The following is a 57,671-nucleotide window of genomic DNA, read 5'->3' as shown; positions in this document are numbered from 1 at the left end:
GAGGAGGCCCCGTGCATCGCCTTATCCGTCCGTCCGCGTTCGTCGCCACCGGCGCCGTCGCCCTTGCAGCGCTCGCTGCCGTGCAGCCCGCGGCCGCGGCTGCGCCCGTCGTGATCAACGAGTTCTCGGCCAGCACGGTCGGCACCGACGTCGAGTACGTCGAGCTGCTGACCGCGCCCGGCACCGACCTCTCCGCGTACCGGGTGCTGCAGATCGAGGGCGACTCACCCGTCTTCGGAGTCGTCGACGGCGTGTACACGCCGGGCGCCCCGGATGCGTCCGGCCGTGTGCTCATCAACCTGCCCGCGAACGCGATCGAGAACGGCACGGTGAGCCTGCTCCTCGTGACCGGGACGATCCCCGCGAGCGGCTCCGACATCGACACGAACGACGACGGCGTCATCGACGCCGCCGGTCTCACGGTCGTCGACGCCGTCGCGGTGAACGACGGCGGTGCGACCGACCGCACCTACGGCGGAGTGACGCTCGGCGTCGCGTACGACGGCCAGGCCTTCGCGCCGGGCGGTGCCTCGCGCATCCCCGACGGCACCGACACCGACACCACCGCGGACTGGGTGCGCAACGACTTCGACCTGGCCGGCATCCCGGGCTTCGCCGGCACGCCCGTCTACGGCGAGGCGATCAACACGCCGGGCGCGGCGAACGCGATCGTGCCGAAGCCCGTCGACCCCGCGGGCGACGCCGACTGCACGGCATCCGTCCAGGCGATCGGCTCCGTGCAGGGAACGGGGGATGCCTCGCCCGCCGTCGGCTCGGTGGTACGACTCGAGGGGACCGTCGTCGGCGACTTCCAGACCGGCGGGTTCGACGGCTTCTCCCTGCAGGACGCCGGTGACGGCGATCCCGCGACGTCGGACGGCATCTTCGTCTACCGCAACGACCCCGACGACACCCCCGGCAACGGCGAAGGCGCCCTCGACGTGGCGCCCGGCGACGTCGTCAACGTCGCCGGCGTCGTGAGCGAGTTCCAGGGCCTCACCGAGATCACGGCCAACGACATGGAGATCTGCGCGACGGGCGGCGCCCTGCCGGCCCCTGCGACGCTGACCCTCCCCGCGACGGACTCCCAGCGCGAGGCGCTGGAGAGCATGTACGTCACGATGCCGCAGCCGCTCGCGATCCTCGAGTACTTCGAGTTCGGCCGCTACGGCACGATCGACGCGGGACTCACGCGCCAGTACCAGCCGACGGCGACGTTCGACGCCGGGACGCCCGAGGCCGCCGCGCTCGCCGCGTCGAACCTGGTCGAGCGCGTCACGATCGACGACGGCCGGCTCGCACAGAACCCGTCACCCGCGATGCACCCGAACGGGCAGCCGTTCGCGCTCGACAACTCCTTCCGCGGCGGCGACAAGCTCACCTCGGTCACGGGCGTGCTCGACCAGCGCATCCGCAGCGCCGACGGGGCCTCCGGCTACGGCATCCAGCTCACCCAGCCGGCCGGCTACCAGGTCGCCAACCCGCGGCCCGCTGTGCCGACGGTCGGCGGCGACCTGAAGGTGTCGAGCTTCAACGTGCTCAACTTCTTCACGACCATCGACCCCACGCCGAACAACTCCAACGACGACGACTACACGCGCGGCGCCGACACGACGGAGGAGTTCCACCGCCAGGAGGCGAAGATCGTCGCGGCGCTCTCCGCGATCGACGCCGACGTCTTCGGCCTCATGGAAATCGAGAACAACGGCTCGACGACGGGTCCGTCGAGCTCCGCGGTCGCGGAGCTGACGCGGGCGCTCAACGCCAACCTCCCCGGCGGCGACGTGTACGGCTACGTGAACACCGGCAAGGTGGGCACCGACGCCATCACGACGGCGTTCCTCTACAAGAAGGCGACCGTGAAGCCGCTCGGCGACTTCGCGCTGCTCACGTCGGCGGTCGACCCGCGCTTCATCGACACGCTCAACCGGCCGGCGCTCGCGCAGACGTTCGGACGCGTGAGCGACGGCGCCGCCGTCACGGTCGTCGTGAACCACCTCAAGTCGAAGGGCTCTGCCTGCACCTCGGTCGGCGACCCCGACACGGGCGACGGCCAGGGCAACTGCAACGGCGTGCGCACTCAGGCCGCCCACGCGATCACCGACTGGCTCGCCACCGATCCCACCGGTCAGGGCACGGGCGACCGGTCGCTCATCATCGGCGACCTCAACTCGTACGACAAGGAGGACCCGATCCAGGCGTTCGAGGCGGCCGGCTACACCGACCTGCTCCTGAAGTACCAGGGGGAGGATGCCTACAGCTACGACTTCGACGGGCAGCTCGGCTATCTCGACCACGCGCTCGCCGGCCCGGGTCTCGTCGCCGACGTCACGGGCGCCTCGCCGTGGAACATCAACGCCGACGAGCCGAGCCTCATCGACTACGACATGTCGTTCAAGCAGCCGCTCGAGGACGCGCTCTGGGCGCCCGACCCCTACCGGTCGAGCGACCACGACCCCGTGATCGTCGGCATCGACCTGCCGGAGCCCGACACGACCGCCCCGACCCTCGAGGTCACGCCGTCGGTGGCGCGGATCTTCCCGCCGAACAACGCTTTCAGCCCGGTCACGATCGACGTCCACGCGACGGATGACAGCGGCGGGCCGGTCACGGTCGAGCTCGTCGAGGCGAAGGCGTCCGGTGCGAAGAAGGCCGAGATCGTGACGCTGAGCGACACGTCCTTCCAGGTGCGGGCCGTCAACAAGGCCGTCTACACGTTCACCTACAAGGCGACCGATGCCGCGGGCAACACCATCACGGCGACCGCCGAGGTCGTGGTCGGCCCGGCGGGCTGACGCGGTCCAGGAGCGACCGCTCCTCCCCAACCGCAGCGGGCGGCGCGTTCTCCCGAGGATCCGGGAGGACGCGCCGTCCGCGTGCCGGTCGGCGCCATCCTCGACGCATGAACGCGACAGCGACGGGCATCAGCCCGACCGGACTCCTTCCCGAGGCGCGACACAGGCTCGAGGCGACCGCGGCGGCGCTGCAGCGGCTGCAGCGCGACACGGCGTGGGAGTGCGACGCCGCGCGCGCGTACCGGTCGGGCCTCGGGCGGCTCATCGACGAGCTCGACGCCGTGCGTCGCGACGCCCAGTCGCTCGAGTACGAGGTGCGCGCCGCGTGGCAGCAGAGCCTCGCGGGAGCGTGGTGACGTGGGCGACCTCGACATCCGCAGCGGCGGGATCGTCTCCGTCGACACCGAGAGCCTCTACGCCGCCGCCGACCGGCTCGACGCTCTGGGGCGTGAGCTCGACGACCTGACGGGCCTCTTCCGGCGCGCTGCGGGGCAGGTGGAGCTCGTGCCGCGGATCGCGCACACGGGTGCCGTGGGTCGCGCGTACGGGCTCGTCACGCGCACCGACTCCCTCGCCGGCCGCCCCGACGCGCTCGCGTCTCGGCTGCGCGACACCGCCGCGCTCTACGAGACCGTCGAGCTGCGGGCACGACGTGCCGCCGCCGAGGCAGCGGGCGACGCCGAGGCGATCGCGCGGATCGACGCGCGACTCGAGGCGATCGAGGCGGAGCATCCCGCCGCCGGCATGCGGGCGTGGTGGGCGGAGCTGTGGCGCGACGCCTCGTGGGCGCAGGAGTTCACCGGCCCTGCCCCGTCCTTCGGCGCGGCGCTCGCGCCGGGCGCGGCGCTGTTCACGGGCGCGGCGGCCTGGAGCCTCGGAGCGGCCGTCCGCGGCTCCGGCGTGGGAGTGGTCGGCCCCGACGAGCGGCTCGCGGGGGCGGCTCCTCCCGTGCGCCTCGTGCCGCTCACGCCGTCGATCGCCGCGACGGCGGGAGCGCCGACCTCGCTCGCGGCCGCCGCGGCGCGCATCCCGAGCGACGACGCGGGGCGCGTGCGCGTCGAGCGGTACACGATGCCCGACGGGTCACGGCAGTTCGCCGTGTACGTGCGCGGCACGACAGGGCAGAGAGCCGACGAGGCGTGGGGCTGGGACGCCAATGTCGACTTGGCGCGCGGCAGGCCGTCGGCCTCGTACGAGGCGACGCTCGAGGCGCTGCGGGCCGCCGGTGCAGAGCCCGGCGACGTCGTCCACGCCTTCGGGCATTCGCAGGGCGGCACCATCGCGGCGCGGCTGGCGGTCGAGGGAGGCTTCGACACGCAGACGCTCGTGACGCTCGGCTCCCCCGTCGACGCGGGCGTCGGTGCCGACACGCTGAGCGTCGCGATCCGCCACGGCGACGACCCCGTCGGGGCGCTCGCGGGCGGCGGCGACGACATCGGGTTCGGGGCGCCGGGCAGCTTCATCGCCGAGCGCTCGATCGATGCCGGTCCGTTCGCCGAGCCGTTCGCCCCGCACCACATCGGGGCCTACGAGGAGACCGCCGCGATGCTCGACGACTCCACCGACCCGCGGATGGGTGCCGTGCGCGAGCGCCTTGGCGAACTGCAGGAGGCGACCTCCGTCGAGGTGCTCGAGTTCGGTGCGGCCAAGGCGGGTGCGTGCCCCGTCGACCTCGTGCCCGACGCGGCGCCGGGCGTCAGTCCCTGTGTCGCGGACGAAGGAAGATCCCTGCGATCCAGTTGATGATCGTGATGACGATCGCCGCGACGACGCCCCACCAGAAGTCCTCGACGCGCAGGCCCCAATTCCAGAAGCTCGTGATCCACGCCGTGAGCCACAGCAGGAACCCGTTGATGAGCAGGCCGATGAGGCCGAGCGTCAAAATGTACAGGGGGATCGATATGATCTTGATGATCGTCCCGATGATCGTGTTCACGATCGCGAAGATCGCCGCGACGATCAGCAGTGTCAGCACGTACTGCAGCGTCTCGCCAGGCGGGAACGCGATGACCGTCACCTGCAGCGCGGGCATGAGGGTCACGATCCAGATGGCGAAGGCGTTGACGACGACGCGGACGAGGAATCCCATAGTGCGGCCAGTCTCGCACGCACCTCCGGCATAGGGCAGGGGCTTGACGCCGCGACGCGCCGCCGCCGTGTCGCGGCATCCCGAGCGCTCCTAGACTCGGAAGGGTGACCGACGCCCCCGTTCGCATCCGACCCGAGATCGCCGCCCTCCCGCCGTACAAGCAGGGCACACAGGCCGGCCCGGGCTCGTTCAAGCTCTCGAGCAACGAGAACCCGTTCGACCCGCTGCCGGGGGTGATCGAGGCCGTGCAGTCCGCGACGGCCCTGAACCGGTATCCGGATGCCACGGCCGGACGCCTGCGCGAGCGACTCGCCGAGCGTTTCCGGGTGACCCTCGACGAGGTGCACATCGGGGCCGGCAGTGTGTCGATCCTGGCGCAGCTGATCCTCGCAGCCGCGGGACCCGGCGACGAAGTGCTCTACGCCTGGCGGTCCTTCGAGGCGTACCCCGGACTCGTCCTGATCGCCGGGGCCGATCCCGTGCAGGTGCCGCTCGGCGACGGCGCCCGGCACGACCTCGACGCGATGGCCGCCGCCGTCACCGAGCGCACGCGGGTCGTGATCGTCTGCAGCCCCAACAACCCGACCGGCCCCATCGTGGGCCACGACGAGTTCGAGGCGTTCCTCGCGAAGGTGCCCCACGACGTGCTCGTGATCCTCGACGAGGCCTACGCCGAATTCGTCACCGATCCCGACGCGGTCGACGGGATGCGCGTGCTCGGCAGCGCGGGACATCCCAATGTCGTCGTCCTCCGCACCTTCTCGAAGGCGTTCGGGCTCGCCGCCCTCCGCGTCGGCTACGCGATCGGCCACCCGCGCATCCTCGATGCGGCGCGCTCGACGGCGATCCCCCTCTCCGTGACGGCGCACGCCGAGGTCGCGGCGCTGGCGAGCCTCGACGCCGAGTCGGAGCTTCTCGAGCGGGTCGAGGTCATCGCACAGCGCCGCGACGCCCTCGTCGCGGGGCTCCGCGAGCTCGGCTGGGCCGTCCCCGACGCTCAGGGCAACTTCGTCTGGCTGCCCGCCGGCGCCGAGTCGCTCGCCGTCGCGGAGGAGTTCGTCGCCGGCGGCCTCGTCGTGCGCCCCTTCGCGGGCGACGGAATCCGTATATCCGTCGGAGAGCATGAGTCCGTGGACAAGGTCCTAAGGATCGCGGCATCCGTTATCGGAACTCTCCCAGAGGGCCATTCGGGGCGAGCGTTAGCGTAGAAACGTGACCCAGACCGAACACTCGGTTCAAGACCACGCCTCCCCTACCGCGGACTCCGCGGTCGTTCGGGTGCTCGCGGCCGACGGGAGCCTCGCACCGTCCGCAGCCGCCGAGCCGTACCTCGGGATCATCGAGTCGCTCAGCGACGCCGAGCTCGAGGGCTTCTACCGGGACATGGTCGTCATCCGCGCCTTCGATCGGCAGGCGACCAATCTGCAGAGGCAGGGCCAGCTCGCGCTGTGGCCGCCGAGCCTCGGGCAGGAGGCCGCGCAGGTCGGCTCGGCTCGTGCCGCGAGAGCGCAGGACCACATCTTCCCGTCGTATCGCGAGCACGTCGTCACCCGCATCCGCGGCGTCGACCCGCTCGACATCGTCCGCGTCATGCGCGGGCTGACGCACGGCGGCTGGGATCCCACCGACCCTCGCAACGGCAACACGCACATCTACACGCTCGTGCTCGGCTCGCAGACGCTCCACGCGACAGGCTTCGGCATGGGTCTGGTGTTCGACGAGCGCTGCGGCACGGGCGACCCCGAGCGTGACGAGGCCGTCATCGTCTACTACGGCGACGGAGCCTCGAGCCAGGGCGACGTGCACGAGGCGATGGTCTTCGCGGCGAGCTATCGCACGCCCGAGGTGTTCTTCCTGCAGAACAACCAGTGGGCCATCTCGGTGCCCGTGTCGACCCAGTCGCGCTCGCCCCTGCACAAGCGGGGCGAGGGCTACGGGATGCCGAGCATCCCCGTCGACGGCAACGACGTGCTCGCCAGCTACGCGGTCACGCGTGTCGCGCTCGACGAGGCGCGCTCGGGCGAAGGGCCTCGCGCGATCGAGGCGCTCACCTACCGCATGGGCGCCCACACGACGAGCGACGATCCCACGAAGTACCGCACCTCCGACGAGGAGCGGTCGTGGGCCCTGCGCGACCCCATCGCGCGCATGCGCGCGTTCCTCGAGGCCCGCGGGGCGTCCGACGAGTTCTTCGCCGAGGTCGACGCCGAGGGCGACGCGGTCGCCGACGACATCCGCGTGCGCACGACGCAACTCGACGGCATCCCGGTGAACACGATGTTCGACCACGTCTACACCGACCCGCACCCGCTCATCGACGAGCAGCGGGCGTGGTTCGAGGGCTACGAGGCGTCGTTCGAGGAGGGCGCATCATGACGGCGACCGACACCACGGCCGCGACCGGCGTCGAGACGCTGCCGTTCAGCCGCGCCCTGAACGCCGGCCTGCGCCGTGCGCTCGCCGAGAACGACCGCGTGCTGCTCATGGGCGAGGACATCGGCCCGCTCGGCGGTGTCTTCCGCGTGACGGAGGGCCTGCAGGCCGAATTCGGGCCGCGCCGCGTGCTCGACACGCCGCTCGCCGAGTCCGGCATCGTCGGCACGGCGATCGGCCTCGCGATGGCGGGATTCCGGCCCGTGTGCGAGATCCAGTTCGACGGGTTCGTGTTCCCCGCCTTCGACCAGATCACGTCGCAGCTCGCGAAGCTCACCAACCGCCACGAGGGCGCGCTGTCCTTCCCGATCGTCATCCGCATCCCGTACGGCGGGCACATCGGCGCCGTCGAGCACCACCAGGAGAGTCCCGAGGCGTACTTCACGCACACACCGGGCCTGCGGGTCGTGAGCCCCTCGACGCCCAACGACGCGTACTGGATGATCCAGGACTCGATCGCCTCCAACGACCCCGTCATCTTCCTCGAGCCGAAGAGCCGCTACTGGCCCAAGGGCGAGGTCGACACGACCGCTCGCGCGCTGCCGCTGCACAAGAGCCGGCTCGTGCGCCGCGGCACCGATGTGACGCTCGTCGGCCACGGCGCGATGGTCTCGACGCTCCTGCAGGCGGCGGCGCTCGCCGAGTCGGAGGGCACCAGCTGCGAGGTGATCGATCTGCGGTCGCTGTCGCCGGTCGACTACGGGCCGATCCTCGACTCCGTGCGACGCACAGGCCGCATGGTCTACGCGCAGGAGGCCCCGGGCTTCACGAGCCTCGGCTCGGAGATCTCGGCGACCGTCATGGAGAAGGCGTTCTACGCCCTCGAGGCGCCCGTGCTCCGCGTGTCCGCCTTCGACGCGCCCTTCCCCCCGGCCAAGCTCGAGGGCAAGTTCCTGCCCGACGCCGACCGCATCCTCGAGGCCGTCGACCGCGTCCTCGCCTACTGACCAGGAGACCCGGATGAGCATGCAGACCTTCCTCCTCCCCGACGTCGGCGAGGGTCTCACCGAGGCGGAGATCGTCGCCTGGCACGTCGCCCCCGGCGACGACGTGGCCGTCAACGATGTCCTCGTCGAGATCGAGACCGCGAAGTCGCTCGTCGAGCTGCCGTCGCCGTTCGCGGGCACCGTGGGCGAGCTGCTCGCGTCCGAGGGCGACACCGTCGACGTCGGCACGGCGATCATCACGATCGCCACGGGAGGGGTGGATGCCGCGACCGCCGGCCCCTCCGTCATCGGCCAGAGCGAGCACGGCGAACCGGCGCCGGCCGAGCCCGAGCCCGGCGGTGCCGTGCTCGTCGGCTACGGCACGAGCGACCACGTGCAGTCGCGCCGCCGCAAGGTCGCCGTGACGCCGCACGAACGCGTCGAGGCATCCGTCGGCGTCGTCGCCAAACCGCCGATCCGCAAGCTCGCGCGCGACCTCGGCGTCGATCTCACAGCGGTCCCGCCGACGGGTCCCGCGGGCGAGGTGACGCGCGACGACGTCGTGAAGCATGCGTCGCAGGCAAGCGTCTTCCGCAACATCCAGACGCCCGAGTGGCCGGAAGTGCGCGAGGAGACGATCCCCGTGACGGCGCCCACGCCCGTGCCGGTCGTCGCCGCGCCCCGGCCGGTCGAGCCGGCCGGCGAGCGCGAGGAGTCGATCCCCGTGCGGGGCGTGCGCAAGGCCGTCGCGAGCGGCATGGTGCAGTCGGCCTACACGGCGCCGCACGTGTCGGTGTGGACCGACGTCGACGCGACGCGCACGATGGAGCTCGTGCGCCGGCTCAAGGCCTCGCCCGACTTCGCCGACGTGAAGATCTCGCCGCTGCTCATCATGGCGCGCGCCGTCATCTGGGCAGTGCGCCGCACGCCCGGTGTGAACGCCGCGTGGATCGACACCGAGAACGGCGCCGAGATCCGCGTGCGCCACTACGTCAACCTCGGCATCGCCGCCGCGACGCCGCGCGGCCTGCTCGTGCCCAACATCAAGGACGCGCAGGATCTGTCGCTGCGCGACCTCGCGCGCGCCCTCGAGAAGCTCACCTTGACGGCGCGCGAGGGCAAGTCGACGGTCGCCGACCAGCAGGGCGGCACGATCACGATCACCAACATCGGGGTGTTCGGGATGGATGCCGGCACCCCGATCATCAACCCCGGCGAGTCGGGCATCGTCGCCATGGGCACGATCCGGCAGAAGCCGTGGGTCGTCGACGGCGAGGTGCGTCCGCGGTTCGTGACGACCGTCGCAGGATCGTTCGACCACCGCGTCATCGATGGAGACGGGATGTCGCGCTTCATCGCCGACGTCGCGTCGATCCTCGAAGAGCCGGCCCTCCTCCTCGATTAGCCCTTCAGGAGCGATGCCGGCGCGATCGTCCGCGGCCGCTTCGCGAGCAGCACGATCGCGATCGAGACGGCGCCGCCGAGCGTGCCCGCGACGATGTCGTACATCGTGTCGTCGAGGCCGTGCTGCGCCGCCGTGCCGATGAGGACGTCGCTGCCGAATTCGCAGAGCTCCCACGCGGCCGCGAAGGAAATCGCCGTGAACAGCGCCACCGTGAGTGAGAACCAGCGCGGCAGCGGCACGCCGAGGCGCTCCTCCACGCGGCGGGCGATCAGCAGGCCCAGCCAGGCGAGCATGATGCCCGAGTAGAGGTGCACGAAGAAGTCCCATCGCGGGATGTACCAGTACACGTGCAGCGCGCTCCCGGCGAACGGCCCGGCGAGGGTGAAGGTGAGATAGGTCAGCTGCAACGGCCAGGGAAGCGCTGTGCGGAAGACGACCTCCACCGCCGTCGGCACCCAGAACAGGGGCACCAGCAGCAGGGTCAGTGGCATTTCGACGTCGGCACCGAGCCTTTCGAGCACGAGGGCGACGATGACGCATGCCAGTGCGAAAGGCAAGGCGAGCAGTGCCGACGAGCGTGCGCGGGCCGCGCGTGATGTCTTCGTGGCCTCGAACGCACCTGTGCTCATGGGCGTTGCTTCCCGGGCGGTTCCGGCGACCGCGCCACTCGAACAATAGCGCGACCTCCAATTTGAGAACGATTATCAATACCCATACGATGGCATCGTGCCCCCGAGAATCCTCACCGTCGCCGCGCTGAGCGCGGCATCCGTCCTGCTGCTGGCCGGTTGTGCGGGCGGCGCCTCGGGCGGCGCCGGCGCGGGAGGCGACGCGATCGACGTCGTCGCGTCGACGAACGTGTACGGCCAGATCGCCCAGGTCGTGGGTGGGGATGACGTCGAGGTGACGTCGATCATCCACTCCGCCGCGCAGGATCCGCACTCGTACGAGGCGAGCGCGCGCGACCAGCTCACCGTCAGCCACGCCGACCTCGTCATCGAGAACGGCGGCGGCTACGACGCGTTCGTCGACGGGCTCATCCACGCGACGGGCACCGACGCGCCGGTTCTGACCGCCGTCGAGTTCTCCCCGGAGTGGCCAGGCGGCGCCGCGCAGGACAGCGAAGGCGATGCACACGCCGACGACCACGATCATGAGCACATCGAGGGGTTCAACGAGCACGTCTGGTACGACCTGCACGCCATGAGCGACCTCGCACTCGGCATCGCGTCGAAGCTGGGCGTCCTTCAGCCGGAGAACGCCGCGACCTTCGACGCCAACGCCGCGGCCTTCGCCGCCTCGATCGAGGATCTCGAGGCATCGCTCGCCTCGGTCGCCTCCACGAGCACGGGCACCGACATCTTCGTGACAGAGCCTGTGCCGCTCTACCTGACGGCCGAGGCCGGCCTCGTGAACGTCACCCCGCCGGCGTTCAGCGAGGCCGTCGAGGAGGGCCAGGACGTGTCGCCGGCGACACATCCTGGCCCTCCTCGACGGCCTCGCTGCACGCCGGCGGGGTGGCGTTCCCGAGGCCGGCCTCGGGAACGCCACCCCGCCGGCGTGCAGCGAGGCCGTCGAGAAGGGCCAGGACGTGTCGCCGGCGACACTCCTCGAGGCCCTCGACCTGATCCGGTCCGGACGCGCCAAGGCTCTCGTCGCGAACTCGCAGACCGGCGGAGTCGAGACGGACGCCGTCATCGCGGCGGCGAGGGATGCCGGCATCCCGGTTCTGGAGTTCTCCGAGGTGCTGCCCGAGGGCCTCACCTACGTCGAGTGGATGCAGCAGAACATCGCCGAGCTCACGAAGGCCCTGCAGCCGTGAGCGCGCTCGAGATCCGCGGCGCCGCCCTCCGACGGGAGGGCCGCGAGCTGTGGGCCGGACTCGACCTCACGGTCGAGCCGGGCGAACTCGTGGCGGTCCTCGGGCCGAGCGGCTCGGGCAAGACGACGCTCCTGCGGGCGATCCTCGGCCTCGAGGAGCTCAGCGAGGGGAGCATCACGGCCCTGGGATCCGATGTGCGCACGCGGGGAAGCCGCCGCATCGGCTACATCCCGCAGCAGCGCCCACTGCCGCGCGAGACGGCGCTGCGCGGTCGCGACCTCGTCACCCTCGGCGTCGACGGCCACCGCTTCGGGTTCCCGATCCCCCGCCGCGGCGACCGGGCGCGGGTCGATGCGCTCATCGACGCGGTCGGAGCGCGCGGCTTCGCGGATCGGCCCGTCGGTGAGCTGTCCGGCGGCGAGCAGCAGCGACTGCGCGTCGGGCAGGCGCTCGCCGACGACCCGCGGCTGCTGCTGTGCGACGAGCCGCTCACGAGTCTCGACCTGGCGAACCAGCAGGCGGTCATCCAGCTGATCGACCGGCACCGCCGCCGGACCGATTCCGCCGTGCTGCTCGTGACGCACGACATCAACCCCGTGCTGGGGTCGGTCGACCGCATCCTCTACCTCGCGGGTGGGCGCTTCATGCTCGGCACCCCCGACGAAGTGCTCGACTCGGCGACGCTGTCAGCCCTGTACGGCGCACCGGTGTACGTGCTGCGCGCGGGTGACCGCCTCGTCGTGGTCGGCGCGCCCGACGCCGAAGAGGCGCACCACCATCATCATCACGAGCTCCACGACGACCCGGGAACGGGGGCGCACGCATGAACTGGGCGGACGTGTGGGACGCGATGTTCGGCGGGCTCCCCGACTACGTGGAGATCCTCGGACTCGTCTCGAACTCGATCGTCGCGGGTGCCGTCCTGGGCCTCGTCGGCGGCCTGGTCGGGGTGTTCGTGATCCAGCGCGACATGGCGTTCGCCGTCCACGGCATCGCCGAGCTGTCGTTCGCGGGCGCCGCCGCGGCCCTGCTCATCGGCGTCGACGTCGTGACGGGCTCGATCGTGGGATCCCTCATCGCCGCCGCGATCATCGGGGTGCTCGGCGCGCGGGCGCGGGATCGCAACTCGATCATCGGCGTGCTCATGCCGTTCGGGCTGGGCCTGGGCATCCTGTTCCTTTCGCTGTACAACGGCCGCTCCGCGAACCGCTTCAGCCTGCTGACCGGCCAGATCGTGTCGGTGCAGAGCGGGCAGCTCGGCTGGCTCATCGCGATCAGCGCCGCCGTCCTGGTGGGGCTCCTGCTCATCTGGCGCCCCCTCCGGTTCGACTCCCTCGACCCGCAGTCGGCGGCGGCGCGAGGCGTGCCCACCACGGCGGTCTCGCTCGGGTTCATGCTGCTGCTCGGACTCATGGTCGCGGTGAGCGTGCACATCATCGGTGCGCTGCTCGTGATGGCACTCCTCGTCACGCCCGCCGCGGCGGCGATGCGCGTCGCCTCGGGCCCCGTCGCGGTGCCGGCGCTGTCCGCGCTGTTCGGCTTCGTGTCGGCCGTCGCGGGGATCCTCCTCGCCGTGGCGGGCACCCTCCCGGTGAGCCCGTACATCACGACGATCTCGTTCCTGATCTATGTCGTCTGCCGCATCATCGGCGGACGCCGCGGGCGGGTCGAGACAACGCGGGATGCCGGGCGACGCATGCGTCGCGAGACCCCGCCGCACGAGGCACCCGCTCAGGGCGCCCTCAAGGCGCGCGGGTAGACTCCGGCCATGGTCCAGCGGAACACGCGGCAGCGCGAGCGCGTGCGCGAGGCGCTCGCCGACGCGCGCGGCTTCGTGAGCGCGCAGTCGCTGCACGCGACGCTGCGCGACGAGGACAGCCCCATCGGCCTGGCCACCGTGTACCGCGCGCTCGCAGGGCTCGCCGCGTCCGGCGACGCCGACACGCTGCAGAGCCCCGAGGGCGAGAGCCTCTATCGCGCTTGCGTGACGCGGGGCCACCATCACCACCTGATCTGCCGCTCGTGCGGACTCGCCGTCGAGATCGAGGCGACCGACGTCGAGCAGTGGGCTCGCCGCACGGCCGCCGCCCACGGCTTCATCGAGGCCGAGCACATCGTCGACATCTTCGGGCTGTGCGCCTCATGCGCACAGGCCCGGGCGAGCGAGCGTGACGCGGACTGAGCCGCCGGCGGTCGACGCGCGCCCGGGGGCGAGCCGTGCGATCGTCTGGGCGGCCATCGGCGTGCTCTTCGTCGGCGTCCTGTTCGCGATCGACGCCTTCGCGCCGCAGCTCTACCCGGTCGAGCTCCCCACCCGCGTGCAGGACGGCCTGACGCTCGCGCTCAGCGTGCTGATCGAGTCGCTCCCGTTCGTCGTGCTCGGCGTCGCGCTGTCGATCGTCGTGCAGGTGTGGGTGCCGCCGGGCGTACTGGAGCGATGGATGCCGCGCAGGGCATGGACCCGCCGCGCGGTGTTGTCGCTCCTCGGCATGGTCGTGCCGGTGTGCGAGTGCGGCAACGTTCCCTTCGCGCGCGGCCTGCTGATGCGCGGGTTCTCCGTGCCCGAGACTCTCACGTTCCTCATCGCCGCGCCGATCGTCAACCCCATCGTGATCATCACGACGCACCAGGCCTTCGGCTTCGACGACGGCATCCTCGTCGCGCGCCTCCTCGGCGGGTACGCGATCGCCAACCTCATCGGCTGGCTTTACAGCCGGCACCCCGATCCCGACGCGCTGCTCACCGATCGCTTCCGCGCGACCTGCGACGTCGTCGTGCACGAGCAGGGCTCGCGCGGCCGTCGCAGCCTCGCACAGTTCGTCATCGAGCTGCGCGCCGTCATGCCGGCGCTCGTCATCGGCTCGGCGCTCGCAGGAGCCGTGCAGGTGCTCGTGCCCCGCGATGCTCTGCTCGCGATCGGGTCCGATCCGGCCCTCTCCATCATCGCGATGATCGCGCTCGCGATGGTCGTGTCGATCTGCTCGAACGTCGACGCATTCTTCGCGCTGTCCTTCGCCTCGACCTTCACACCGGGCTCGATCGTCGCGTTCCTCCTGGTCGGACCCCTCGTCGACGTCAAGATGCTCGCCCTGCTGCGCACGACTTTCACGACCCGCGTCCTCGTCGGGCTCGTCGTCGTGGTCGTGTTGTCGGCGTTCGCGATCGGGGCGGCGGTGAATCTCCTTGCTTAGGCCGATGGCCACGCGCTGGCTGGGCGTCGGCCTCGCCGCGGTGCTCGCCGTGCTCACCCTCGGGCTCGCCCTGACGGGTCGGCTCGGGCTGTACCTCAACCCCGACTCGACGTGGTTCGCGGTCGGGATGAGCGTCGTCGTGCTGATCGGCGCCGTCCTCACGTTCGCGCTTCCGCTCGGTGCCGAGGACGACCACGGCCATGATCACGTGCATCGACGCCATCCGGTCGCGGCCGCCGCGACGGCGGTCGGCGGGGTCGCGGCATCCCTGCTGGTGGTGACGGCCCTCGTGACCCCGCCCGCGTCGCTCTCGGCCGAGCTCGCGATGTCGCGCGACATCGACGCCCCGCCTCTGTTCGCGGGGACGGATGCCGTCGCCCTGGCGACGACGGGAGACACGAAGACGTTCGGCGTCGGCGAGTGGGCGACCGTGTTCGCGACCGCGACGAATCCCGACGCGTACGACGGCGACCCCGTGAGCCTGACCGGGTTCGTCACGCCGGGCGACGGCGACTTCGACCTCACCCGCCTCGTGATCACGCACTGCGTCATCGACGCGCAGCCCGCGAGCATTCCGATCGACACGGGCGATGCCGCGCCGGCGACGGGGCAGTGGGTCACGATCACGGGCACCGTCCGCTCGGCCGCGGACGGCCGGCTCTCGATCGAGGCGGACACGGTCGAGTTCATCGACGAGCCGGGAGACCCCTATGAGTACTGACGGGCAGACCCGCAGGTCGCGGTCGCGCAAGCGGCGCGGGCGCTCGTTCGTCCTCGCGTTCGCAGGCGTCGTGGCCGCGCTCGCCGTAGGGGGTTTCGCTGGCGCCGCCGCGACGACGGCGCAGGGACCGCGCGTCACCGACGTGCAGGTCGACCCGGCGGCCGCGGTCGCGGCATCCGGCGCCCGCCTCATCGTGACGACGTCGCAGGCGCTGCGGGACGTCGCCGCCGATCAGGTGTCGATCGAGCCCGCGACGCCGTTCGTCGTCGACACCTCGGGCCGCAGCATCGGCGTGCGCTTCGCGCTCCCGCTGTGGGACGACACCGAGTACACCGTCACGATCGCCGATGTCGAAGGCGTCGGCGGCGGGCCCGCCGCGACGATCACGCAGACCTTCCGCACCGACCCGGCGCGGTTCCACCTGCTGCAGCGCGGCGCCGACCAGGACACGATCTTCCGCACCGACCTCATGGGCAGGCAGGCGATCCCCGTGTTCCGGCATGCGCACATCGAGGACTTCCGTGCGACCTCGTCGCACCTCGTCGTCTCGGTGCGCGAGGACTCGGACCGCGATTCGGCGGCCGCCGGCGCTGCTGGAGGCCGTGCAGAGCTCATCGTCACCGACCTGGATGGCGAGGATCGGCGCACGCTTCCGCTGCCCGGAGACGGGACGGTGACGAACCTGCAGAGCGCCGATCGCGGCGACCTCATCGGCTACACCTTCACCGACGCCGACATCAGCGAGGCCGGCGGCCGCGACAGCATGCTCTTCACGATGTCGCTCAAGGATCCGGATGCCGAGCCTCAGCCCGTCGAGGTCTCGGGCACCGACGATCGCGTGCTCCAGTGGAGGTTCGTGCCCGGAACGGACCGCGTGCTGTTCGTCGGGTTCGACAGCACGCTCTGGCTGACCGGGCCGCCGGAGGCGCCCGCGACCCCGCTCGGCAATGCCGTCGCGCTCGCCGACGTCTCCGGCTCGACCGCCCTCGTCGAGCGGCCCGACGCCCTCGTGGCGCTGAACCTGACCGACGGCTCGGAAGAGCCACTCGTCGCCCCCGCGGAGGAGCCGGGTCAGCTGCGCAGCGTCGTGGCCGTGCCCGGCGGCGGCACGATCCGCCTCTATGCGGCGCTCGACGAGAGCGGCCTCCCGAGCAGGTCCGTGGTCGCGTCGGTGGACGCCGACGGCACGACGACGGTGCTGTCACGCTGGCCGTCGACGGACTCGGTCATCCGCATGTGCGTCTCGCCCAGCGGCCGGTACGCCGCGACCGTCGTCGCTCCCGACATCGTCGACAATCCGTACGACGGATACCTCCTGCCGATGCCCGAACGCGTCGAGACGCACATCGTCGAGATCGCGACCGGCGACGAGATCGTCGCGCTCACGGGCTTCGACAGCTCGTGGTGCCGGGTGCCGCCGCAATGACCGTGGAATGGCGGCCCGCTCGCCGCGACGATCTGCTCGGCCTGCCCGTCGAGGTCGCGCCGCGCCTGCTCGGCGGGCTCCTGCGCACGGTCGTCGACGGAGACGAGGTCGTCGTGCGCCTCACCGAGGTCGAGGCCTATCACGGCCGCGGCACGGGCGGCGTGGCCGACCCGGGCTCGCACGCGCGGATGGGGCCGACGGCGCGCAACGCCACGATGTGGGGCGAGCCCGGTCATCTCTACGTCTACCTCAGCCACGGCATCCACTCCTGCGTCAACGTCGTGTGCGGCCCGGAGGGCGTCGCGGGCGGAATCCTGCTGCGCGGCGGCGAGGTCGTGGCGGGAATGGATGCTGCGCACCGCCGCCGTCCGGCTGCCCGAGTCGATCGCGACCTGGCGCGCGGGCCAGGGCGCCTCGGCGACGCGGTGGGGCTGCGGCATCCCGTTCACGACGGCATCGACGCCGTGACCGGTGCTCCCCGCGCGGGTGCCGTCGCGCGCCTCGAGCTGCGCGCCGAGCCGCTCGCCGACATCTCGGCCGGCCCGCGGGTCGGCGTCGCCGGGCACGCGGGGACGGCGGCCTTCCCCTGGCGCTTCTGGGTGCCCGGCGAACCGACGGTCTCGGCGTTCCGCTGGGGCCGCGGCGCCGCCGCCCTCTGACCCCTCCCCGCCAGGACCGTGAGCCTCCAACCGGCTGCCGAGAACGTGGGTGACACCCACGTTCTCGGCAGTCAGGTGGAGGCTCACGGGTCGGAGGCCGAAGCCCGGGTCAGCGCAGCGAAGAGACCGTCACGAAGGCGGCCTTGAGCTGCCGCACGCGGCGCTCGTAGGTGGCGGCGAGGAAGATGAGCAGCGCTCCGCCGATGCCGAGCCACAGCCACCACGGCACGGCGGTGTACGCCGACGTGATCCACGGCCAGAGCTGCGCGACGGCGTGCAGGATGAGCACGACCGACCCGAGGATCAGCGGCGCCTGCAGCCGACGGACGGCCCCGACGACGACGAGCGCGAGCGCCACGACGCCGAGGGCGACGACCCGCCACAGCTCGGAGTCGTCGAGGTCGTGCACGAGTGACGGCAGCATCAGCAGTCCGAGCCACGGGCCCAGCGTCGCCCACGAGCGCGACGTCGGCACGCGGGCCAGGCGGATCGAGCCGTACGCGAGGCCGGCGAGAGCCGGCGGCACCGTCACCAGCTCGACAGGGCTCACCCCGAGCCCGATGACCGCGAAGACGCCGAGGAGCGCGGCCGACAGGCCCGCGGCGATCGTGAGCGTCCAGCCGATGCGCGCATGCCACAGCGCACCGGCGAGCCCTGCCAGCGCGAGGACGCTCATCGCGAGCAGGGTGCGACCGTCGCGGACCTCGTCGTGCAGCATGAGCAGCTGCGCGACGGCGACCGCGTACGCCACGGCCGCAGCGCCGAGCACGGCGCCCCCGATCAATCCGAGCCTCATCGTCGCCACTGCTCGCAGGGCCGCCACGACGATCGCGACCGCCACAGCGCCGCCGGCGAGGGCCCAGAAGTCGGCCTCGAATCCAGAGTCGGTCGCGACCGCGAAGAACCGGATGGCGCAGCCCGCCGCGACGACCGCGAGTCCGCCGATCGCGAGCACGGCGCCGACACCGCGCCAGCGATGCAGAGCGAGCAGCGCGGCTCCGCCGACTCCGACGACCCCGCCGAGGAGGACGGTGACGGCGGTCGTGCCGAGCTCGCCGTCGGAACGGAGGATGACGACGCCGATGATCAGGGCGGCCCCGGCGGCTGCGATGAGCGTCGACGGCCACGCTGGAGCGTCGTCGTCGGAGCGGAGCACGAGGATCACCGCGACGGCGACCGCCCCGGCGCCGGCCGTGATGGCGGCGGCATCCGCGCTGCCGAGGAACGGGTCGAGCAGCGCGCGGGCGCCCATGAGCACCGCGGCGAGGCCGGTCACCAGGACGGTCGGCACGCCGACGCGCCACGAGGCGGGGATCCGAGCCCACGCCCCAGCGACGGCGGCGAGCAGCGCCAGGACGATGAAGGTCCACACGCGCGGCGGATCGGCCGGGGCGAGGATGCTGGGCACCGTCGCGACGCCCAGGCCGGCGATCCACACGATGCTCTCGCCGCCGGGCCAGGCCGTATCCGCGGCGCGACGCCTCAGGATCGCGAGGACCGCACCCGCCAGGCAAGCGGCGGCCACCGGGAGCGTCGCCGCCTCGATCTCGGTCAGCACGCCCGTGAGCATGGCCGATCCGCCGACCAGGGCCGCGCCCGCGAGCGAGGTCCACCGCGTGACGGCCGTGAGCGGCGGTCGATCTGCGGCTGCGGCGCCGACGTGCAGCGCCGCGAGCACGCCGATCGCCGTGGTGACGACCGCGAGGGTCTGAAGCGAGAAGACCACGGCGATCGCGGCTGCCAGAATCGCCGCGCCGGGCGCCACCTCGGCGTACAGACGCGACGCGAGCCGGCCAGGCGTGGCGGAGGCGTGACCGAGGGCCGACATCAGGGCGACGCCGACGAACAGCACGAGCCACGCCGACTGCCAGGGCTCGCCGTCGATGACGCGCTGCACGACGACGAGTCCGAGACCGATGAGCGCCGATGCGGCGCCGATGGGGGCGGTCGGGCGCACACGCGAGATCATCGGCACCGAGAGCACGAGGCACACGAGGGTCGACACGACGCCGACGATCGTCCCGCGCAGCGGCGTGCCGTCCCACCCCTCCACCGCGGGCGCCCAGAGTCCGATCGCCAGGCCCGCGCCGAGCGCGAGCGCCGCCTCACCGCGTCGCCGCAGCCAGACGAGGCTCGCCGCGAACACCACCAGCGCAGCGCCTGCGGGCACGGCGGCCGACTCCGTCGTGTAGTCGATGCCCGGGGTGCCGTCGCCGAGCCACCACCACCACGTCGCGATCGCCGCCACTGCGGCGGGCCACGCGAACGGGCGGCGGGGGGCTGCGTTCACGCCCACGCCCGGGATCCGGGTCGCGAAGACGTCGTCTTCCGGCGCGCCCGCGGGGGCAGCCCAGCCGTGCGTCACGGACAGGCCGGCGAAGCCCGCCGCACCGAGTGCGCACGCCGCCCAGACCAGCGAGGAGGGCAGCGGCCACACGACGACGACGGCGGTCGCCGCAGCGCCGACGTCTCCGGCGAGCCGAACCCACCGGCTGTTCATGTCCGGGCGGATGATCTCGAGACCCGCGCCCAGCGCGACGACGACGACCGCGCCGCCGAGGAGCGGCAGCGGCATCCACTCCGCGGTGCTCGTTCCCGCAGCCTCGAGCACCGAGTAGACCGCGAACGCGAGAGTCGGCGCGACCAGCGCGGCGGCTCCGATCGAGGCGCGACCGTCGATGCGCGTGAGCCCGAGCGCGACGACGGCGAACAGGACGACGAGCAGGCCGGAGCGAGCGACTGCGAGTCCAGGTTCGCCGACCGCCGGCGCGAGCGGACCGCCTCCGTCGAAGGCACCGCCGGCCACGCCGCTCGCAAGCCACACGAGACTCAGCCCGACGAGGATCGAGGCCGTGCCCGCGAGCGCCGAACGCGACGGCCGATCGAGCGGCAGCGCCGCGGCGACCGCCAGGGTCACGACCGCGACCCACTGCAGGAGGGCGATCGACACGCGCCATGCGGCGCCGTCGGCCGACGTGGCGACCGACATCGCCGCCATGAGGGCCCACGGCGCGATGAACGTCGAGAGTGCGGCGACCAGGACGGGAGCGAGGGCAGTGGGAACTGCGAGGTCACCGGTCGGACGAATGAGCACGCGCTGCGCGACGAGCACGGCGATCGCGGTCGCGACGCCGACCAGCCAGAGCCACGGGGCAGCGAGGCCCGCGAGGTACGCCGTGGCCGCGGCGACGAGCGCCACCGCGACCCAGCCCCGGCGCTCGCGGACGACGAGGAGGAAGAGCGTCGCGACGGCTGCGATGACGACGGCCACTGCCACGAGGATGCCGGGTGCGCCGACATATGCGGCGGCGATCAGGACCAGGATGCCTGCGACCAGCACTCGCAGGTCGGCGAGACCGGGCCGCGCGAGCGAGGGAGCGAGGAACAGCACCGCCGCGATCACCGCGGCTGCGGGCAGCGCGAGGAACGGCGACTCGACCCAGGAGGCCGGCGCGAACACGTCGCCCCGCGCGAGCGACCACGGTGCGACGAACGCCGTCACCGCCGTCGCACCCCAGGCGATCGCGCCGCCGGCGAGTCCGAGCGCCCCCGCCACCGACGCGGTGACCCACGGGGCGCGCCCCGTCCGTCCTCGCGCGTGCAGGACGTCGACCCCGACCGCGACCACCGTGGCCAGCACCGGCGCGACGAGGACGGGGTAGACCACCTCCGTGCTGCGCAGCGCGAGCAGCCAGCCGGCGAGGGCGAGAGTCGCGACCGCGATGCTCGCCGCCGCGCCGGCGAGTCCCCTGGCCGCCGGCAGCGACTCGAGTCCGGTTCGCGGGCGGAGCGCCCACGCGTGAGCGATGCCGACGACGAACACGAGGGCTGCCGACCACATGATGGTCGACACCTCCGTCGCGGCGAGCAGGATCGTGAGCACCGCTGCGCCGAGCGAGCCGATGCCGATGACGACGAGCGTGATGCGCTCGGGCACCGCGTCGCGGCCGGAGCGCGACGACGACCACGGAGCGGGGAGGGCGTGGGTGAGGCATCCCGCCGACGCGGCCAGGAGCGCCGCGATGAACGTCTCGCTGCGGTCGAACGACAGCGTGCCGCCGACGAGCAGGCCGATGCCGACGGGGAATGCGAGGGCGGCGGCGAGATCGGGGCCGCGCAGGCCGGAGAAGCGCGCCCAGATGCGGCAGGCGAAGCCGACGATGAGCGCGGACGTGCCCGCATAGATCGCGGCGTCGCTCGCGCCGGTGCCGAAGAAGTCGTTCGCCCGGACGGCCCACGCGTCCAGGCCGAGCAGCACGACACCGAGGGCGCCGATGCCCTCCGCCGTCGCCGTGAGCGATCGCCGCCGCAGCAGCGATGCCGTGATGATCGACGCGAGCGTGATGCCGCCGATGATGAGGGCCCGCACCGCGATCCCCCACACGAACCACGCGAACACGAGGAAGAAGATCGCCGCGACCCCGACGAGCGAGACGCCGACGATGAGCAGCAGCACGGGCACGGTGAGCCGACGGCGCGGCTTCTCAGGGGCGGCATGGCGAACCTGTGGAGGAGAGGATGCCGGCGGGGCCGTCGCCGCCCGTGCCGAGGGCGCCGTCGCAATCCCGGCGTGCGCGGGCGCCTCGACGGGATCGGCTGCGGCGACCGCGGCAGCCCGATCGGCAGCGGCGGCGATCGCCTTCGCTGCTTCCGCCGCCTCCGCGGCGGCGGCCTTCTGCGCCGCGACGGCGCGGGCGACCTCGATGCGGGCTGCGACACGGACCGACTCGCGGATCTCGCCGATCAGTTCGCGGCGATCCAGCTCGAGGCGGACGATCTGCTGTCCCAGAGCCAGCACGCGCACAGCGCGGGGATCGGTGAGCCCGAAGCCGCAGGTCGGGCACACGATCGCGGTGATCGGGGTGAAGCATCCCGGACAGAGCTTCGCATCCGAGAGTTCGAACGGGGAGGCGGGCCAGAGCGGGACCCCGTCTTGGGTTATGGTCATCGTCGTCGCCTTCCGCTGAACTTCGTTGTTCCCCCATGGAAGTGAGCCAATGATGGCACCTTCCCCAGACGAATCCGCGGAAACCTTGTCGGCTGTGGACAAAATTGAATGCCGCTGACGGAATGTGGCGAGGTGGCCCCCTGTCAAGACGGCGCGCCGTCGCGTGCTAGACTGACTCTTTGTCTGCGCGCACTCCAGCACGCAGTTCGCATCCACTCCCTCACTGGACCTGAAACGGTCGGCTGAGTCGTGGGTGCAGACAAGGGATCTTGGGTGGGGCCGTCCGGCCTCACGGTATTAAGGAGACATCACTATGGCAGCAGTGTGCCAGGTGACTGGAGCGGTTCCCGGCTTCGGTCACAACATCTCGCACTCGCACCGCCGGACGAAGCGCCGCTTCGACCCGAACGTGCAGAAGAAGACCTATTACGTGCCGTCGCTCGGCCGTAAGGTCACCCTCAACGTGTCCGCCAAGGGCATCAAGGTGATCGACGCGCGCGGCATCGAGTCGGTCATCAAGGACCTCCTCGCGAAGGGTGTGAAGCTCTGATGGCCAAGAAGGCACAGGACGTCCGTCCGATCATCAAGCTGCGTTCGACCGCCGGCACGGGTTACACCTACGTGACGCGCAAGAACCGCCGCAACAACCCCGACCGCATCGTGCTCAAGAAGTACGACCCGGTCATCCGCAAGCACGTCGAATTCCGAGAGGAGCGCTGATCATATGGCGAAGAAGAGCAAGATCGCGCGCAACGAGCAGCGCAAGGTGGTCGTCGACCGCTACGCCGCGAAGCGCGCCGAACTGAAGAAGGCGCTCGTCTCCCCGGAGTCGACCGACGAGCAGCGCGAGGCCGCTCGCGTGGGCCTGCAGAAGCTGCCCCGCAACGCGTCGCCCGTGCGCCTGCGCAACCGCGATGTCATCGACGGTCGCCCCCGCGGCAACCTCTCGAAGTTCGGCATCTCGCGTGTCCGCTTCCGCGACATGGCGCACCGTGGCGAGCTGCCCGGCGTGACCAAGTCGTCCTGGTAGGCAACCGCTGACGCCGCAAGGGCGGGAGTTCCTCGGAGCTCCCGCCCTTTCGCGTATCCGGACTACGCGAGCGGCCGATGTGCAAGCCCCCGTGTCGACGATCTTCCGGCGCCGTACACTCGCGCACGGAGGGAGGGAGAGGGATGCCTCTGGATCCGTTCTTCGCCGACAGGTTGCGGGTGCATCGGCGCTACCTGTTCGACCAGGCGCTCGGGACGATGCGCACGCGCTTGACGGCGCTCCTCCCCTTCGGCCGTCCCGTCGTGCCCGCGACGGCGACCGCGTCGCCCGCCGCACCATCGGTCGTCGCCGGCAAGGCGGCGAAGCCGAGCCCCGGCAAGCCGCAGAGTGCGGGAGCCCGCGCGCGGGCGCGCCACCGCGCCGCCGCGCTGGCGTGGGATCGACGCGAGCTCAAGACGGTCGGCACGCGGGGACCGGGCATCCCGACCACGGAGCACCTCGTCGAGGTGGACGGGTTCCCCTCCGTCCGAGTGCGGATCTACCATCCGCGCGAGCCCGACGGCCACGTGGTGCCGGCATGCCTCGCACTGTTCGGCGGTGCCTTCCGGATCGGCGGCATCGACTATCCGACGACGGATGCCGGCTGCCGCCGTCGCGCCGCGGACGCCGACGTCGCCATCGTGGCGGTCGACTACGCCCTCGCTCCCGAGCATCGCTTCCCGACGCAGATCGAGCAGGCCTACGCGGTGCTCGTGTGGCTCTTCGGGCACGCGGCAGAGCTCGGCATCGCCCGTGATCGGATCGGCATCCTCGGGACCTCGGCCGGAGGCAACCTCGCGGCCGCCGTCACGCTCCTCAACCGCGACCGGGCGAAGCTCCCCCTGCGGCTGCAGGTGCTCGAGGTCCCTGTCACCGATCTCACCGGCAAGCACATCGACCTCGCCGCGACGCGGGCGCTCGGCATCCCGAGCTTCATCGCGAGGCGCGAGCTGCGCTCGGTCGTGCGCACGTATCTGCCCCGTCGGGGCGACGCGAAGGAGCCGTATGCGTCACCCCTGCTCGCCGAGTCGCACGCCGGGCTCCCGCCCGCTGTCGTGCTGACCGCCGAGTACGACCCGCTCCGCGCCGACGGTGCCGCCTATGCGGCAGCGCTCCGGGCCGCCGGCGTCGAGGCGAGCGCCGTGCAGTACCTCGGGGTCACGCACGACACCCCGATCTTCACGGGAGTGCTCCCGGCGGCGCGTCGATGGCATGCCGACGTCGTGACGGCGCTGCGGCGACTGCACGACTGACGTCAGTCGAACTCGACGCGGACGAGGGGGCTCTCGGCGAGCCAGCGCTCCGGCTGAGCCACGTGGCGGCGCGAGCCCCGTCGGACGTAGAGGTCGTCGATCCCCCGGATGATCACACCGAAGAGGCGAGCGCGATCATCGGGAGCGGTGATGGGCACCGCTGTCGCGGCGAGGTCGGCATGTACTGCATGCTTCAGGTGGAATGTGAAGCGCGGGTTCGCGATGAGGTTCGCGTACCAGCTGCGCGGCCCAGGCAGTCCCGTCAGGTAGACGGCGCCGTCGACGTTGTGGAACCAGATCTCGATGCGGCGAGGTTCGCCGGAGCGGGCGCCGATCGTGGTGATGTCGACGGTGTGATCCGCCATCGTGGAGTCGGGCCCGAGTGCCAGGGCCTTCGCGATCGCGGAATCCATCGTGCGCCAGTCTATGAGCGCCGCGCGGGGCTCGGGCCGGTCAGCGGCGCACGACCTCTCCTGACCCCGACACATTCGAGTCGAGCTCGGGGTCGCCCGAATAGGTCACTCGTCCGCTGCCCGAGATGTCCACGGAGAGGCTCCCGCTCGCGGTGACGTCGGCGTCGCCCGACCCGCCGATCGCGACGACGGCGTTCTGAGTGTCGAGGTGCTCGGCATCGACGCTGCCGCTGCCGTCGAGCTGGATCTCGAGCTCCGTGGCGGAACCTCGGAGCTCGAGGTCGCCGGAGCCCGAGAGGCCCACCTCGACGCGTTCCGCGTCCAGACCGGTCCAGGTGACGTCGCCCGACCCCTCGACCGTGAGCCGCACCGTCCCCGACGCCGACACGGTGCTCTCGACGTCGCCGGAGCCGTTCAGCTCGACCGCCTGGAGGGCGGGCAGTGTCAGCTCGTAGCGCACTTTGCCGAGGCCGAGGTCGAATCCCGGCTTCACACCCAGCACGAGGGTGTCGCCCTCGACGTCGGACGTGAGATGTTCGAGGGCGTCCTCGGGTGCGTGCACGACGAGCTTCGGCTCGCCCTCCGAGATCGACAGGTCGCCGGAGGAATCGAGCACGACCGTCGTGACGGCGTCGACCTCGCGATCCTGCGAAGTCATCGGCCCGCTCGCGATGAAGGGGACGCATCCGGACAGCACGAGGACGGATGCCGCCGCGCCGAGCACGGCGAGGGAGTGAATGGTGCGCATGACGGCCTCTCTGCGGTGAGGTGGACCACCACCAGCGTAGGAAGCGCGCATCCGACGGGACAGGGGGTCTGCCCCCGCATCGCCCCTCCGGCTGGCACACCCCCGTTCGGAGCATCCGGATGCCTCGCCGCTGTCCGCGGCGCGTGCCAAGGTGTTCGCATGCGACGCATCGGTGCGATCTTCACGCCCTCCTACCCGCCCGAGGACCTTCGCGGCGCCGCGCAGGCCGCCGACGAGGCCGGTGTCCCCGAGCTGTGGCTCTGGGAGGACTGCTTCCGGGAGTCCGCGTTCGCGACGGCGTCCGCCGTGCTCGCGTGGACGACACACCTCCGCGTGGGGATCGGGGTGGTGCCCATGCCGCTGCGCAACGTCGCGGCGACGGCGATGGAGATCGCGACCCTCGAGCGCCTCTTCCCGGGTCGCCTCATCCCGGGACTCGGGCACGGGGTGCAGTCCTGGATGCAGCAGATCGGCGCTCGCGCCGCCTCCCCGCTCACCCTCATGCGCGAGTACGTGCCCGCGCTGCGCGCGCTCCTGGCCGGAGACGAGGTGAGCACCCAGGGGCGCTACGTCTCGCTCGACCAGGTGCGGCTGGACTGGCCGCCCCGTCAGGCGCCCGCGATCATCGTCGCCGGGGAGGGTCCCAAGACGGTGCGGCTGACCGGCGAGGTCGGCGATGGCACGGTTCTCCCGGCGGGGAGCGACCCCGACCGCGTCTCCCGCACCCTCGGCATGGCAGTCGAGGGGCGGGTCGCCACCGGGCGAGGCGAGGCGCATGAGCTCGTCGTCTTCGTCGCCGCCGCCTTCGGCGGGGAGGCCGCGCGCAAGCGGCTCGCCGGCGAACTGGCGCGTTCGGCGCCGGAGCCCGACCCCGCGCTCATGGTCGCGGGCGATGCGGCGACCGTCGCCGCGGCCGTCGAGCCGTTCTTCGCGGCCGGCGCGACCTCGGTCATCCTGCAGCCGACCGAGGGTGAACCCGATCTCGTGGGATTCATGGCGGGCGTCGGCGAGGTGGCGCGGCTGACGAGTGACGGCTGACCCTGCGCCGTGACAGTCGGAGTGCCCGGAGCTGGACGTTCCGGGCACTCCTGCCGATCCCGCCGCGGACACCGGATCCCGGACGAGACGCTCTCGCCTCTCGTCCGGGATCCCGCGTCCGGATCGGGGTGGATGCTACTTCGCGGCGTCGGCGACCGCGTGCGAGGTCGCCCACTCGAGGGCGTAGTCCGCGATCTCCTCCCAGCCGTCCTGGCTGACCAGACGGTGCGTGCGTCCGGCGTACTCCTTGTACTCGACGACGGCAGGGCTGCCGGTCTGCTGATACTTCTTGACGATGGCCTTGCCGATGGCCGGCGGCACGACGTGGTCGATCTCTCCGGTGATGACCAGGAGCGGGGCGCGGTCGGTGCGGCCGTAGTCGACGTGCGTGACGCCGCCCTTCTCGTTGAGCACCGACGTGACGCCCTCGAAGAAGACCCGGTTGTAGCTGTTCACGGCGTACTCCTCCCACAGCTTGTCGGACTCGCTCCGGGGCAGGTCGTTGCCGAAGGTGAAGTGGAAGTGGCGCTTCGAGAGCGGCTTGGCGCCGTTACGTCCGAACGGGTTGGAGAGGATCGGCGTGCCGGTCCACAGCGTCGACAGCGGAAGTGCCGTGACGCCTGCCGTCTGTCCCGGGGCGACGCCGACGTAGGCGACGCCGAGGCCGCGGTCGGCGAGCATCTGCGTGAGGACGCCGCCGAACGAGTGGCCGATGATGATCGGCTTCTCGGGCAGCGCCCGGATGATGCGCTCGTAATTGTCGGCGATCTGCTTCAGGCCGATCCCCTTCAGCGCCTCGGGGTTGTTCCGGATGTCCTCGACCGTGCGGTCGTCGATGCCGGGCCAGCCCGGGACGATCACCTCGTGGCCCTGGGCGCGGAAGCGCTCCGCCCACGTGTCCCAGCTCTTGGGGGTCATCCAGAGGCCGTGGATGAGGACGATCGGGGTCTTGGTGGTGTTCATCTCAATCTCCTTGAAGTGGTGTTGCGGTGGTTGCGGCGGGTGTTGCTTCGGGGTCCGGATCCTTCGTCGTCCGGCTCATGTATCCTGATAGTAGACCGAACGTTCTATCTACGCAAGACTATTCCCATCATTTCCGAAATGGCACGATGGATGCCGAGGGGGACCCCATGACCACCACGACGGATGCCTCGACCTCCCGGCCCGCGAGTGCGCGGCAGCGCCTGCTCGACGCCGCGACCGATCTCTTCTACGGGGAGGGCATCCACTCCGTCGGGGTCGATCGCATCATCGAAGCCGCCGGCGTCACACGCGCGACGATGTACAAGCAGTTCGCGGGCAAGGAAGGGCTCGTCCTGGAGTACCTGCGCGGTGAGGACGGTCAGCTGCGCGGCCTGTTCGCGCAGGCGTCGACCGCCTCCGACGATCCCGCGGTGCTGCTCGACCTCGTGATCGATGGCATCGCCGTCGACATCCGCGATCGGCACACGCGCGGGTGCCCCTTCATCAACGCCGCCGCCGAGTATCCCGACGAGGGGCCCGTCCGCGAGCTCATCGCCGATCACCGCGAGTGGTTCCGCGCGACGCTCGAGCACCTCGCCGAAGGCGCCGGGCTGACCGAGCCGGCCGAGGTCGCGGCATCCCTCGTGCTGCTGCGCGATGCCGCGCTCGTGGGCGGGTATCTCGACGGTCAGGACCGCGTGGCACCGGCCTTCGCGCGCACGGCGCGCGGCGTGATCGCCGCGCCCCGCGCCTGACTCACGGCGTCATACGCACCGATCTGAGTGTCACATCTGTCACATCCGTCACACCAGCCCCTCGACACGCCGGTCAGAACTCCGAAAATCCGCGGAAATCCGCGGAAGACGGGTGTTCTCGGCTAGGTTCGAGGCGGTCGATCCGACCAGCCGGGCGGCGGAAGCCTCCTGGTCCGAGCAATGTAAGACGGCAGTTCCGCCGTCTTGGAGGACAACCACATGGCCGACAAGTCCATCACCAAGACCGAACTCGTTGCGAGCATCGCGAGCGCGACGGGCCAGAGCCAGTCCGCCGTGTCGGGCGTGCTCGACTCCCTCTTCTCCACCGTCTCGGAGGCGGTCGCCAAGGGCAGCAAGGTCTCGATCCCGGGCTGGATCTCGTTCGAGCAGGTCGAGACGTCGGCGCGCACGGGCCGCAACCCGCAGACGGGCGAGGAGATCCAGATCCCTGCCGGCAAGCGCGTCAAGGTCACGGCGGGCTCGAAGCTGAAGGCCGCCGTCAAGTAATCAGGACTTCACAGGAGGAGGGATGCCGCAGGTTGCGGCATCCCTCCTCTTCTTGCTGTCCGGGCAGCCGCTCAGCCTGCCCAACGTAGGCTTGGGGAGTGAACTCCCGCGCTCTGCGGGCCGCTGGGCCCGTGATCCTCGTCGCGGCCGCGCTCGTCGCGCTCGTCTGGGGACTCGCGTTCGGCGGGGGCGCCGCGCCGCTCGTGCTCGGCGATCCCGGGCCTTTCGTGCGCTGGGGTCTGCCTGCCGCGACCCTCTTCGTGAACCTGTCGGCGGCCGGCATGGTCGGAGCGCTCGTCACGGCGCTGTTCGCGCTCAAGGCGGGGGAGCGCGAATTCGACACGGCGCTGGATGTGGCATCCATCTCCGCCGCGATCTTCACGATGGCCGCCGGCGTGACCGGTTTCCTCACGTTCCTCGACGCGTTCAACCCCGAGGTCAGCGCCGCACCGGAGTTCGGAGCGCAGCTCGGCCGCTTCCTCGTCGACACCGAGTCGGGGCGCACGTGGCTCATCACGACGATCGCCGGCGCCGCGCTCACGGTGCTCGCCTTCGCCGTGCGCGGGTGGACGGCGACCTTCTTCGTGGCCCTCCTCGCGGTCGCGGCCGTCGTGCCGATGGCGACGCAGGGTCACTCCGGCGAGGAGGCCAATCACAACGCCGCCGTCATGGCGCTCGTGCTGCACATCATCGCGGCCGCGGCGTGGCTCGGCGGTCTCGTGCTGCTCGTCGTGATCCGGCCCCTGGTCGGAAGTGCGGGCATCGCGACGGCGATGTCGCGCTACTCGAGCATCGCGCTCGCGGCCTTCGTGGTCGTCGCCGTGTCGGGAACGGCGCGGGCGGCCATCGGCGTCGGCACGTGGTCGAACCTCGCGAGCCCGTACGGCGTCATCCTGCTCGTCAAGGTCGCAGCCCTCATCGCGATCGGGCTGCTGGGCGCGTGGTATCGCCGCCGCGCCATCGTCCGCATGGGAGAGGTTGAAGCGGGGCCTGCACTGAGCGAGGCGCCCCAGCGCCGAGTCGAAGTGTCGAAGCGGTTCTGGTCGCTCATCGCCCTCGAGCTGGCCTTCATGGGGGTCGCGAGCGGCGCGGCGGCGGCACTCGCGCGCACGCCTCCGCCCACCAACTCGGGCCTTCCCGAGGTGCGCACGCCTTCCGAGATCCTCACCGGCGCGCCGCTGCCGCCTGAGCTCACGATCGAACGCTGGTTCACGTCGTGGGACATCGATCTGCTTTGGGCGTTCGCGGCGGGCTTCGGTGTGTTCTTCTACCTCGCCGGCGTGTGGCGCCTGACGCGTCGCGGCGACCGGTGGCCCATCCACCGCACGATCCTGTGGGTGGCCGGTCTCGCACTGCTCTTCTGGGTGACGTGCGGACCCGTCAACGCCTACCAGGATTACCTGTTCAGCGTGCACATGGTCGGGCACATGCTGCTGTCGATGGCGATTCCGCTGCTGCTCGTCGCGGGAGCGCCCGTCACACTCGCGGCTCGCGCGATCCGCAAGCGCGAGGACGGCACGCGCGGCGGACGCGAGTGGATCCTGTGGGCCGTGCATTCGCCCGTCGCCCGCGTCGTTACGCACCCGTTCGTCGCGGCGGGCCTGTTCATCGGGTCGCTGTGGCTCTTCTACTTCACCGATCTGTTCCGCTGGTCGCTCTACGACCACCTCGGCCACGAGTGGATGGTCGCCCACTTCCTCATCACGGGCTACCTGTTCGCCCTGTCGCTCATCGGCGTCGACCCCGTGCCCTACCGCCTGCCGTACCCGGGCCGGCTCGTGCTGCTCATCGGCATCATGGCGATGCATGCCTTCTTCGGCATCGTCCTCATGATGCAGACGGGCCTCATGGTCTCGGAGTGGTTCGGCGCGATGGGCCGCACGTGGGGTGCGACACCCCTGCAGGATCAGTACGTCGGCGGCGGCGTCGCCTGGTCGATCGGGGAGATCCCGACGCTCATCCTCGCGATCACGGTCGCGATCCAGTGGAGCCGGTCCGACGACCGGCAGCAGCGTCGGCGCGACCGGGCCGCCGACCGCTCGGGTGACGCCGAGCTCGAGGCGTACAACGCCCACCTCGCGGAGCTCGCCGAGCGCGACGCCCGTGCCGGCCGCTGACGGCGGCTGACCCGCGACATCCCATCCGCTCGTCCCGCGTCGGAGGATCGCGCCGAAGTCGGATCAATGCGGCGGATTCCTCCGACGTCGGGCGAATCCTCCGACCGGGGCTGAGGTGCGGGTGCGTCAGGCGGGCCGGTCGGGCACGTCCGGCTTCGCGTCGCCGTCGTCGTCCCACTTCGTGCCGTCGAGGTCGCCGCGCAGCTCGCCCGTGAGCTCGTCGACGGCAGCGCCGACCGTCGGCGCGAAGCGGTCGGGGGTGAAGCGGCTCGACATCCCGTACTCCCGCAACGTGTCCCTCACCGGGTCCTTCATCTCGGCGATGACGAGCCGGATGCCGTGCGCCGTGAGGTACTCGTCGAGCTCGACGAGCTCGTCGATCGCTGTCGTGTCGATGTCGGTGATCGGCTCGGCCGCGAGGATGACGGTTTGCACGCCGGGCCCGGCATCCCGCACCTGCGCGCGCACCCAGTCGTCGAACACGGCACCGTTCGCGAAGAAGAGCGGCGCGTCCCAGCGCACGATGACGAGACCGGGGATCCGCTCGCCCTCGGCGGGGTAGCGGGACAGGTCGTGGTAGCCGCGGAGGCCCTTGACCCGCCCGAGCTCCGCCTTGTAGGGGCGCCATGACCGGTTCACGAAGGCGAGGAGCGACAGGATGATCGTCACGACGATGCCTTCGAGCACGCCGAAGACGAGCACCCCGAGGAAGGCCGCGAGCGACAAGGAAGCGTCGACCTTGTCCATGCGCCAGAGCGCCCGGAACCCGCGCACATCGATGAGGCTCGTCGCGGCGCCCATCACGACGGCGGCGAGCGTCGCGGACGGCAGGAATTCGGTCAGCCCCGGCACGAGCAGGATGAACGCGATGATGAGCGCGGCGCCGACGACGCCGGTGAGCTGGGACCGCGCGCCCGCCTGCTCGGCCACGGGCGTCCGCGACGAGGAGGCCGAGACCGGGAACCCGCCGAGCACGCCGCCGGCGATGTTGGCGAGTCCGATTCCCGCCATCTCCTGGCTGCCGCTCACCGACTCGCCGCGGCGCGCCGCGAAGGTGCGCGACAGCACGGCGCTGTCGGTGAACGCGACGAGCGCGATGCCGGCCGCCGGGCCCGCGAGAGCGCCCACATCGCTCCACTGCAGTCCCTCCAGCGCGGGGGCGGGAAGACCCTGCGGCAGTGCGCCGACGACGGGCAGCTGGTCGGCGAGACCGAAGGCCGCCGTCACGATCATCGACAGCACGACGACGACGAGCACACCGGGGACGGGCGACTTGATCCACTTCAGCACGAAGATGATGACGAGCGACAGGATGCCGAACGCCGCCGCGAGCGGGAGCACCTCGCCCGCCCCGATCGCCTGGACGATCGCGACGACTTCGGGCCATATGCCCGAGGCGTCGGTCGAGAAGCCGAGCAGCTTCGGGATCTGCGAGACGATCACCAGCAGCGCGATCGCGTTGAGATAGCCGACGCGGATCGGCTTGGAGAGCAGGTCGGTCACGAAGCCGAGCCGGAGGATGCCGCCCAGGAGCAGCAATCCGCCGACCATGATCGCGAGGAGTCCCGCGAGGGCGACGGCGCGCTGCCCGTCGCCGAGGGCGAGGGGAAGGATCGCGGCGGCGATGATCGGCGCCAGCGACGAGTCGGGGCCGAGGACGAGGATGCGCGAGGGCCCGAAGATCGCGTACGCGACGAGCGGGACGATCGTCGCGTAGAGGCCCGTCTCGGGCGGGAGGCCGGCGACCTCGGCGTAGCCCATGCCGGCCGGGATGAGGAGGGCCGTCACGACGATGCCGGCACGCACGTCGGGCCAGAGCCAGGACGCCTTGTACTCGCGCGCGACCGCGAGTCCCGGAATCCATCGGGTCGATCGCCTCGTCGCCATGGATCGATCATCCTCGCCGCGCCGCACGTGCGGCCTGCGGCTCACCCGCCTCGGATGGCCCCCGATCCGGCGTGTCGGTGGGCGCATAGCGTCGCTTCGTCGCCGGCACGCGGCGATTCGCGCCCACCGAGCGGCGGGTGCGAGCCGGTGGGCGCTTCACTGGGCGAATCGCGTCGCTTCGCGGCTGCCAAGCGGCGATTCGCGCCCACTGGCGCCGGGGCAGGGTCAGAGGGTGTCGGTGCCCACGACCACGATGGAGGCGGAGCCGTCGGGCTGGACGGTGATCTTGCCGGTGAGGAGGAAGGGGACGTCTTCGCTGACGTGGCGCACCGTGCCGTCGAACAGCGAGCGGATGTCGACCTCGATGTGCGCCGTGGCCTCAGCCTGCGGGATCGCCCAGTTCGCGCCGTCGGGGGCGACCGAGACGGCCGGCTGCTGCACGATCGACCACTTGGGCGCCGAGACGATGCGGTCCTCGACCGTATACCCGAAGGGGCATGCGGTCGGGAGGAGCACGTCCTGCGTCGCGCACGCCGAGAGGAAGGCTTCGACCTTCTCCTGGACGACCGCCTTGAACTGCGCGGTCGGCTCGGCCTGCACGTCGACCTTCGTGGAGTGCAGCGGACTGTCGGAGAGCACCGCGATCCCTGGCGTGGAGGACAGGGCCGTGTCCACCGAGACGGAGTAGACCCCGGGGGAGAAGACGAGGAGGGGGACGGAGGCGCCGGGATCGGCGTCCACGCCGTCGACCGAGACCTGCCGCTTGTCGATCGAGAAGCCGTTGACCTCGAACTCCATCGATCCCCGCACCGTGAGGTCGACGACGGCGAGCGGGCTCTTCGCGAACCGCCAGGTCGGCGCCACGCCGATCGTCCCGTCGCGCTCGACCTCGAACGTCGTCTGGCCGGGATACCTTCCGGCCCGATATTCGACCACGACGTCGGTGTGGGTGCCGTGGGGCGTCTCCGAGACGATGTGCACGTCGGCGAGCGTAGCGAGGGCCGCGCTGCGCAGGAGGGCATCGGATGCCGTCGCCGGCAGACCGGCGGCTTCGAGCTCGGCGGAATCGACGGAGACGCCGGCGACGCCGAGCGCGTCGGCCGCATGCCCCTCGGCGAGCAGGTCGAGGTAGCGCTCGACGAAGGCGCTCGGACTGTAGAACTCGCGATAGAGGCTGGCGGCGCCGGCGGCGACCGCTGCGACGAGCACGACGCCCACGACGCCGAGGAGCGCGAGGTCGACGCCGAGACGCGCGCGCCGGCGCGGGGCGGACTTCTTCGGCGGGGCCTCCGCCCCTGTCCCATGGTCCTGGGGAGGAGACGGCGGCGGGGTCGCCGAGTCGTCCGAGGGCGCAGTCGCATCCTCGGGGCTCGTGCCGATGACCTCCCGGTCCACGCGACAATTCTAGGAAGCAGCGCCTGGCTGATACCTGGGCGCGGCGGTTCGTGTCGGCGTCCGATCGCGCTCGCCGGTGCGCACAGCGCCGCAAGCGACGGTGTGCTCGTTACCATGAATCGGTGATCGCCCCGCCTCTGTCCCGCGAGCAGGAGGCGCTGTTCCGGCTCATCGAGGACACGCGGGAGCACGTCTTCGTGACCGGTCGCGCGGGCACCGGGAAGTCGACCCTCCTGCAGCACCTCGCGTGGAACACGTCGAAGCAGATCGCCGTGTGCGCTCCGACGGGAGTGGCGGCGCTCAACGTCGAGGGGCAGACGATCCACTCGCTGTTCAAGCTGCCGCTCGGCATCCTGGGCGCCCACGACGAGGATCAGTCCGACGCGACCCGCAAGCTCCTCAACGCGATCGACACGCTCGTCATCGACGAGATCTCGATGGTCAACGCCGACCTGATGGACGCGATGGACCGGGCGCTGCGCAAGGCCCGCGGGCGTCGAGGCGACCCGTTCGGCGGCGTGCAGATCGTCATGTTCGGCGACCCGTACCAGCTCGCCCCCGTACCGCCGCGCGGAGACGAGCTGCGGTACGTGCGGGACCATTACCGGTCGTTCTGGTTCTTCGACGCGCACGTGTGGACGGGTGCCTCGACAGGCTCGGCAACCGGGAAAGCTCTGCCCGACGGGCCGTCGCTGGACGGCTTCGCGGAGCTCGGGCCCTTCGGCGCCGAGCTCAACATCCGTGAGCTCGTCGACATCCACCGCCAGACCGATCCCGGGTTCAAAGCCATGCTCAACGCCGTGCGCCACGGCGTCGTGACCGCCGACATCGCGCAGGTGCTCAACGACACCGGTGCGCGAAGGCCGCCCGCACCGGCCGAGGGCGAGACGCCCATCATCACGCTCGCGACGCGCAACGACATCGTCAACAACATCAACCGTCGCCACCTCGAGGCGCTCCCCGGCCGCCAGCAGACGGCCAACGCCGAGATCAACGGCGACTTCGGACGAGGGGATGCCGCGTACCCGGCCGACGTCGAGCTGCAGCTGAAGGTGGGCGCACAGGTGATGTTCCTGCGCAACGACGTCGCGTCCTACGGCGATGCGCCACGCTGGGTCAACGGCACGATCGGCACCGTCGTGCGGATCGCCGGCGAGACGGTGCGGGTCGAGGTCGAGGGGGAGGAGTTCGACGTCGAGCCGGCGGTGTGGGAGAGGTTCCGGTACTCCTACGACCCCGCGTCGAAGTCGCTGTCACGCGACGTCGTCGCCGAGTTCACGCAGTTCCCGCTGCGCCTGGCCTGGGCTGTCACGATCCACAAGTCGCAGGGCAAGACCTACGACCGGGCGATCATCGATCTCGGGTCGGGGGCGTTCGCGCCGGGCCAGACCTACGTCGCGCTTTCGCGCCTCACGTCGCTCGACGGCCTCTATCTGTCCCGGCCGCTGCGCCCCCGCGACATCCAGGTCGACCCGGATGTGCGGAGGTTCATGGCAGGCGCCGTGCGCGGGCCCGCGGCATCCTGACCCCTCGTCAGCGCGGGGGCGCTCAGGCGACCTGCGCGGACTTCGCGGCGGCGAGGTCTTCGAAGAGCTCGGTGTTGAAGCGGTAGGCGAGCAGCACCTCGTCGATGACGCGGGCCTGCTCGTCGGCATCCCACGGGGCGGCGTCGAGCTGGTCGCGGTAGACGTCCTTGAAGGCCTTCGGATCGGCGATCTCGTCGAAGAGGTAGAAGCCGATGCCGTTGGTCTCGAACCCGAACCGGCGGGCCATGAGGCGCCCGATGAACTGGCCGCCGGACAGGTCGCCGAGATAGCGCGTGTAGTGGTGCGCGACGAAGCCGCCGGGCCACGTCGCCGCGACGCGGTTGATGCGGTCGACGTAGCGACGCGTCGTGGGCAGGGGAGCGACGCGCTCGCGCCAGTCGGGCCCGATCAGGAACTCCAGGTCGGCCTCGAGCGCGGGCAGGCGCGTCAGCTTGTCGCTGATGAAGACGGCCGCGACGGGATCGTGGCGCATGCGCTCGGTCGCCGACTCGAGGGCGTCGTAGATGAACCAGTGCTGCGCGACGAGTGCGACGTAGTCGTCGCGGGTTCCCTCGCCCTTGATGAGGTCGGCCATGAAGCCGGCGTGCTCGCTCGTCGAATGGGCGGAGCTGGAGCGCTCGCGCAGTGCGGTGGAGAACGTGATCGGCTCGGCCATACCTTCATACTAGCTCAAGGTAAGGACGTCCTAACTTGCAGTTGGCTATGCGTGCGGCCGAGGTTCGACGCCCAATCGCCGGCAGGCCTCGTCGTACACGGCGACGACTTCGCGTCGCACCTGCGGCCGCTCGTCGATCGGGCCGCCGGGCCACGGCACGCGCACGACGATGGTCCCGCCGTCGGCGGTCTCGGCCGCCCAATCGCCGCCGTCGCCGTCGAAGCCCGTCATCGTCGCCGCCACGAGGTCGGCTTCGGGAGCGAACGCGCGCGCGATCAGCAGATTGTCGCCGGTGTGGTCGCCGTTCATGTGGCGGAGCACTCCGGCCAGGGCGTCATCGTCGAATCGGAAAGTCATGATGTCAAGGGTAGGGACGCAAGACCGGGAAACCCGTCCGCGTGTGTTTGAATCGGATGACGATCATCGGGGGGTGAGAGTTTGAGGCACCCACGCCATACCCGCCGCACCGCCGGCGCCCTGGCGGGTGCCGTCGCGCTCGCCGTCGCCCTCGCCGCCTGCACCGTGCCGGCGCCCGCGCCGATCGACCTGCCTGCTCAGACGCAGGGCGATCTTCCCGACGACACGGTCAAGCAGCTTCAGGATGCCGCGACCCACGCCATGGCGGCCGCCGGCGCCTCCGGTGCGGTGGTCGGCGTCTGGGCGCCGTGGAGCGGCTCCTGGGTGACGGGCCTCGGCACCGAGACGCCCGGGGGCAAGGACTCCGTCTCGGCCGACCTGCGGTTCAAGGTCGGTCAGATCACGCGCGCCATGACGTGCGACGTGCTCTACGCGCTCGCCGACAAGGGCACGGTCTCGCTCGACGACCCGATCACCGACTACGTCTCGGGCGTCGCCGACCTCACCAGCATCACGCTCGGCGAGCTGTGCGCCAGCACGTCCGGCATCGGCTCGTACTCCGGCCAGCTGCTCTCGTCGTGGCTCTCGAACCCGATGCGCACCTGGAACCCGCGCGAGCTCGCGAGCTTCGGGCTCGGCGAGGCGCGCACGATCGAGCCGGGAACCTCGTACGTCGACTCGGACGCCGGATACCTCCTGCTCGGCCTCGCACTCGAGCGCGCCAGCGGCAAGACGGCCTCGCAGCTGCTCGACCAGTACATCGACCAGCCGCTCGGGCTCAGGGCGACGCAGCTTCCGTCACCCGGGTCGGAGCCGTCCAAATCCGAGATGCTCCAGGGGTACCTGTCGCAGCGCGACGCTGCGGGCACGATGAACTGCGCCACGCCGCTCGACGTGACGGCGGTGTCGACTACGACGGGATACACCGACTCCGGAGTGGTGTCCGACATCGGCGACCTCGGCCGCTACGCGCAGGCGCTCGCGACGGGCGCGCTGCCCGGCCAGACCGACCGGTTCTCGGCCCCGCTCCCTGTCTACGCCGGTGCGCCGTCGTGGTACACCACGGCCGGCGGAGCCATCCAGGCCGGTTCGCTCATCGGTCAGAGCGGTGGCGTGCCCGGGTACGCGACGGCGGCATTCGCAGACCCGACGACGGGCCTGACCGTCGCCGTCGTGCTGAACAACTCCGGTGCCGGCGCGGGCCTCGCGGTCTATCTCGCGTGGGAGCTCGCGGCACTCGCGTCGAAGGCCGCCGCGGCCTCGGGCGAGACGATGCCCGAAGCGGGCCTGCCGTGGACGGCCCAGCAGTACCACGACGCGATCACGGCCGCCGCGATCTGCCCCCTCCCGTGACCGCGTCGGCTCCCGATCCGTCACCGAGCCGCTCGTGACGCCGCGCCGCGGGCAGACGTCGGCGATCGCGCTCGTCGTCACGGGGCTCGCCTGCCAGGAGGTGGGCGCGTCGCTCGCCGTGCTGCTGTTCCCGCAGGTGGGACCGCTCGGCATGGTCATGCTGCGCCTGGCATTCTCGGCGATCGTGCTGCTGCTCATCGCGCGGCCGTCGGTGCGCGGACATTCGCGCGCCGGGTGGACGGCGGTCGTCGCGTTCGGCCTGGTGCTCGCGGTCATGAACGGGCTGTTCTATCTCGCGCTGCAGCGCCTCCCGCTCGGCGTCACGGTGACGATCGAGGTGCTCGGCCCACTCGTCCTGTCGATCGTCGCGGCGCGTCGCGCGTCGGCCTGGGTGTGGGCGGCCGTCGCCTTCGCGGGCGTGCTCGCGCTCGGCGGGGGAGGCTGGGACCGCCTCGATCCGCTCGGCGTGCTGTTCGCGCTCGGCGCCGCCGCGAGCTGGGCGTTCTACATCCTCGCATCCGCGCGCGTGGGCCGCGAGTTCCCGAGGCTGGACGGGCTCGCGCTCGCCATGACGGTGGGCGCGCTCGTGTCGCTGCCGTTCGGCATCGCGTCGGCGGGGTCCGCGCTGCTGCGCCCCGAGATCCTCGCGCTCGGTGCCGCGGTCGCGGTGCTCTCCTCGACGATCCCGTACGCGTTCGAGCTCATCGCGCTGCGCCGGCTCGCGGCATCCGCCTTCGCGATCCTCATGAGCCTCGCCCCCGCGACCGCGGCGCTCGCCGGATGGCTCCTCCTCGGCCAGACGCTGGCGTGGCTGGAGATCCTCGGCATCGGCCTCGTGATCGTCGCGAGCATCGGCGCGGTGCGCTCGTCGCAGCGTGCGGCGCGGGAAGCCGCCGAGCCGATCGGCTGAGAACGACGACGCGCCCGCAGTCGTGTGGACCGCGGGCGCGTCGCGCTTCACCGGGGAGGGGCCCCGACGGATCGGCTATCCGCAGGAGGCGGCCGCGAACGACGCGCTCCCTGAATGAGTGCGTCTGTCCTCGGAGGCGGTCACCTGCGCGGAGCCGGCGGGCGTGGTGACGACGCGCGTGGTGAACGTGCTCGACACGGCCGCGCCACTCTTGATGGTCACCGACTTCTCGCCGTACGGCGTCTTGATGACGGCATCCACGGGGATCGCCTCCTTGTTCTCCACCTTCACCACCAGCGCCACCTTGCCGGCCACGCAGCGCGTCGCCGCGGACGACGCGAGGTCGAGCTCCTTCGGAGCGGCGGCGGGCAGTTGGACAGTGACGTACTTCTCCACGTTGCCCGCGGCATCCTGGGTCTGCACGTGCACGTATCGGGGCTCCTTCGTGAGCTGGACCGAGAGGGGCTCCTCGTACGTCGCGAACATGTTGTTGGTCTCGCCCGTGGGTGATGGGTCGGGCCCGTCGGACCAGACGGTGCGGGTGACGCCGGAGCCGGGCTCCGGGTCGCTCGGAGTCAGGGTGACGGTCGCGGACGAGCCGTCCACCACGACGTAGTCGATGACGGTGATCGGCACGAGCGTGTCGACCTTGATCGTCTCCGAGCTCTCGCCGACGGCTTGATCCTGGCTCGTCGCACGTGCCTTCAGCGTGACCTCGCCCTGCTTCGACACCGTGAACGGCGCGGTGTACGGCTCCCAGGTCTGGCCGTCGAAGCTGTACTCGATCGATGCGACGGGGCTTGCCGTCCCCTCCGCCGTGATCGTGGCAGTGGGCGCGGTGGTGTACCAGCCAGACCCGAGCGGGGCGGAGTCGAACTCGATCGACACGATCGGCTCGGCCTGGTCGGTCGGCTGGACGACGAACACGGTGGCGAGAGCACCCGGAGCGTATCCGCTCACGGACCCCTCGACGTCGAAGATCGCGTCGGCCTGTGCGTACGACGACGGCTCGATCGCGTCCCACTGCACCGGCACGGCGCTGCTCGACGTGCCGTCGTCGTAATTCGCGCGAACGGTGTCGGGAAGCACGGGCTTCACACCCGGGGTCGTGATCGTCGCCGAGTAGTCCACGCTCGCGATCGTGTCGGACAGGGCGTCGGAGACGAACACGTTCGCAGTCACCGACTGCCCGTCGTAGCCTGCGGGAGCGCCGAGCACCTGGAAAGTGCCCTTGGTCGCATAGGAGGATGCCGCGACTCCGGCCCACTGCACGTCGACGTAGCGCAGGGGACCGTTCTCGCCGACCACCCACACCTTCTTCGGCAGCACCGGCGCCGTGCCCGTCTTGGTGCGCACGGCGACATGCTCGGAATCGATGAACGCGTCCGGATCCTCCGGCTCGGGGTCGACGACCGGCGCGTTGACGCCCCAGACCTGCCACTCGATGACGCTCGTGGCCTTGCGCTGGTTGCTGAAGACCTGGCGGTCGAGGGTGAGGCGCACGGCCGTCGTCGTGACGGCGTCGAACTTGGCCTCGACGGCCGGCAGCGACGCGATCGGCGCGGCGGTGTCGAGCACCGGCACCGGGTAGGTGAGGCCCGCACCCGTCACCGGGGTCCAGTCGCCGGCGGCGTTGCGGTACTCGACCTTCCACGCCGACGGGATCATGACGCCCGAGTCGCCGCCCGGGGTGAGGTGGTTCTGCCACAGGTAGAGCTTCGATGAGCTCACGGTGACGGGCCGCTCCCACGTATAGGTGGCGGTGTCCTGCGTGGGGTTGTTGGGCGCGCCCCACGTCCCCCACATCGCGGAGAGCGTGTTGGTCGGGCCCACGACGCCGTTGTTGAGCGCCGCGGCCGAGTTCCAGCTGGGGACGTAGTTCACCTCGACGGTGGGGGCGTTGTCGCCGGATGCCAGCGCGACGTTGATCGGCTCGTCCGCCGCCGTGGCGGGAGCGACCGCCGCCGCCCCCGCGCCCGCGAGCACGAGCATCATCGCGACGGCCGCCGCGATCCTCTTCACTCCGGCTCTGCCGGATCGAAGGTCAGACATGGATTTCCTTCCGGTCGTCATCGGCGGGTCAGTTGATCGAGTCGATCGGCGCGCGGCCGGCCGCGAGCAGGATCTTCTGCCGGTTGCGAGAAGTGAGCACTCCGTCCGCCAGATACGTCGCCGTCACCTCGCCGACGGCGTCGAGGAAGGCGGACCGGCCGGCGAACGGTGCTCTCGCCCACACGTCGTCGAGCAGCGTCGACCCGGCGCGCTTCGGATTCGCCACCCCCGAGTCCTGACCCGCGAAGCTCACGCTCGGCTCGTTGCGCTGGAAGTACATGTGGTACGCGACGTCCTTCCCATTGTAGGCGGGCTCGTACGTGAGGGTGCCGACAGTGAAGACGTTCGAGGCGGACTTCGAGATTCCGCGGCGGATCGTCCCGTCGAGCCCCAGCCGGTCCGCGAGCGACACCTTGAGGTAGCTCGTCGACGAGCTGGAGGCGAGCAGCACGACGGGCCCATACAGGAGCGCCTGGATGTCGGGGCGGTCGTAGGAGGCCTCGGCGCGCAGCGCCAGCGGGATGCGCACGGTGATCGTGTCGCCCGCGGCCCACGTGCGCGAGACCTTCGCGTAGGTGCCCGGTGTGACGTCGTCCGGGATGGCCTGCCCGTTCACCTCGATGCGGACGCCGCGCGACCAGCCCGGCACCCGCAGGTTCACCGTGAGCGGGCCGGACGGCGCAGTCTTCACCGTCAGAGTCGAGGTCTCGCCTTCGGGGTACGACGACACCTGCTCGAGGACGAGCCCGGTCTCGTCCCACGTGAGCGTCGAGGCGAGGTACAGGTTGACGTAGAGCTCCTTCTGGTCGGCGGACCGGAAGTAGATGCCCTCCTGGTACTTGACGTGACTCTCGAGCCCGGTGCCGCCGCAGCAGGTCCCGATGTTGCCGTTCCCGTACTCCTTGCGGGTGCCCGGGTTGACCGGGTACATGTACAGGTTCTCGGGCCCCGAGGTGGACTCGTTGTTTCGGCGACCGCCCAGGATGTGGTTGAGCACGGTCCGCTCGTAGTAGTCCATGTATTTCGGGTTCTGGTCGTTGAAGAACAGCTGGCTCGCGACCTTCAGCATGTTGTAGGCCGCGCACGACTCGGCGTTGCGGGGACCGATGTCGCCCGCGACGGCACCCGCCGGACCCCACAGCTCGCCTTCGCCCGTCCCGCCGTGCGCGTACGACCGGCCCGGCACGACCATGTCGAAGAATCCCTTCGTGGCCTGCAGGTAGTGGTCGTCGTGCAGCTCGGCGGCCAGCTTGAGGTATCCCGGGAACTGCGGGATGTGCTGGTTGGCGTGCTTTCCGTTGAGGGTGTCGGTGCCGGCGGCGCAGGCATCCACGAGCGTTCGCAGCGTGAAGAGCTTCGACGCCTCGAGGAACTCGCTCTTGGCCGGGTCGGAGGAGCGCCAGTAGAGCTCGACGAGCACCTCGTTCATGCCGCCGTACTCGCCCGCGATATACGAGCCCCACATGCGATCCAGCTGCGCCTGCGTGCACTTCGAGAGCCGGCTGAACACCCAGTGCCCGATGCCCTCCGCGAGGGCGAGCGCCTTGGTGTTGCCCGCGAGCGAGTGGGCGTCCAGGAGGCCCGCGATGATCTTGTGCAGCGTGTAGTACGGGGCCCAGATCTCGCCGTAGGGCGCGAACGCCTCGAGTGCCGAGAACTGCCATTCGCCGTAGGCCGAGAAGAAGCCGGGATGCGAGTAGCGCGGCGCCCCGTTGTACGTCTGGGCCGCCAGGGCTGCTCGGCACTCCTCGAAGCCGTCGACGATGGCGTTCACCTTGTCGAGCAGCGCCTGCTCACCCGTCGAGGCGTACGCCATCGAGATGCCGCTGAGGAAGTGACCGCCGTAGTGCCCGCGCAGGCAGCCGCCGGCGCCCGCCGCGTTCTGCCCGCGGGTGTATTCGGCCGGCCCCCAGCGCTGCGCGTCGGGGTTGGGGCCGTACTCCTCCCAGCCCCCGGGAGGCGTCGCGCCCTTCGTGTCGAGCCCCGCGTTGCGGCGGTACACCGCGAGGATCTTGTCCACGTTGTAGGCCCGGTAGAGCACGAGGTGCTGGTTGAGCGCGCGCGTGAAGACGCTCTGGCCGAGCTTCACGGACGACAGGGAGAACGGCCGGACGCTCCACGACTCGGGGTAGACGAACTTCTGACCGGCACGCACCAGTGCCGCGGGGCGGACCGCTCCGGCGGCGCGGAACGCGCTCAGGTCGCGCGTCGCCGCGACGGCGCCGGGGCCGCGCGCGTCAAGTGCCCCGACGGCTGCCATCATCCCCGCCAGGGCGAGTCCGCCGCCGAGCAGACTGCGTCGACTGAGGCCCGAACGACTCTCTCCGAGCATTGCACCGATTCCCTTCTCCAGCTGATCCACGAGGTGTGGATCTCGCGTTTTCGATACTCTTTTCGATACGCTCCGCGCGCAAGCCCGAGCTCGGACCCCACCATCCACCGCGAGTGTCCGATGATGTGTTGCGACCGTCCGGACAGGCGTCATCGCCCGACAATGCGGGGCGTGATGAGCAGCAGGATGTTCCCTGGACCTCCTTGTGCCGCGGCTGCTCGTCTCTGATCACAGGCGGAACACGGCACACGCTACCGGGTTCAGTGAGCGCTAACAAGCAAATGACTGAAAACCTTTGCGGGGATTGACGACCGATGGGCGAGCGCGACATACTGGCGCTTGGCCCATGGCGCGCCGGCCGAGAGTGCGTCCCGCCGATCGGAGGAGACGCAGATGTTCGCAAACCTCAACGGCTGGCATCTGCTGATCCTCTTGGCGGTCATCCTCCTGCTCTTCGGAGCCGCCAGGCTTCCCAGCCTCGCCAAGAGCGTGGGGCAGTCCGCGCGGATCCTGCGCGGAGAGATCAGGACCGACGATGCGGCGGCACCCGCACGCGACACCGTCGCCCGCGACAGCGGCAGGGCGACCCCGCAGATCGACGCCAATCCCTGAGCGCTGACGACGCTTCGCCACCGCCGGTTGCGCCGGCATCGCACCGAAGTCGCTCCGGCACCGCCGATCGCGCCGGCATCGCCGTGCTACATCGCGGCGAGGCGATGCGACGTCGACCGCTCCGGTGCCCTGCGCGGGTGAGGTGCGGCCACGGAGTCGCGTACCACCAGTCGCGGCAGAAGGCGCCTCCTGGCGCCCTCGAGCGGGCCCTCGCCCGATGACAGCAGAGCGTGCACGGCTTCGCAGCCCAGGGCGTCGAAGTCCTGCCGCACCGTCGTGAGCGGGGGGAGGTAGTGGCTCGCGCCGGCGTGATCGTCGTACCCGATGACGCTCACATCCGCCGGCACTCGGATGCCGCGGGTCCACAGGCCGTGGATGAGGCCCAGCGCCATCCGGTCGTTCGCGGCGAACACGGCCGTGACGCTGTCCATCCCAGGGTGCGTCGCACCGATCTCGTAGCCGAAGTCGGAGCTCCAATCGCCGACGACGAGGGGTGCGGGCAGATGGCTCTGCCGCATGACCGAACGCCATGACCGTGTGAGGCTGACCGCGTCGACGCTGTCCTCCGGGCCCGCGAGGTGGAGCATGCTGTGATGGCCGGCGTCCATGAAGTGCCGGGCGGCGAGAGCGGCTCCCACGGAGTGGTCCACCGCGACCGAGGGAAGCGGGCAACCGTCGCCCGTATCCGCGACGATGACGGTCGGAAGGTCGTGGTGGGACGCTGTGATGGCCTGCAGCGTCGGAATGCGCGGGGCGATGAGGCACAGCGCGTCGACGCGATGCGCCGCGAGATGCGCGACCGCATCGTCGATGCCCGCCTGGCCATTCGTCGTGATCGAGAAGGGGACGACGCTGTGGTGGCGTCCTCGTGCAGCCTGCTGGACGGCCACGAGCGCGGCCCTCGAAGCATCCCTTTCGGCGGAGTCCACCACGACTCCGATGGCCCGCGATCGACGCGAGGACAGGGCCCGCGCCGCTTCGCTGCGGTGGTAGCCGATCGCCTCGATCACGTCGAGGATGCGACGACGCGTCTCGTCCCTGAGCTGCGGGCTGTCATTGAGCACCCGCGAGACGGTCATGTGCGAGACGCCTGCCTCCCTGGCGACGTCGTAGATGCTCGGACGGAGAGCGTCGGGCTCGGCCGCGGTCGATGTCAATGGAGTACCTCCGAGATGAGTCCGGGCGCCGGCGCGAAGTGCGCCGACGCCCGGAAGCCGTCCACGATCAGCGTTCGATCACGCTCAGCGTGAGCCTCACTGGCAGGTGGCGGCGGCGAAGCCCGCCTCCGCCTGGCCGCTGCGTCCGTCCTCCGCGGTGAAGGACACCGCGACCTTGCCCGCGGCCACCGAGGCGGCACGCGTCGCGAAGGCGATCGAGGCCGACTTGCCCGGCTGCACCGCGGTGAACGACTTGGAGCCGTACGGCGACGAAACCTCCACCTGGATCGGCGTGTCACTGGTGTTCTTCACCACGGTGACCACGTGCACCTTGCCGACGGCGCAGCGAGGAGTCGCGGACGCCTCGACCTGCAGCGCAGGCAGCGCGACCATGACCTTCTTCTCGAGCACCACGTCTCCGCGCACAGCGCGCACCGTGTACTCGCCTGCGGCGAGGTCGGCGGGCAGCGCCGCAGTGAGGGACCCGGCGCCGGCGGCGTCGGTGTGCAGCGTTCCGAGCGCGACCGCCCCCGGCTCGAGCGTCACGGCGTAGTCGGCGCTGGGGGCGCCGCCCGTCACGCTCACCGGGAACTGCGTGCCCACCGTGAGGGCGCTGCTCGGCACCTCGATCACCGGGTTCGCGGCCGGAGCCTCCGCGGCGATGACCTGCCACTCGCGGATGCCCGTCGAGCCCCCGGCTTCCGCCGCACCCCACGACTGGGCCACGATCCGCAGGGACTTCGTCGTCACCGGAGCGAAGTCGACGCGGTCGAACCCGGTGCCGGTGCGGCCGTACGACTGGCCGGCGTCCAGGGCCACATCGCGCCACGTCGTGCCGTCGAGGTACTGCAGCACCCAGCTCTTCGGCGGGATCATGCCGGCGTTCGCCGTGTCGGGGCTGTCGCGGTACCACCACACGCCGACCGAGTCGACATCGACCGAGAACGACCATGTCAGGGTGGCGGTCTGCTGGCCGACCTGCGGCCAGGTGCCCCAACTCGCTCCGTACTTGCCGGCGGCGTTCTCGAACGGCGCGTTGGTGCCGTCCTTGAGGCCGTTGACGTTCTCCCAGCCGCTCGTGAACGAGGCGGTGGCCGTCGCGTACGACGAGACATTGCCCGTGAGCTTGGCATTGTCGTCCTTCGGGACGGTCACGGTGCCGTTGGCGGTGTTGCCGGCGGTGTCGCGCACGCGGTACGTCAGCTGGTGGGGCAGCCCGTCGGGTGCGGCGATCGCCGTACCCGCAGTGGCCGGCTTCCACGCGCCGGTGCCGTCGAATCGGTACTCGATGGCGGCGACGCCGGACAGCGCGTCCGCCGCGGTGATCGAGACCGTCCGCGCGGCCGCGTCGAGCGCCGCGGTCGCCGTGGGAGCCGTCTTGTCGATCTTGACGATGCGGCTCACCTCACTGGAGGCGTTGCCCGACGAGTCCTGAGCCTTGGCGGTGACGGTGCTGGTGCCCTCGGCGGCCACCGTGACCTCGGCGAAGCGCACGTCGGGCGTGGCCGTCCATGCGCCCGCCCCCACACGGGTCGACACCGTGGTGAGGTAGTCCACCGCGTCCTCCGCGGATGCGCGCACCGTGACGTTCGAGGCGAACCACCCGTCCGAGCCCGACGTCCCCGAGGCAGACAGAGTGACCGTCGGAGCATCGTTGTCGGCCGGAGCCGCAGGCGGATCGCCCGCGGTCACCGTGACGGCGGCCTGCACGAGTGCCGACGCGACGCCCAGCGCACGGCCCGTCGTGGTGAACGTGCCCGCGTTCGCGTAATCGGCGGCCTTCACCGGCAGCCACGTGACGGGCGCCCACTGCTGCGCGCCGTCCACGGTGATCCGCACGGCGGCGGGGAGCACCGGGGCGACGCCCGGCTTCGTGTAGACGGCGATGGGGGCGGGCACCGCCGCGTCACGGCCGTACACCTCCCATTCCGACACCGACACCGAGTGGAAGTACGCACCGTTGGCCCGCCCGGCGAACGTCGCACGCAGGGCCGTGGTGGTGACCGGCGTGAAGCTGACCGTGAGCCACGTGTTCACCGTGTTCGGGTACGTCGCGTTCTCGACGGGACGCCAGTCGCCTGTCGTGTCGAGGTACTCGAGCTTCCACGACGCGGGCGTGCGGATCCAGTTGGAGTCCTGGTGGAACTGGATGCCCACCGAGCCGGTGCGCACCGGCGTCGTCCATTGATAGGACAGCCAGTCGGTCTCATTCGAGCTCGTGGTGCCCCGGTAGTTGCCCCACTGGTCGGGCGGCAGCAGCGCGGTGGTGGCGCGGAAGCCGTCGTTGACAGCCGTCGTCCGCATCGGCGGCTGCTCGGTGAAGGAAGCCTTCACCTGGGCGTCCAGCGCGAGATTGGCCGAAGGCGTGAGGCGCGGATCCTTGGCGAGCGTCGGCTTGACGGGGAGGATCTTCGTGCCGTCCCACTTCGCCTCATCGATCGCGACCGAACGGCGGAAGTGACCGCCGCCCACGGCATCCTTCGTGTGATACGTCAGATACGACTTGCCCTTGAAGTCGATGAGCGACGGGTGCACCGTCGTCGCCGACGTGCCCGACAGGATGATGCCCTGGTACGTCCACGGACCCGTGGGGCTCGTCGACGTCGCATACCCGATGCACGCCTGGTAGTTCGAGGGCGTGCAGTCGGTGCCGCCCGCCTTCCAGTCGTAGAGCAGGTAGTACAGGCCGTTCTTCTTCAGCACCCAGGGCGCCTCGTAGAACGACGTCAGACCCGACATGGTCGCGATCGGGCCGTTGAGCGCAGTACCCGATGATGTCAGCTTCACGACCCGCGCGACGCTCCACGAGCCCCAGTACAGGTACACCGTGCCGTCCGTGTCCTTGAACACGTGCGGGTCGATCACCTCTTGCCCGTTGGTGCTCGAGCCGAACACATCCGACCACTGCACGAGCGGCTTGCCGATCGCGTCGGTCCACGGACCGACCGGCGAGTCCGACACGGCGACGCCGATCGCCATGCGGTTGGCCTGCGTCGTGTCCTTCGACTCCACCGGGACGTACCAGTAGTACCTGCCGTCGCCGCCGATTACGGTCTGCCCGGCGTACGCGGCATTGCCCGATGCCCACGAGAACACGGCGTCGGGGTCGAGGTTGTGCTCATAGACGTCCCACTTCCCGGACGCGACGTCGTCGGTCGCGAGCACGGCATAGTCGTGCATCTCGAAGCCCGCCTGCTGCGGCGCCGCCTCGTCATGACCGGTGTAGATGTACAGGCGGCCGTCCGCGCCCACGAGGGGGGCGGCATCCGCGGTGTACAGAGAGCCATCGGCGATGATGGGGTTCCCCGCGGACGTGATGGTGCGGGTCGGCGGCGGGACGGTGGCGGCGGAGGCCGGCACTGCCGCGCCCGCCAGCACCAGGGCCGCGGCGGCGGCCGTCGCCACCGCGGCCCGGGAGAGGACATTGCTGTTCATACGTGAATCACCTTGTTTCGTCGATTCGACCGGCGTCGCGCCGGGGTTCAGGGGTGCTGAGCGCGGCGGCCGACGGCCCGGGATGGGCCGCCGGCCGCCTGGCGGTCACTTGCAGGTCGTGACCGGGTAGTCGACCTCCGCCTCAGCGGCTCGTCCGTCGGCCGCCGAGGCGGACACGGTCACGGTGCCGGCGGTGATCGACGCGGCACGCGTGGTGAAGGCGATCGAGACCGACTTGCCCGGCTGCACGGCGGTGAAGGACTTGCTTCCGTAGGCCGAGATCACCTCGATGTCGACCGGGACGTCGGCGCCGTTGTGCACCGCGGTGACCAGGGTCACCTTGCCGGTGGTGCAGCGCGGGGTCACGGTCGCCTCGACGGCCAGCGCCGGGACGACCGGGCCGACGGCCTCGGACTCCGCCGACGCCGACAGCATGCCGTCGCGGAAGCCTGTCACGCGCACCACCACCGGCTTGCCGGCGTCCTGCGGACGCGGCTCGAAGGTCGCCTCGTCGGCGCCGTCGACGATCGATCCGTCGACGAACCACTGGTACGCGAACGCCACGCCCTGGGGCTTCCAGCCCGAGGTCTCAGCGCTCAGGACCGATCCGACAGCCGCCTTGCCGGTGATCTCCACCGTTCCGGCGATCACTTCCTCGGGCTTCGGGGCCGCGGCGACCGTGATGGTCGCCTCGTAGCGCTCGGTGCCGCCGCGGCTCGCCCGCACCGTGTACTGGCCGGCAGCGAGGTTCGCGGGGAGCGGGTCGGTGGAGAGCACGCCGGTGCCGTTCGCACCGGTCGACAGCGTTCCCAGCGCGATCCCGCCGGGCTCGAGCGTCACGGCGTAGTCGGCGTTCGCCTTCGCACCGGTCAGGGTCACGGGGAACGCCGTCCCCGCGGTGACGGGTCCGGTCGGCACCTCGAGCGCCGGCTCCGCGGTCGCCGGCACATCGAGCACCTGCCACTCCACGATTCCGACGTAGGCGGAGGCCGGCTTGGTGAGCGTCGCACGCAGTGCCGTCGTCGTGACCGCGTCGTGCGTCACGACGTCGAACTGGCCGAGCGTCGTGGTGTAGCCCGACGGGTGCGGAACCTCGACCCACTTGTCGCCGTCGCGGTACTCCAGCTTCCACGCGCTCGGCAGGTCCATGCCGCCGCCGTCGTCGAAGAACAGGATGCGGCTGGTGCCGACCGTGACCGGCTTGTCCCACGTGAGCTGCGCCCACTGGGTGTCTCCCGTCAGGCCCCACGTGCCCCACGCGCTGGACTGCACGGTGACCGGGTGGTTCGCGATGCCGTCGTTGACCCCCTCTGCGCGGTTCCACGACGTGGTGGCCGAGACCGTCGCCTTCGCGTTGCCGGCGATGTTGAGCGACTCGCCGGTCTCACGAGCGGGCACCTCGATGGTCTTCTCCTCGGAGGTGTTCCCCGCGACGTCGACCGCACGGTACGTCACGGTTCCGGCATCCGTCATCGTCACGGCGCCCGTGTAGGTGCTCCACGCGCCGCTGTCGACGCGGTACTCGCGCTTCGCGAGACCCGAGCCGCCCTCGACCGCGGTGATCGTGAGGCTGCGCGCGACCGTGTCGAACGCGGCGCTCACCTGCGGCGCCACCGTGTCGATGCTCACGACGAGGGAGACCACGGCGGACACGAGTCCGCTGTCGTCCGTCGCCCGTGCGCGGATGGTGGTGGCGCCCTGCGCGGTCACCTGGATCGGCCCGGTGTAGGCGACCCAGTCCGCGCCGGTCTGCACCTCGATCGACGGCGACGCGTCGTCGTCGTCGACCGCGGCGGCGGTCACCGTCACCGGACCGGCGAACCAGCCGGAGGCGGGGGTGGCCGGCTGCGTCGACAACGTCACGACGGGTGCCTGGTCGGCGGTCGCGCGCACCGTGACGGTGGCGACGGGCCGCTTGTCGGTGCCCTCGACGGTGCCCTCGACGGTGAAGGTGCCGGCCGTCGCATACGAAGCGGCCGGGATGCTGTCCCACGTGACCGGCAGCGATGCCTGGCCGCCGTCGTTGTAGACGGCGATGACGCGAGCCGGCAGCACCGGAGCGGTGCCCCGGAAGGTGGAGACGGCGACCGGGTCGAACGTGTTGACCTGCACGGCGGTGTTGGCGCGCACCCACACGGTGGCGCGGGCGAGCGTCGAGGTGCCCTCGACGAAGCCGAGCACCGGGAAGGAAGACTCGCCGGCGTACTGCGACGGATCGATGGCCTGCCAGCTCACGGGCCGCTGCTCACGCGTGCCGTCGGCGAATGCGACCTCCACCTTTGCGGGCATCGCGGGCGCTGTGCCGGGGACCGTGCGCACGGCGACGGGCTCCACCGAGACGGGTGCCTCGGCCAGCGCCTGCCACTCCACGATGCCCGGGTACGACGCGCCGTTGCGGACGAGCGTGGCCCGCAGCGCCGTGGTCACGACCGGCTTGTGCGTCACCGAGTTGAAGACCCCCGCCGTCGTCTTGAAGGCACTCGGATCGGGGACGTCCTTCCACGTCGAGCCGTCGAGGTACTGCAGCTTCCACGACGAGGGCGGCAGGACGCCGTCCGAGGCGCCGTTGCTGTGGAACAGGATGCGGCTCTCGTCCACCCGCACCGGGCTCGGCCACGTGAGCGTCGCCGTGTACGAGTTGTTCGTCGCTGCGGTGCCCCACGTGCCCCAGGCGTCGGTCTCGGCCGAGACCGGGTAGGGCGCCCTGCCGTCGTTGATCGCCGCGACGCGGTTCCAGCCCGTGACGGCGGACGCCGACGCGGTGGCGTTGACCGCGATGTTGACCTTCTCGGTCTGGCCTCCCGTCACGTCGACGGTGACGTCCCGGCTCGTGCTGAGCTCGCCGTCGCTCGCCGTGAGCCGGACCGTGTACGTGCCCGGCGCGGTGAACTGCACGACCGTGGTCGCGCTCGTGGGGCTCGCGAAGATCGCCTCGCCGCCCTGGGGGCCCGAGACGAGGGTCCACGACGACTTCAGGGAGAGCGACGGGAGGCCGTCGTCCGACACCGCGCCGATGATGCGCGCCTGCGAAGGCTGCGCGAACGTCGGGTCGAGGTAGGCGGTGACGCTCGGCGCCGCGTTCGTCGACGGCGGGGCGTCAGCGCCCGTGGAGCGCACCTGGATCTCCTTCAGGCCCGTGCGTGCGCCCGCGGCGTGCGTCACGGTCAGGCGCACCTTGCCCGTCGTCACCTCCGGGAATCGCACGACGTTTCCGTTGGCGGTGACGCTCGACGGCGTGCGCGACTGCCCGGGCACAGCGACCCACTGCCCGCCCGACTCGTACTCGAGGCCGTACATCTGCGGCACCTGGTAGCCCTGCACGGTCGCCGAGGTCGACGTCTTGTAGAAGTTCAGCCGGACCTCGTCGATCGCCTTGGCGGAGCCGAGGTCGACCACGAGGCTGTCGCTCGTGTTCGGCGAGCCGGCCGTCCCCCAGAAGGGCTCGTTGGCGGTCGAGCCGTCGACGGCGCCGGCGGCTGCGCGCCCGCTCGCGGCGAACGACGCCGTGACGGCGGCGCCCTCGGCGAGGTTCGGGGCGGCGGTCGTGGCGGACGAGATGTCGGCGCCCGCCTTGGCGAAGACGTCCACGACCCGTGCGTCGTCGGCGAAGCGGATGTCGGCGGCGTTCGCGAGCGAGCCGGCCTGCTGGGTGACGACGGTCGCGCCGCCCTCGGGCAGCTCGACGGTGCCGGTCGCCGGGTCGTACACGACGTGGGCGAGGTCGCTCACGGTGAAGGCGAGCGCGCCGTCGAGATACACCGAGTAGCCCGCCGGACCGCCGTAGACCGATCCGTCCTCGTCCCAGACGACGGTGAGGTCGCGGTCGTGGTAGCGGATGTTGTCCGCGGCGAAGCTCGGCCAGCCGATGTCGATCGGGTCGAGCTCGATCTTGGCATCGGCGCGCGAGCGCACGCCCATCGCGTCCTCGATCACGGTGAAGTTGGTGGCGCCGAGGATCGTGTGGTGGATCCAGGAGCGGTATCCGATCGACCCGCCGTTCGCGGCCGAGCCGCCCGACCAGAACTCGTTCTGGTTCGGCAGGCGGTTGTCGCCGTTCTGGTAGTGGGCCCAGGCGTTCCAGTACAGCAGCTGCTTGTACATCTCCGGCGTGACGTAGTCCTGGGGGTAGTCACGGAGCACGGAGGACAGCATCCGGAACCACACGGTCGAGTTGATGACCGAGAAGTTGTTCGATCCCGGTCCGCCGTAGGCGGCCTGGTCGACCTGGTTCGCCGTGTAGAAGGGGAACACGGGGTACTGGTCGGCGTCGGCGAAGAGGCGCAGCGCCTCGACGTACGGCTGGTCGTAGTCCGCGTCGCCCGGCTTGGGCATGAGGCCCACGGAGAACGGGTAGTAGTTGTTGATCTCCTTCCAGGGGTTCAGCGCGCCGTCGGAGGTCATTCGGTGCTTGAGCAGGTTGCCCTTGAGGCCGACCTCGTCGGCCGTGGATCGCGCCGGCTCCCAGAGGTACTTCAGCACGGCGTCCTTCACGCGCTTCGCGAGCGCGTCCATGTGCGCGGCGCCCTCGGTGTCGCCGGCGACGCGGTAGAACTCCGCCGCGGCCTTGGCGTTCGAGTAGAGGTACGCGCTCTCGGTGCGGTCCATGTTGGCGCTGTTCGGCCGCCAGTGGAACGAGACCGCGTCGGCGTCGTTGCCCGTCATGGCGCCCCACGAGTACTCGATGAGGCCGTTGTCGTTGCCGTCGTACGCGTCGAGCAGGCCCTCGACGTCGTCACGCGAGTGGTCGCCGAGCTTCTCGCCGATCGCGCCCGGTCCGCCGTGCAGCTCGTAGGCGCGCCAGGCCGCCTCGGTGATGTACTGCGTGTAGCTGTTCGACCAGTTCGCGGGATCGCCGGGGTTGTCGACGAACTTCCCGCTCTTGGACGTCTCGCCCACCGAGACCGCCGGGCCGTACGAGTATGCGGGGTCGCGGAAGTACTTCAGGTCGTCGATGAACATGCCGACCGTCAGCACGATCGCGTTGTTGTACCCCAGCACGCCCTCCATCGACGTCGGGAACTGGTAGTCGTTGCCCGGGATGTCGGCGTCGAGGAAGTTGTAGCGCATCAGCCACCAGCGGTAGAAGAGCGTCTTGTCGATGTTGTCCTCGGGGGTGTCGAGGTACGGGATGTTGTCGACCCACCACTGGTTGTAGGCGCGGACGTGCTCGGTGTACGCAGCGTCGGGGGCGAGGCCGCGGTAGTGCTCGTACTCGGTCGTCGAGGCCGGCACCTCCTCGGCGATGAGGCCGAGCTGCAGCTTCGTCGCGGCCGCGCCGCCCGCCGGAACCGCCAGGGTCGCCACCAGCGAGCTGCCGCTGGCCGTGAATCCGTCTCCCGACAGGCGCGGGAAGATCGTCGTGAGCTGGTTGTAGGCGCTGACGACGCCGACGAGTTCGTCACCCTCCGCGCGCGTGGCATGCGGGGAGGTCGCCGTGATCTTCACCGTGCGTGCCGTCGTGCTGGCGACCCGGATGCCGGCGACCATGACGTTCTGGTCGGTGATGTACTTCGTCTGCGTCAGGGTGATGCCGCCGCCGGCGAACACCGACGTGAAGTAGCTCGGCGTCTGGCGGCGCTGCGAGCTCTGCTCGGTGAGCGTCACGGCCGTGCCGTCGACCGTCACGGTGTACGCGAACGCGTCGCCCTTGCCGGTCGTGTCGACGTATGCGGTGTCGCCGCGCCATCCGAGCCCTGTGGGGTTGTGCGTCTTCATGAACGCCGTGCGGCCGCGCGTGAAGGCCACGGCGTTCTCGGTGCCGTCGAACATCGTGCCGGTGCGGGCGAGCATCCGGTCCATCCAGAAGTCGTTGCCGGGCGCCGAACCCGCGCCGGCGGCGACGTCGGCGGCGAACACGGACGCCAGGTACCCGCCCGGGGCGAAGTCGACGCCGGTGTCGGGGACGGGGGCGGCCGACCCGACGAACGCGGGGTACCCGAGCGTGCTCTGGGACACCTCGTCGCCGGGGGCGGCGGATGCCGCGGGCGTGGCCGCGGTGGCCAGCAGCGATCCGACGAGGACCGAAACCGTTGATACCGCGATGAAGGTTGACGACCGGCGGCGCCGGACAGGGGACTGGGGGTCGCTCACAATTGATACCTCTCGACGCTGAGAACACGCGTGAGCGGCAGTCTGGCAGGTGAGTTAGCGCGAACGCAATGGCTTTCGGAGATTTCGGAAGCGCACTTATCGCCGACGGATGGTCGAGCCCCTGATGACCAGCTTGACGGGCAGGCGGGTGACGCCCTCGCCGATGCGGACGTCGTCGATGGCGTCGAAGACCCATTTCGCCGCCTGGCGGCCGAGCTGCTGGAGGTTGGCGTCGATGCTCGTCAGCTCAGGGCGGGAGTTCGTCGTCAGCAGCTCCCAGTTGTCGTACCCGATCACCGCGAGGTCCTCGGGAACGGTCCGGCCGAGATCGCGGGCCGTGTCGAGCACGCCTCGTGCGATCTGGTCGGAACCGCAGAAGATCGCGTCGACATCGGGATGCCGCTGCAGCAGCAGTGCCGCGGCATCCCTGCCCCAGTGCTCGGTCCATTCGGAGAACATGGGCTCTCCGACGAGCTCCAGGCCTGCGGCGTCGAGTGCGGCGCGGGCTCCCGCGATGCGGTCCTGCGCCGCGGCGTAGGAGGGGTCTCCGGTGATGTGGGCGATCCGCGTGCGCCCGCACGCGATGAGATGCTCGACCGCCAGGCGACCGCCGGCGAAGTTGTCGGGCGTGAGCGACGGATCGCGGGGGTCGTCGGACGGCGCATAGGCATAGACGACGGGCACCGGGATGTCCTGCCCGAGGGAGGGACGCGGGTCGGTCTGGCGCCCCACGACGATGATGCCGTCGACGCGCCGGCTGAGCAGCGCCTTGAGGTGGTGCTGCTCGCGGATGGCGTCCCCGCGCGCGTCGCAGAGGAACACGCTGACCTGCCCCGCGCCGAAGGCGTCCTCGGCGCCCATGAGGATCGGGATCATGAAGCGGCCCTCGAGATCGCTCGTGAGGAGCCCGACCGTCCGGGTGCGTCCCGCGAGCAGGCCGCGCGCCATGGCGTTGGGCGTGAAGGACAGTTCGTCGGCGGCGCGCAGCACCCGCTGCCGCGTCGCGACGGCGACGTCGTCCCGGTCGTTCAGCGCCTTCGACGCCGTCGCGATGGACACCCCGGCCCGCTTGGCCACATCGCTGAGCGTGACGACCTTGCTCCCCGTCTCGTTACCTCCCACGGGCGACCCCCTTCCGGTTCGAAAAGCGCTATCGAAGAACGTACTTCAGTTATCGGAGAACCTACTTGACGTCACGTCATTCCGCACGATAGTTTGCCCGAAATGGCTTTCGTGCATTTCGATTGCCGCGCACCCCACCCAGCGGTGCCGAACACTCGGCGTCATCCGCTCGAAGAAGAGTCAGAGGAGACAGTTGCATGATCACCACCCGACGTCATGCCGCGCTGCGGACGGCCACCGCCGTCGTCGCCGCAGGCGTGCTCATGGGCGGCCTCGCGGCCTGCGCCGGCAGCGACACGCCCACCCCCGCGGAGTCGATCCCCGCTGAGGGCGTCGACGACGGCTCGACGCTCACCCTGTGGACCCGGGCGCCCATGGAGCGCCAGGCGAAGCTGCTCGTCGAGGCCTACAACGACAGCCACGACAACAACGTCGAGCTCACCGTCGTCCCGAACGACGACTACGTCGCGAAGGTGGGCGCCGCCGCCGGCTCGGGCGGCCTGCCCGACCTCTTCGCCGCCGACATCGTCTATGTCCCCAATTGGGTCCAGCAGGGCCTGTTCACCGACATCACCGAGCAGATCGACGGACTCTCCTACAAGGACTCGATCAACCAGGGCCATCTGTCGGCCGGCACGTACGAGGGCCAGGAGCACGTGCTTCCCTTCGTCCTCGACCTCTCGATGCTCATGTGGAACAAGGAGCTGTTCACCGAAGCGGGGCTCGACCCGGAGAAGGCGCCTGCGACGCTGCAGGAGTTCGCCGACGCCGCGAAGGCGATCCAGGCGCTCGGCAAGGACGGCGTGTCGGGCACCTCGGCAGGACTGAACTGCGGTGGATGCCTCGTCTTCACGTGGTTCCCGACGGTCTGGGCCTCGGGCGAGGAGGTCATGAACGAGGACGGCACGGAGTCCCTGCTCAACGGCGATGCCGCGCAGGAGGTCTACTCCACGTGGAAGGACCTCTACGACGCGGGCGCCGTCGCACCCGGTTCGGCCGATGAGACCGGCGCGACGTGGGTCGCCGGATTCCAGGAGGGCAACGTCGGCATCATGCCCTACCCCGCCACCCTCCTCTCCGCCCTCGACTTCGACGCCGGGGTCGCGGGTCTGCCCGGCGTCGACAGCGGCGCCTCGACGTTCGTCGGCGGCGACGGCATCGGCATCTCGAAGGACTCGAAGCTCTCGGCTCAGGCGTGGAACTTCCTCGCCTGGATGATGTCGGAGGACGCTCAGGTGCAGGTCCTGGCCAAGGACGGCAACGCCGTGTCGCGGTCCGACCTCGCCGACAACGAGTACTCCGCGAAGGATCCGCGCCTCGTGACCATCAACGAGGTCGCCGGCAAGGGCGACACGCCCGTCGCGCTCCAGTTCCAGCAGGCCTTCAACGCCCCCGGAAGCCCTTGGCTGACGCTGGTCCGCAACGCCGTCCTCCAGGGCACCGACACCGTCGACGCCGACAACGACGAGATCAGCTCGGTCCTGAGCCAGTGATCCCCAGGCGGTGCGCATCGCCGGGCGATGCGCAC

43 protein-coding genes and 1 pseudogene are annotated in these 57,671 nt (G+C 70.8%); 28 read left to right on the top strand and 16 right to left on the bottom strand.

Features of this window, described 5'->3' with window-relative positions; genetic code table 11:
- The first annotated feature begins 11 nt into the window (after positions 1 to 11).
- The 3 genes from ACH3VR_RS20745 (at position 12) to ACH3VR_RS20735 (ending at position 4,538) form a co-directional block, all read left to right on the top strand.
- On the top strand, positions 12 to 2,795 hold the full coding sequence (locus ACH3VR_RS20745; protein ID WP_397558234.1) for an ExeM/NucH family extracellular endonuclease: 2,784 nt from the start codon (positions 12 to 14) through the stop codon (positions 2,793 to 2,795).
- 107 nt (positions 2,796 to 2,902) lie between these two features.
- Positions 2,903 to 3,151 carry a hypothetical protein gene (locus ACH3VR_RS20740; protein ID WP_397558233.1) on the top strand — a complete coding sequence of 83 codons (249 nt, stop codon included), beginning with the start codon at positions 2,903 to 2,905 and terminating at the stop codon, positions 3,149 to 3,151.
- Position 3,152: 1 nt separating this feature from the next.
- Positions 3,153 to 4,538 (top strand): hypothetical protein, encoded by a 1,386-nt coding sequence (locus ACH3VR_RS20735; RefSeq protein WP_397558232.1) that lies wholly within the window; start codon positions 3,153 to 3,155, stop codon positions 4,536 to 4,538.
- On the opposite strand, the gene ACH3VR_RS20730 is transcribed toward ACH3VR_RS20735, so the two are convergent.
- On the bottom strand, positions 4,492 to 4,884 hold the full coding sequence (locus tag ACH3VR_RS20730; protein ID WP_397558231.1) for a phage holin family protein: 393 nt from the start codon (positions 4,882 to 4,884) through the stop codon (positions 4,492 to 4,494). The two genes, ACH3VR_RS20735 and ACH3VR_RS20730, sit on opposite strands and share 47 nt — an antisense overlap.
- A 104-nt stretch (positions 4,885 to 4,988) precedes the next feature.
- Here ACH3VR_RS20730 and ACH3VR_RS20725 point away from each other — a divergent pair, with 104 nt between their 5' ends.
- Genes ACH3VR_RS20725 through ACH3VR_RS20710 form a run of 4 tightly spaced genes read left to right on the top strand, consistent with a single transcriptional unit; the run spans position 4,989 to position 9,648 of the window.
- Entirely contained in the window at positions 4,989 to 6,092 is a 1,104-nt protein-coding gene (locus ACH3VR_RS20725) for a histidinol-phosphate transaminase (RefSeq protein ID WP_397558230.1), read from the top strand.
- Between the two features lie 4 nt (positions 6,093 to 6,096).
- Positions 6,097 to 7,260, top strand: a complete 1,164-nt coding sequence (locus ACH3VR_RS20720) for a thiamine pyrophosphate-dependent dehydrogenase E1 component subunit alpha (RefSeq protein WP_397558229.1) — start codon at positions 6,097 to 6,099, stop codon at positions 7,258 to 7,260.
- Complete coding sequence (locus ACH3VR_RS20715) at positions 7,257 to 8,264, top strand: alpha-ketoacid dehydrogenase subunit beta (protein WP_397558228.1); 1,008 nt, start codon at positions 7,257 to 7,259, stop codon at positions 8,262 to 8,264. Before ACH3VR_RS20720 ends, ACH3VR_RS20715 begins: the two co-directional genes overlap by 4 nt.
- A gap of 13 nt (positions 8,265 to 8,277) precedes the next feature.
- The gene (locus tag ACH3VR_RS20710) at positions 8,278 to 9,648 is read left to right on the top strand and encodes a dihydrolipoamide acetyltransferase family protein (protein WP_397558227.1); all 1,371 of its coding nucleotides are present in this window, start codon (positions 8,278 to 8,280) and stop codon (positions 9,646 to 9,648) included.
- Here the strand turns inward: ACH3VR_RS20710 and ACH3VR_RS20705 are convergent.
- The gene (locus ACH3VR_RS20705; RefSeq protein ID WP_397558226.1) at positions 9,645 to 10,277 is read right to left on the bottom strand and encodes a hypothetical protein; all 633 of its coding nucleotides are present in this window, start codon (positions 10,275 to 10,277) and stop codon (positions 9,645 to 9,647) included. The genes ACH3VR_RS20710 and ACH3VR_RS20705 overlap by 4 nt on opposite strands.
- A 97-nt stretch (positions 10,278 to 10,374) precedes the next feature.
- Here ACH3VR_RS20705 and ACH3VR_RS20700 point away from each other — a divergent pair.
- The 8 genes and pseudogenes from ACH3VR_RS20700 to ACH3VR_RS20665 all read left to right on the top strand — a co-directional run.
- Positions 10,375 to 11,037: pseudogene (locus tag ACH3VR_RS20700) on the top strand (metal ABC transporter solute-binding protein, Zn/Mn family); the annotation flags it as partial.
- Between the two features lie 429 nt (positions 11,038 to 11,466).
- A complete protein-coding gene (locus ACH3VR_RS20695; RefSeq protein WP_397558269.1) occupies positions 11,467 to 12,297 on the top strand; it encodes a metal ABC transporter ATP-binding protein in 831 nt (276 codons plus the stop codon).
- Positions 12,294 to 13,229, top strand: a complete 936-nt coding sequence (locus ACH3VR_RS20690; RefSeq protein ID WP_397558225.1) for a metal ABC transporter permease — start codon at positions 12,294 to 12,296, stop codon at positions 13,227 to 13,229. Before ACH3VR_RS20695 ends, ACH3VR_RS20690 begins: the two co-directional genes overlap by 4 nt.
- A gap of 9 nt (positions 13,230 to 13,238) precedes the next feature.
- Entirely contained in the window at positions 13,239 to 13,652 is a 414-nt protein-coding gene (locus ACH3VR_RS20685; RefSeq protein WP_397558224.1) for a Fur family transcriptional regulator, read from the top strand.
- 61 nt (positions 13,653 to 13,713) lie between these two features.
- Positions 13,714 to 14,661, top strand: a complete 948-nt coding sequence (locus ACH3VR_RS20680; protein WP_397558268.1) for a permease — start codon at positions 13,714 to 13,716, stop codon at positions 14,659 to 14,661.
- 4 nt (positions 14,662 to 14,665) lie between these two features.
- On the top strand, positions 14,666 to 15,382 hold the full coding sequence (locus ACH3VR_RS20675) for a TIGR03943 family putative permease subunit (protein ID WP_397558223.1): 717 nt from the start codon (positions 14,666 to 14,668) through the stop codon (positions 15,380 to 15,382).
- Positions 15,372 to 16,808 (top strand): hypothetical protein, encoded by a 1,437-nt coding sequence (locus ACH3VR_RS20670; RefSeq protein WP_397558222.1) that lies wholly within the window; start codon positions 15,372 to 15,374, stop codon positions 16,806 to 16,808. The genes ACH3VR_RS20675 and ACH3VR_RS20670 overlap by 11 nt, the downstream gene beginning before the upstream one ends.
- Complete coding sequence (locus tag ACH3VR_RS20665; protein WP_397558221.1) at positions 16,805 to 17,467, top strand: DNA-3-methyladenine glycosylase; 663 nt, start codon at positions 16,805 to 16,807, stop codon at positions 17,465 to 17,467. Before ACH3VR_RS20670 ends, ACH3VR_RS20665 begins: the two co-directional genes overlap by 4 nt.
- A gap of 109 nt (positions 17,468 to 17,576) precedes the next feature.
- On the opposite strand, the gene ACH3VR_RS20660 is transcribed toward ACH3VR_RS20665, so the two are convergent.
- Positions 17,577 to 22,415, bottom strand: a complete 4,839-nt coding sequence (locus ACH3VR_RS20660; RefSeq protein WP_397558220.1) for an SCO7613 C-terminal domain-containing membrane protein — start codon at positions 22,413 to 22,415, stop codon at positions 17,577 to 17,579.
- A 313-nt stretch (positions 22,416 to 22,728) separates the two neighbouring features.
- Here ACH3VR_RS20660 and rpmB point away from each other — a divergent pair, with 313 nt between their 5' ends.
- The 4 genes from rpmB (at position 22,729) to ACH3VR_RS20640 (ending at position 24,698) form a co-directional block, all read left to right on the top strand.
- Positions 22,729 to 22,965: a 50S ribosomal protein L28 gene (gene rpmB / locus ACH3VR_RS20655; protein ID WP_397558219.1), complete on the top strand. Its 237-nt coding sequence runs from the start codon at positions 22,729 to 22,731 to the stop codon at positions 22,963 to 22,965.
- Positions 22,965 to 23,135 carry a 50S ribosomal protein L33 gene (gene rpmG, locus ACH3VR_RS20650; protein WP_005051772.1) on the top strand — a complete coding sequence of 57 codons (171 nt, stop codon included), beginning with the start codon at positions 22,965 to 22,967 and terminating at the stop codon, positions 23,133 to 23,135. The genes rpmB and rpmG overlap by 1 nt, the downstream gene beginning before the upstream one ends.
- 4 nt (positions 23,136 to 23,139) lie before the next feature.
- Positions 23,140 to 23,445, top strand: a complete 306-nt coding sequence (rpsN, locus tag ACH3VR_RS20645; RefSeq protein ID WP_397558218.1) for a 30S ribosomal protein S14 — start codon at positions 23,140 to 23,142, stop codon at positions 23,443 to 23,445.
- A 143-nt stretch (positions 23,446 to 23,588) separates the two neighbouring features.
- Positions 23,589 to 24,698, top strand: a complete 1,110-nt coding sequence (locus ACH3VR_RS20640) for an alpha/beta hydrolase fold domain-containing protein (RefSeq protein ID WP_397558217.1) — start codon at positions 23,589 to 23,591, stop codon at positions 24,696 to 24,698.
- Positions 24,699 to 24,700: 2 nt separating this feature from the next.
- Here the strand turns inward: ACH3VR_RS20640 and ACH3VR_RS20635 are convergent, their stop codons facing one another.
- Both ACH3VR_RS20635 and ACH3VR_RS20630 read right to left on the bottom strand, forming a co-directional pair.
- On the bottom strand, positions 24,701 to 25,111 hold the full coding sequence (locus ACH3VR_RS20635; RefSeq protein ID WP_397558216.1) for a nitroreductase/quinone reductase family protein: 411 nt from the start codon (positions 25,109 to 25,111) through the stop codon (positions 24,701 to 24,703).
- 40 nt (positions 25,112 to 25,151) lie between these two features.
- Positions 25,152 to 25,859 (bottom strand): head GIN domain-containing protein, encoded by a 708-nt coding sequence (locus ACH3VR_RS20630; RefSeq protein ID WP_397558215.1) that lies wholly within the window; start codon positions 25,857 to 25,859, stop codon positions 25,152 to 25,154.
- A 159-nt stretch (positions 25,860 to 26,018) separates the two neighbouring features.
- Here ACH3VR_RS20630 and ACH3VR_RS20625 point away from each other — a divergent pair, with 159 nt between their 5' ends.
- Entirely contained in the window at positions 26,019 to 26,897 is an 879-nt protein-coding gene (locus tag ACH3VR_RS20625) for an LLM class flavin-dependent oxidoreductase (RefSeq protein ID WP_397558214.1), read from the top strand.
- A 135-nt stretch (positions 26,898 to 27,032) separates the two neighbouring features.
- Here the strand turns inward: ACH3VR_RS20625 and ACH3VR_RS20620 are convergent, their stop codons facing one another.
- Positions 27,033 to 27,860, bottom strand: coding sequence for an alpha/beta hydrolase (locus ACH3VR_RS20620; protein ID WP_397558213.1), 828 nt, complete (start codon positions 27,858 to 27,860; stop codon positions 27,033 to 27,035).
- A 167-nt stretch (positions 27,861 to 28,027) separates the two neighbouring features.
- Here ACH3VR_RS20620 and ACH3VR_RS20615 point away from each other — a divergent pair, with 167 nt between their 5' ends.
- The 3 genes from ACH3VR_RS20615 to ACH3VR_RS20605 all read left to right on the top strand — a co-directional run bounded on the left by ACH3VR_RS20615 (position 28,028) and on the right by ACH3VR_RS20605 (position 31,239).
- Entirely contained in the window at positions 28,028 to 28,615 is a 588-nt protein-coding gene (locus tag ACH3VR_RS20615) for a TetR/AcrR family transcriptional regulator (protein ID WP_397558212.1), read from the top strand.
- Positions 28,616 to 28,834: 219 nt separating this feature from the next.
- Entirely contained in the window at positions 28,835 to 29,122 is a 288-nt protein-coding gene (locus tag ACH3VR_RS20610) for an HU family DNA-binding protein (RefSeq protein ID WP_397558211.1), read from the top strand.
- Between the two features lie 98 nt (positions 29,123 to 29,220).
- Entirely contained in the window at positions 29,221 to 31,239 is a 2,019-nt protein-coding gene (locus ACH3VR_RS20605) for a cytochrome c oxidase assembly protein (protein WP_397558210.1), read from the top strand.
- 126 nt (positions 31,240 to 31,365) lie between these two features.
- Here ACH3VR_RS20605 and ACH3VR_RS20600 read toward each other — a convergent pair whose 3' ends face one another.
- Together ACH3VR_RS20600 and ACH3VR_RS20595 are read right to left on the bottom strand one after the other, a co-directional pair.
- Positions 31,366 to 33,126: a SulP family inorganic anion transporter gene (locus tag ACH3VR_RS20600; RefSeq protein WP_397558209.1), complete on the bottom strand. Its 1,761-nt coding sequence runs from the start codon at positions 33,124 to 33,126 to the stop codon at positions 31,366 to 31,368.
- A gap of 225 nt (positions 33,127 to 33,351) precedes the next feature.
- The gene (locus ACH3VR_RS20595; protein ID WP_397558208.1) at positions 33,352 to 34,521 is read right to left on the bottom strand and encodes a hypothetical protein; all 1,170 of its coding nucleotides are present in this window, start codon (positions 34,519 to 34,521) and stop codon (positions 33,352 to 33,354) included.
- A gap of 122 nt (positions 34,522 to 34,643) precedes the next feature.
- On the opposite strand from ACH3VR_RS20595, the gene ACH3VR_RS20590 reads away from it, so the two are divergent.
- Entirely contained in the window at positions 34,644 to 36,047 is a 1,404-nt protein-coding gene (locus tag ACH3VR_RS20590; RefSeq protein ID WP_397558207.1) for an ATP-dependent DNA helicase, read from the top strand.
- A gap of 22 nt (positions 36,048 to 36,069) precedes the next feature.
- On the opposite strand, the gene ACH3VR_RS20585 is transcribed toward ACH3VR_RS20590, so the two are convergent.
- Both ACH3VR_RS20585 and ACH3VR_RS20580 read right to left on the bottom strand, forming a co-directional pair.
- Positions 36,070 to 36,723: a biliverdin-producing heme oxygenase gene (locus ACH3VR_RS20585; protein ID WP_397558206.1), complete on the bottom strand. Its 654-nt coding sequence runs from the start codon at positions 36,721 to 36,723 to the stop codon at positions 36,070 to 36,072.
- A gap of 45 nt (positions 36,724 to 36,768) precedes the next feature.
- Positions 36,769 to 37,080 (bottom strand): DUF2470 domain-containing protein, encoded by a 312-nt coding sequence (locus ACH3VR_RS20580; RefSeq protein ID WP_397558205.1) that lies wholly within the window; start codon positions 37,078 to 37,080, stop codon positions 36,769 to 36,771.
- A gap of 81 nt (positions 37,081 to 37,161) precedes the next feature.
- Here ACH3VR_RS20580 and ACH3VR_RS20575 point away from each other — a divergent pair, with 81 nt between their 5' ends.
- Both ACH3VR_RS20575 and ACH3VR_RS20570 read left to right on the top strand, forming a co-directional pair.
- Positions 37,162 to 38,433 carry a serine hydrolase domain-containing protein gene (locus tag ACH3VR_RS20575; RefSeq protein WP_397558204.1) on the top strand — a complete coding sequence of 424 codons (1,272 nt, stop codon included), beginning with the start codon at positions 37,162 to 37,164 and terminating at the stop codon, positions 38,431 to 38,433.
- Between the two features lie 34 nt (positions 38,434 to 38,467).
- On the top strand, positions 38,468 to 39,343 hold the full coding sequence (locus ACH3VR_RS20570; protein ID WP_397558203.1) for an EamA family transporter: 876 nt from the start codon (positions 38,468 to 38,470) through the stop codon (positions 39,341 to 39,343).
- Positions 39,344 to 39,418: 75 nt separating this feature from the next.
- Here ACH3VR_RS20570 and ACH3VR_RS20565 read toward each other — a convergent pair whose 3' ends face one another.
- Together ACH3VR_RS20565 and ACH3VR_RS20560 are read right to left on the bottom strand one after the other, a co-directional pair.
- Positions 39,419 to 41,395, bottom strand: a complete 1,977-nt coding sequence (locus ACH3VR_RS20565; RefSeq protein WP_397558202.1) for an OmpL47-type beta-barrel domain-containing protein — start codon at positions 41,393 to 41,395, stop codon at positions 39,419 to 39,421.
- A 28-nt stretch (positions 41,396 to 41,423) separates the two neighbouring features.
- Complete coding sequence (locus tag ACH3VR_RS20560; protein WP_397558201.1) at positions 41,424 to 43,727, bottom strand: glycoside hydrolase family 127 protein; 2,304 nt, start codon at positions 43,725 to 43,727, stop codon at positions 41,424 to 41,426.
- A 393-nt stretch (positions 43,728 to 44,120) separates the two neighbouring features.
- On the opposite strand from ACH3VR_RS20560, the gene ACH3VR_RS20555 reads away from it, so the two are divergent.
- Positions 44,121 to 44,339, top strand: a complete 219-nt coding sequence (locus ACH3VR_RS20555) for a twin-arginine translocase TatA/TatE family subunit (RefSeq protein ID WP_397558200.1) — start codon at positions 44,121 to 44,123, stop codon at positions 44,337 to 44,339.
- Positions 44,340 to 44,425: 86 nt separating this feature from the next.
- On the opposite strand, the gene ACH3VR_RS20550 is transcribed toward ACH3VR_RS20555, so the two are convergent.
- The 4 genes from ACH3VR_RS20550 to ACH3VR_RS20535 all read right to left on the bottom strand — a co-directional run bounded on the left by ACH3VR_RS20550 (position 44,426) and on the right by ACH3VR_RS20535 (position 56,143).
- Positions 44,426 to 45,496 (bottom strand): LacI family DNA-binding transcriptional regulator, encoded by a 1,071-nt coding sequence (locus ACH3VR_RS20550; RefSeq protein ID WP_397558199.1) that lies wholly within the window; start codon positions 45,494 to 45,496, stop codon positions 44,426 to 44,428.
- Between the two features lie 96 nt (positions 45,497 to 45,592).
- The gene (locus ACH3VR_RS20545; RefSeq protein WP_397558198.1) at positions 45,593 to 48,931 is read right to left on the bottom strand and encodes a family 43 glycosylhydrolase; all 3,339 of its coding nucleotides are present in this window, start codon (positions 48,929 to 48,931) and stop codon (positions 45,593 to 45,595) included.
- Positions 48,932 to 49,036: 105 nt separating this feature from the next.
- Complete coding sequence (locus ACH3VR_RS20540) at positions 49,037 to 55,021, bottom strand: Ig-like domain-containing protein (protein WP_397558197.1); 5,985 nt, start codon at positions 55,019 to 55,021, stop codon at positions 49,037 to 49,039.
- A gap of 96 nt (positions 55,022 to 55,117) precedes the next feature.
- Positions 55,118 to 56,143, bottom strand: coding sequence for a LacI family DNA-binding transcriptional regulator (locus ACH3VR_RS20535; protein ID WP_397558196.1), 1,026 nt, complete (start codon positions 56,141 to 56,143; stop codon positions 55,118 to 55,120).
- Between the two features lie 197 nt (positions 56,144 to 56,340).
- On the opposite strand from ACH3VR_RS20535, the gene ACH3VR_RS20530 reads away from it, so the two are divergent.
- The gene (locus tag ACH3VR_RS20530) at positions 56,341 to 57,636 is read left to right on the top strand and encodes an ABC transporter substrate-binding protein (RefSeq protein WP_397558195.1); all 1,296 of its coding nucleotides are present in this window, start codon (positions 56,341 to 56,343) and stop codon (positions 57,634 to 57,636) included.
- The last annotated feature ends 35 nt before the right edge of the window (positions 57,637 to 57,671 follow it).

It is taken from the genome of Microbacterium alkaliflavum (assembly GCF_044325405.1).
Classification (GTDB): Bacteria; Actinomycetota; Actinomycetes; order Actinomycetales; family Microbacteriaceae; genus Microbacterium; species Microbacterium alkaliflavum.
Note: the sequence above shows the minus strand (reverse complement) of the source record. Positions and strands in the feature narration are given on the sequence as shown.

Bases quoted from the DNA above. Each gene is read 5' to 3' on its own strand.
- ACH3VR_RS20670 (WP_397558222.1), top strand. From the start codon at position 15,372: ATGAGTACTGACGGGCAGACCCGCAGGTCGCGGTCGCGCAAGCGGCGC.
- ACH3VR_RS20635 (WP_397558216.1), bottom strand. From the start codon at position 25,111: ATGGATTCCGCGATCGCGAAGGCCCTGGCACTCGGGCCCGACTCCACG.
- ACH3VR_RS20715 (WP_397558228.1), top strand. From the start codon at position 7,257: ATGACGGCGACCGACACCACGGCCGCGACCGGCGTCGAGACGCTGCCG.
- ACH3VR_RS20580 (WP_397558205.1), bottom strand. From the start codon at position 37,080: ATGACTTTCCGATTCGACGATGACGCCCTGGCCGGAGTGCTCCGCCAC.
- ACH3VR_RS20560 (WP_397558201.1), bottom strand. From the start codon at position 43,727: ATGCTCGGAGAGAGTCGTTCGGGCCTCAGTCGACGCAGTCTGCTCGGC.
- ACH3VR_RS20630 (WP_397558215.1), bottom strand. From the start codon at position 25,859: ATGCGCACCATTCACTCCCTCGCCGTGCTCGGCGCGGCGGCATCCGTC.
- ACH3VR_RS20710 (WP_397558227.1), top strand. From the start codon at position 8,278: ATGAGCATGCAGACCTTCCTCCTCCCCGACGTCGGCGAGGGTCTCACC.
- ACH3VR_RS20640 (WP_397558217.1), top strand. From the start codon at position 23,589: ATGCCTCTGGATCCGTTCTTCGCCGACAGGTTGCGGGTGCATCGGCGC.
- ACH3VR_RS20730 (WP_397558231.1), bottom strand. From the start codon at position 4,884: ATGGGATTCCTCGTCCGCGTCGTCGTCAACGCCTTCGCCATCTGGATC.
- ACH3VR_RS20600 (WP_397558209.1), bottom strand. From the start codon at position 33,126: ATGGCGACGAGGCGATCGACCCGATGGATTCCGGGACTCGCGGTCGCG.
- ACH3VR_RS20685 (WP_397558224.1), top strand. From the start codon at position 13,239: ATGGTCCAGCGGAACACGCGGCAGCGCGAGCGCGTGCGCGAGGCGCTC.
- ACH3VR_RS20660 (WP_397558220.1), bottom strand. From the start codon at position 22,415: ATGACCATAACCCAAGACGGGGTCCCGCTCTGGCCCGCCTCCCCGTTC.
- ACH3VR_RS20620 (WP_397558213.1), bottom strand. From the start codon at position 27,860: ATGAACACCACCAAGACCCCGATCGTCCTCATCCACGGCCTCTGGATG.
- ACH3VR_RS20585 (WP_397558206.1), bottom strand. From the start codon at position 36,723: ATGGCCGAGCCGATCACGTTCTCCACCGCACTGCGCGAGCGCTCCAGC.
- ACH3VR_RS20690 (WP_397558225.1), top strand. From the start codon at position 12,294: ATGAACTGGGCGGACGTGTGGGACGCGATGTTCGGCGGGCTCCCCGAC.
- rpmB (WP_397558219.1), top strand. From the start codon at position 22,729: ATGGCAGCAGTGTGCCAGGTGACTGGAGCGGTTCCCGGCTTCGGTCAC.
- ACH3VR_RS20565 (WP_397558202.1), bottom strand. From the start codon at position 41,395: ATGTCTGACCTTCGATCCGGCAGAGCCGGAGTGAAGAGGATCGCGGCG.
- ACH3VR_RS20675 (WP_397558223.1), top strand. From the start codon at position 14,666: ATGGCCACGCGCTGGCTGGGCGTCGGCCTCGCCGCGGTGCTCGCCGTG.
- ACH3VR_RS20665 (WP_397558221.1), top strand. From the start codon at position 16,805: ATGACCGTGGAATGGCGGCCCGCTCGCCGCGACGATCTGCTCGGCCTG.
- ACH3VR_RS20530 (WP_397558195.1), top strand. From the start codon at position 56,341: ATGATCACCACCCGACGTCATGCCGCGCTGCGGACGGCCACCGCCGTC.
- ACH3VR_RS20610 (WP_397558211.1), top strand. From the start codon at position 28,835: ATGGCCGACAAGTCCATCACCAAGACCGAACTCGTTGCGAGCATCGCG.
- ACH3VR_RS20545 (WP_397558198.1), bottom strand. From the start codon at position 48,931: ATGAACAGCAATGTCCTCTCCCGGGCCGCGGTGGCGACGGCCGCCGCC.
- ACH3VR_RS20615 (WP_397558212.1), top strand. From the start codon at position 28,028: ATGACCACCACGACGGATGCCTCGACCTCCCGGCCCGCGAGTGCGCGG.
- rpmG (WP_005051772.1), top strand. From the start codon at position 22,965: ATGGCCAAGAAGGCACAGGACGTCCGTCCGATCATCAAGCTGCGTTCG.
- ACH3VR_RS20740 (WP_397558233.1), top strand. From the start codon at position 2,903: ATGAACGCGACAGCGACGGGCATCAGCCCGACCGGACTCCTTCCCGAG.
- ACH3VR_RS20555 (WP_397558200.1), top strand. From the start codon at position 44,121: ATGTTCGCAAACCTCAACGGCTGGCATCTGCTGATCCTCTTGGCGGTC.
- ACH3VR_RS20705 (WP_397558226.1), bottom strand. From the start codon at position 10,277: ATGAGCACAGGTGCGTTCGAGGCCACGAAGACATCACGCGCGGCCCGC.
- ACH3VR_RS20625 (WP_397558214.1), top strand. From the start codon at position 26,019: ATGCGACGCATCGGTGCGATCTTCACGCCCTCCTACCCGCCCGAGGAC.
- rpsN (WP_397558218.1), top strand. From the start codon at position 23,140: ATGGCGAAGAAGAGCAAGATCGCGCGCAACGAGCAGCGCAAGGTGGTC.